Annotated in this window: 49 protein-coding genes, 2 tRNA genes, 1 pseudogene and 1 riboswitch; of the genes and pseudogenes, 21 read left to right on the forward strand and 31 right to left on the reverse strand. The window is 71.4% G+C overall.

Annotation, left to right across the window (positions count from 1 at the left end; genetic code table 11):
* The first annotated feature begins 87 nt into the window (after positions 1-87).
* Both HZZ10_RS11025 and HZZ10_RS11030 read left to right on the forward strand, forming a co-directional pair.
* Positions 88-585, forward strand: coding sequence for a MarR family winged helix-turn-helix transcriptional regulator (locus HZZ10_RS11025; protein ID WP_056128495.1), 498 nt, complete (start codon positions 88-90; stop codon positions 583-585).
* Positions 585-1,982, forward strand: coding sequence for an MFS transporter (locus HZZ10_RS11030; RefSeq protein WP_179913545.1), 1,398 nt, complete (start codon positions 585-587; stop codon positions 1,980-1,982). The genes HZZ10_RS11025 and HZZ10_RS11030 overlap by 1 nt, the downstream gene beginning before the upstream one ends.
* A gap of 160 nt (positions 1,983-2,142) precedes the next feature.
* Here HZZ10_RS11030 and HZZ10_RS11035 read toward each other — a convergent pair whose 3' ends face one another.
* Entirely contained in the window at positions 2,143-3,237 is a 1,095-nt protein-coding gene (locus HZZ10_RS11035) for a fatty acid desaturase family protein (RefSeq protein ID WP_228087448.1), read from the reverse strand.
* A 334-nt stretch (positions 3,238-3,571) separates the two neighbouring features.
* On the opposite strand from HZZ10_RS11035, the gene HZZ10_RS11040 reads away from it, so the two are divergent.
* Positions 3,572-4,642 (forward strand): LacI family DNA-binding transcriptional regulator, encoded by a 1,071-nt coding sequence (locus HZZ10_RS11040; protein ID WP_179913546.1) that lies wholly within the window; start codon positions 3,572-3,574, stop codon positions 4,640-4,642.
* 81 nt (positions 4,643-4,723) lie between these two features.
* Here the strand turns inward: HZZ10_RS11040 and HZZ10_RS11045 are convergent, their stop codons facing one another.
* The gene (locus tag HZZ10_RS11045) at positions 4,724-6,955 is read right to left on the reverse strand and encodes a glucoamylase family protein (protein ID WP_218928681.1); all 2,232 of its coding nucleotides are present in this window, start codon (positions 6,953-6,955) and stop codon (positions 4,724-4,726) included.
* Positions 6,956-7,161: 206 nt separating this feature from the next.
* Here HZZ10_RS11045 and HZZ10_RS11050 point away from each other — a divergent pair, with 206 nt between their 5' ends.
* From HZZ10_RS11050 to HZZ10_RS11065, 4 genes are all read left to right on the forward strand, one after another.
* Positions 7,162-8,010, forward strand: coding sequence for an ABC transporter ATP-binding protein (locus HZZ10_RS11050; protein WP_179913547.1), 849 nt, complete (start codon positions 7,162-7,164; stop codon positions 8,008-8,010).
* Between the two features lie 106 nt (positions 8,011-8,116).
* Positions 8,117-9,118, forward strand: coding sequence for an iron-siderophore ABC transporter substrate-binding protein (locus HZZ10_RS11055; protein WP_179913548.1), 1,002 nt, complete (start codon positions 8,117-8,119; stop codon positions 9,116-9,118).
* A complete protein-coding gene (locus HZZ10_RS11060) occupies positions 9,115-11,241 on the forward strand; it encodes an iron ABC transporter permease (protein ID WP_179913549.1) in 2,127 nt (708 codons plus the stop codon). The genes HZZ10_RS11055 and HZZ10_RS11060 overlap by 4 nt, the downstream gene beginning before the upstream one ends.
* 121 nt (positions 11,242-11,362) lie before the next feature.
* A complete protein-coding gene (locus tag HZZ10_RS11065; protein ID WP_179913550.1) occupies positions 11,363-12,334 on the forward strand; it encodes an ABC transporter substrate-binding protein in 972 nt (323 codons plus the stop codon).
* Between the two features lie 131 nt (positions 12,335-12,465).
* On the opposite strand, the gene HZZ10_RS11070 is transcribed toward HZZ10_RS11065, so the two are convergent.
* The 4 genes from HZZ10_RS11070 to HZZ10_RS11085 all read right to left on the reverse strand — a co-directional run bounded on the left by HZZ10_RS11070 (position 12,466) and on the right by HZZ10_RS11085 (position 15,864).
* Positions 12,466-12,541 (reverse strand) — tRNA-Ala (locus HZZ10_RS11070).
* Between the two features lie 81 nt (positions 12,542-12,622).
* The gene (locus HZZ10_RS11075) at positions 12,623-13,831 is read right to left on the reverse strand and encodes a SepX/GlpR family protein (protein WP_179913551.1); all 1,209 of its coding nucleotides are present in this window, start codon (positions 13,829-13,831) and stop codon (positions 12,623-12,625) included.
* 99 nt (positions 13,832-13,930) lie between these two features.
* Positions 13,931-14,611, reverse strand: a complete 681-nt coding sequence (locus HZZ10_RS11080; protein WP_082543748.1) for a GNAT family N-acetyltransferase — start codon at positions 14,609-14,611, stop codon at positions 13,931-13,933.
* A gap of 2 nt (positions 14,612-14,613) precedes the next feature.
* Positions 14,614-15,864, reverse strand: a complete 1,251-nt coding sequence (locus HZZ10_RS11085) for a molybdopterin molybdotransferase MoeA (RefSeq protein WP_179913552.1) — start codon at positions 15,862-15,864, stop codon at positions 14,614-14,616.
* A gap of 151 nt (positions 15,865-16,015) precedes the next feature.
* Here HZZ10_RS11085 and HZZ10_RS11090 point away from each other — a divergent pair, with 151 nt between their 5' ends.
* Positions 16,016-16,651: a 5-formyltetrahydrofolate cyclo-ligase gene (locus HZZ10_RS11090; protein WP_179913553.1), complete on the forward strand. Its 636-nt coding sequence runs from the start codon at positions 16,016-16,018 to the stop codon at positions 16,649-16,651.
* On the opposite strand, the gene HZZ10_RS11095 is transcribed toward HZZ10_RS11090, so the two are convergent.
* Positions 16,641-19,241 (reverse strand): penicillin acylase family protein, encoded by a 2,601-nt coding sequence (locus tag HZZ10_RS11095; protein ID WP_179913554.1) that lies wholly within the window; start codon positions 19,239-19,241, stop codon positions 16,641-16,643. The genes HZZ10_RS11090 and HZZ10_RS11095 overlap by 11 nt on opposite strands.
* Before the next feature lie 102 nt (positions 19,242-19,343).
* Between HZZ10_RS11095 and HZZ10_RS19825 the strand changes: the two are divergent.
* A pseudogene (locus tag HZZ10_RS19825) lies at positions 19,344-19,640 on the forward strand (FmdB family zinc ribbon protein); the annotation flags it as partial.
* Positions 19,641-19,654: 14 nt separating this feature from the next.
* On the opposite strand, the gene HZZ10_RS19830 reads toward HZZ10_RS19825, so the two are convergent.
* Positions 19,655-19,885, reverse strand: coding sequence for a hypothetical protein (locus HZZ10_RS19830; RefSeq protein ID WP_306525994.1), 231 nt, complete (start codon positions 19,883-19,885; stop codon positions 19,655-19,657).
* 321 nt (positions 19,886-20,206) lie between these two features.
* Here HZZ10_RS19830 and HZZ10_RS11105 point away from each other — a divergent pair, with 321 nt between their 5' ends.
* Positions 20,207-20,863, forward strand: coding sequence for an SAF domain-containing protein (locus HZZ10_RS11105; protein ID WP_179913556.1), 657 nt, complete (start codon positions 20,207-20,209; stop codon positions 20,861-20,863).
* A gap of 37 nt (positions 20,864-20,900) precedes the next feature.
* Positions 20,901-21,377: a large conductance mechanosensitive channel protein MscL gene (gene mscL / locus HZZ10_RS11110; RefSeq protein ID WP_179913557.1), complete on the forward strand. Its 477-nt coding sequence runs from the start codon at positions 20,901-20,903 to the stop codon at positions 21,375-21,377.
* A gap of 204 nt (positions 21,378-21,581) precedes the next feature.
* On the opposite strand, the gene HZZ10_RS11115 is transcribed toward mscL, so the two are convergent.
* Both HZZ10_RS11115 and HZZ10_RS11120 read right to left on the reverse strand, forming a co-directional pair.
* The gene (locus HZZ10_RS11115; protein ID WP_179913558.1) at positions 21,582-21,731 is read right to left on the reverse strand and encodes a hypothetical protein; all 150 of its coding nucleotides are present in this window, start codon (positions 21,729-21,731) and stop codon (positions 21,582-21,584) included.
* Between the two features lie 143 nt (positions 21,732-21,874).
* Positions 21,875-26,116 (reverse strand): PDDEXK-like endonuclease domain-containing protein, encoded by a 4,242-nt coding sequence (locus HZZ10_RS11120; protein ID WP_179913559.1) that lies wholly within the window; start codon positions 26,114-26,116, stop codon positions 21,875-21,877.
* 826 nt (positions 26,117-26,942) lie between these two features.
* On the opposite strand from HZZ10_RS11120, the gene HZZ10_RS11125 reads away from it, so the two are divergent.
* A tRNA-Arg gene (locus HZZ10_RS11125) sits at positions 26,943-27,018 on the forward strand.
* A 53-nt stretch (positions 27,019-27,071) separates the two neighbouring features.
* Here HZZ10_RS11125 and HZZ10_RS11130 read toward each other — a convergent pair.
* Entirely contained in the window at positions 27,072-27,428 is a 357-nt protein-coding gene (locus HZZ10_RS11130) for a zinc ribbon domain-containing protein YjdM (protein WP_179913560.1), read from the reverse strand.
* Between the two features lie 223 nt (positions 27,429-27,651).
* Positions 27,652-29,061 (reverse strand): MFS transporter, encoded by a 1,410-nt coding sequence (locus tag HZZ10_RS11135; protein WP_179913561.1) that lies wholly within the window; start codon positions 29,059-29,061, stop codon positions 27,652-27,654.
* A gap of 296 nt (positions 29,062-29,357) precedes the next feature.
* On the opposite strand from HZZ10_RS11135, the gene HZZ10_RS11140 reads away from it, so the two are divergent.
* From HZZ10_RS11140 to HZZ10_RS11170, 7 genes are all read left to right on the forward strand, one after another.
* On the forward strand, positions 29,358-29,837 hold the full coding sequence (locus HZZ10_RS11140; protein ID WP_056128448.1) for an OsmC family protein: 480 nt from the start codon (positions 29,358-29,360) through the stop codon (positions 29,835-29,837).
* Between the two features lie 94 nt (positions 29,838-29,931).
* Complete coding sequence (locus HZZ10_RS11145) at positions 29,932-30,765, forward strand: hypothetical protein (RefSeq protein ID WP_056128445.1); 834 nt, start codon at positions 29,932-29,934, stop codon at positions 30,763-30,765.
* A complete protein-coding gene (locus HZZ10_RS11150; protein ID WP_179913562.1) occupies positions 30,762-31,295 on the forward strand; it encodes an SRPBCC family protein in 534 nt (177 codons plus the stop codon). The genes HZZ10_RS11145 and HZZ10_RS11150 overlap by 4 nt, the downstream gene beginning before the upstream one ends.
* 330 nt (positions 31,296-31,625) lie before the next feature.
* Positions 31,626-32,456 carry a dimethylargininase gene (gene ddaH, locus HZZ10_RS11155; RefSeq protein ID WP_179913563.1) on the forward strand — a complete coding sequence of 277 codons (831 nt, stop codon included), beginning with the start codon at positions 31,626-31,628 and terminating at the stop codon, positions 32,454-32,456.
* Between the two features lie 12 nt (positions 32,457-32,468).
* Positions 32,469-33,683, forward strand: coding sequence for an ornithine--oxo-acid transaminase (gene rocD, locus HZZ10_RS11160; RefSeq protein ID WP_056128428.1), 1,215 nt, complete (start codon positions 32,469-32,471; stop codon positions 33,681-33,683).
* 68 nt (positions 33,684-33,751) lie between these two features.
* Positions 33,752-34,759 carry an ATP-binding cassette domain-containing protein gene (locus tag HZZ10_RS11165; protein WP_179913564.1) on the forward strand — a complete coding sequence of 336 codons (1,008 nt, stop codon included), beginning with the start codon at positions 33,752-33,754 and terminating at the stop codon, positions 34,757-34,759.
* Positions 34,756-35,589: an ABC transporter permease gene (locus HZZ10_RS11170; RefSeq protein ID WP_056128423.1), complete on the forward strand. Its 834-nt coding sequence runs from the start codon at positions 34,756-34,758 to the stop codon at positions 35,587-35,589. Before HZZ10_RS11165 ends, HZZ10_RS11170 begins: the two co-directional genes overlap by 4 nt.
* Before the next feature lie 75 nt (positions 35,590-35,664).
* On the opposite strand, the gene HZZ10_RS11175 is transcribed toward HZZ10_RS11170, so the two are convergent.
* From HZZ10_RS11175 to HZZ10_RS11185, 3 genes are all read right to left on the reverse strand, one after another.
* Entirely contained in the window at positions 35,665-36,582 is a 918-nt protein-coding gene (locus HZZ10_RS11175; RefSeq protein WP_056128420.1) for a universal stress protein, read from the reverse strand.
* A gap of 182 nt (positions 36,583-36,764) precedes the next feature.
* Positions 36,765-37,595, reverse strand: a complete 831-nt coding sequence (locus tag HZZ10_RS11180) for a C40 family peptidase (protein WP_179913565.1) — start codon at positions 37,593-37,595, stop codon at positions 36,765-36,767.
* A riboswitch (cyclic di-AMP (ydaO/yuaA leader) is annotated at positions 37,596-37,762 on the reverse strand. It lies immediately after the preceding gene.
* Positions 37,763-37,886: 124 nt separating this feature from the next.
* Entirely contained in the window at positions 37,887-38,591 is a 705-nt protein-coding gene (locus HZZ10_RS11185; RefSeq protein ID WP_056128415.1) for an iron-dependent transcriptional repressor DtxR, read from the reverse strand.
* Between the two features lie 200 nt (positions 38,592-38,791).
* Here HZZ10_RS11185 and serC point away from each other — a divergent pair, with 200 nt between their 5' ends.
* Positions 38,792-39,907 (forward strand): phosphoserine transaminase, encoded by a 1,116-nt coding sequence (serC, locus tag HZZ10_RS11190; RefSeq protein WP_056130567.1) that lies wholly within the window; start codon positions 38,792-38,794, stop codon positions 39,905-39,907.
* Positions 39,908-39,932: 25 nt separating this feature from the next.
* Here the strand turns inward: serC and HZZ10_RS11195 are convergent, their stop codons facing one another.
* The 4 genes from HZZ10_RS11195 to HZZ10_RS11210 form a co-directional block, all read right to left on the reverse strand.
* Positions 39,933-41,294, reverse strand: coding sequence for an MFS transporter (locus tag HZZ10_RS11195; protein WP_056128412.1), 1,362 nt, complete (start codon positions 41,292-41,294; stop codon positions 39,933-39,935).
* Positions 41,291-41,728 carry a MarR family winged helix-turn-helix transcriptional regulator gene (locus HZZ10_RS11200; protein ID WP_056128409.1) on the reverse strand — a complete coding sequence of 146 codons (438 nt, stop codon included), beginning with the start codon at positions 41,726-41,728 and terminating at the stop codon, positions 41,291-41,293. Before HZZ10_RS11200 ends, HZZ10_RS11195 begins: the two co-directional genes overlap by 4 nt.
* Positions 41,729-41,852: 124 nt before the next feature.
* Positions 41,853-43,142, reverse strand: coding sequence for a mannose-6-phosphate isomerase, class I (gene manA, locus HZZ10_RS11205; RefSeq protein ID WP_179913566.1), 1,290 nt, complete (start codon positions 43,140-43,142; stop codon positions 41,853-41,855).
* A gap of 43 nt (positions 43,143-43,185) precedes the next feature.
* Positions 43,186-44,670: an NCS2 family permease gene (locus HZZ10_RS11210; RefSeq protein ID WP_179913567.1), complete on the reverse strand. Its 1,485-nt coding sequence runs from the start codon at positions 44,668-44,670 to the stop codon at positions 43,186-43,188.
* 86 nt (positions 44,671-44,756) lie between these two features.
* Here HZZ10_RS11210 and HZZ10_RS11215 point away from each other — a divergent pair, with 86 nt between their 5' ends.
* Positions 44,757-45,068: a DUF2530 domain-containing protein gene (locus HZZ10_RS11215; protein WP_056128398.1), complete on the forward strand. Its 312-nt coding sequence runs from the start codon at positions 44,757-44,759 to the stop codon at positions 45,066-45,068.
* 44 nt (positions 45,069-45,112) lie between these two features.
* Here HZZ10_RS11215 and HZZ10_RS11220 read toward each other — a convergent pair whose 3' ends face one another.
* The 12 genes from HZZ10_RS11220 to HZZ10_RS11275 all read right to left on the reverse strand — a co-directional run bounded on the left by HZZ10_RS11220 (position 45,113) and on the right by HZZ10_RS11275 (position 57,384).
* Positions 45,113-45,802 (reverse strand): hypothetical protein, encoded by a 690-nt coding sequence (locus tag HZZ10_RS11220; protein WP_218928683.1) that lies wholly within the window; start codon positions 45,800-45,802, stop codon positions 45,113-45,115.
* Positions 45,803-45,982: 180 nt separating this feature from the next.
* Positions 45,983-46,468 carry a hypothetical protein gene (locus HZZ10_RS11225; protein WP_056128355.1) on the reverse strand — a complete coding sequence of 162 codons (486 nt, stop codon included), beginning with the start codon at positions 46,466-46,468 and terminating at the stop codon, positions 45,983-45,985.
* Positions 46,465-46,824, reverse strand: a complete 360-nt coding sequence (locus tag HZZ10_RS11230) for a response regulator (RefSeq protein ID WP_056128353.1) — start codon at positions 46,822-46,824, stop codon at positions 46,465-46,467. The genes HZZ10_RS11225 and HZZ10_RS11230 overlap by 4 nt, the downstream gene beginning before the upstream one ends.
* 39 nt (positions 46,825-46,863) lie before the next feature.
* Positions 46,864-47,337, reverse strand: a complete 474-nt coding sequence (locus tag HZZ10_RS11235; protein ID WP_056128350.1) for a chemotaxis protein CheX — start codon at positions 47,335-47,337, stop codon at positions 46,864-46,866.
* Positions 47,334-47,717, reverse strand: coding sequence for a response regulator (locus HZZ10_RS11240; RefSeq protein ID WP_056128347.1), 384 nt, complete (start codon positions 47,715-47,717; stop codon positions 47,334-47,336). The genes HZZ10_RS11235 and HZZ10_RS11240 overlap by 4 nt, the downstream gene beginning before the upstream one ends.
* Positions 47,714-48,532, reverse strand: coding sequence for a CheR family methyltransferase (locus HZZ10_RS11245; protein ID WP_179913569.1), 819 nt, complete (start codon positions 48,530-48,532; stop codon positions 47,714-47,716). Before HZZ10_RS11245 ends, HZZ10_RS11240 begins: the two co-directional genes overlap by 4 nt.
* A complete protein-coding gene (locus tag HZZ10_RS11250; RefSeq protein WP_056128341.1) occupies positions 48,533-49,639 on the reverse strand; it encodes a protein-glutamate methylesterase/protein-glutamine glutaminase in 1,107 nt (368 codons plus the stop codon). It abuts the gene before it with no gap.
* 29 nt (positions 49,640-49,668) lie between these two features.
* Entirely contained in the window at positions 49,669-51,399 is a 1,731-nt protein-coding gene (locus tag HZZ10_RS11255) for a methyl-accepting chemotaxis protein (protein ID WP_179913570.1), read from the reverse strand.
* Positions 51,396-52,526 carry a multiple monosaccharide ABC transporter substrate-binding protein gene (gene chvE, locus HZZ10_RS11260; protein WP_179913571.1) on the reverse strand — a complete coding sequence of 377 codons (1,131 nt, stop codon included), beginning with the start codon at positions 52,524-52,526 and terminating at the stop codon, positions 51,396-51,398. The genes HZZ10_RS11255 and chvE overlap by 4 nt, the downstream gene beginning before the upstream one ends.
* Before the next feature lie 5 nt (positions 52,527-52,531).
* The gene (locus tag HZZ10_RS11265; RefSeq protein WP_179913572.1) at positions 52,532-53,755 is read right to left on the reverse strand and encodes a methyl-accepting chemotaxis protein; all 1,224 of its coding nucleotides are present in this window, start codon (positions 53,753-53,755) and stop codon (positions 52,532-52,534) included.
* 164 nt (positions 53,756-53,919) lie between these two features.
* Positions 53,920-55,542: a methyl-accepting chemotaxis protein gene (locus HZZ10_RS11270; RefSeq protein WP_179913573.1), complete on the reverse strand. Its 1,623-nt coding sequence runs from the start codon at positions 55,540-55,542 to the stop codon at positions 53,920-53,922.
* 219 nt (positions 55,543-55,761) lie between these two features.
* On the reverse strand, positions 55,762-57,384 hold the full coding sequence (locus tag HZZ10_RS11275) for a methyl-accepting chemotaxis protein (protein WP_179913574.1): 1,623 nt from the start codon (positions 57,382-57,384) through the stop codon (positions 55,762-55,764).
* Positions 57,385-57,539 lie beyond the last annotated feature (155 nt).

Below are 57,539 nucleotides of genomic sequence, written 5' to 3' on the forward strand. Positions count from 1 at the left end.
CCCGGCCCCTGCCCCCAGCCCCCGGCCTTGGGAGCACGCTCTCCCTCGCCCGTTGCATTGCATAGCCTGGCTATGTAAACTCGTCGGGTGACCACGTCGACGCCCTCCGCCCCCCAGCCTGACGCTCCCCGCGACGCCAGCACGCTCGGCGGGGACCTCGTCGTCGCCTGCTCCAGGTTCGCCCGGACCGCGGCCCAGGCGATCGACGTCGACGTCTCGGTGACGATGTGGCGCATGCTCTCCAACCTCGCGCACACCGGCGACCTCAGCGTCACCGAGCTCGCGGCGATCGAGCGCACCTCGCAGCCGACTGTCTCCAAGATGGTCAAGCGGCTCGAGGCCCAGGGCCTCGTCTCACGACGGCCCGACCCCACCGACCGACGGTCCAGCGCCGTCTCCGTCACCGACGCCGGGCGAGCCTCCCTCGCCCGCTACCGTGCGTCCCTCACGACGGCCCTCGCCCCCCACCTCGCCCAGCTCGACGAGGACGACCTGCGTACGCTCGACCGCGCGCTCGACCTCCTCGCCCACCTGACCACCGAGGTGGCCGACGCAGGACCCATCACCAGCGAAAGCGTGACCTGATGACGTCCAGCACCACCCAGCACAGCACCTCTCAGCACAGCTCCAGCCCGCAGAAGTCCGCCCGGCCCGGCAAGTCCGCGCACGGCTCGTCCGGGCGCAGCACCGCAGCCCCCGGCTCCCAGCCCGCCGGTCCGCCCGGCACGGCGCCCAGCGCGGCAGGGTCCATGCTCCGCCAGCCCCGCGTCGTGTGGGCCATCGCCTTCGCCTGCGTGATCTCCTTCATGGGGATCGGCCTGGTAGACCCGATCCTCACCTCCATCGCCGCCGAGCTCGACGCCTCGTCGAGCCAGGTGATGCTGCTCTTCACCAGCTATCTGTTCATCACCGGTCTCGCGATGCTCTTCACCAGCTGGGTGTCCTCGCGTATCGGCGCCAAGAAGACGCTGCTCGCAGGACTCGCCCTCATCGTGGTCTTCGCGGCCCTCGCCGGGGCCTCGGGCTCGATAGGGCAGATCATCGGCTTCCGCGCCGGCTGGGGTCTGGGTAACGCCCTCTTCATCTCGACGGCCCTGGCGACCATCGTCGCGTCGGCGAGCGGCAGCACCGCGAGCGCGATCATCCTCTACGAGGCCGCCCTCGGTATCGGCATCGCCGTCGGTCCGCTCGTGGGCGGCGCGCTCGGCGAGGTCAGCTGGCGCGCACCGTTCTTCGGGACAGCAGCTCTCATGGCTGTCGGCTTCCTGGCGATCGTCATGTTCTTCGGGAGGTCCGCGCCGAGCACGGGCCCGAAGATCTCCGCGACGGCGTCGTTCTCGGCGCTCAAGAAGCCCGGCCTGCGGACCCTCGCCCTCGCGGCGCTGTTCTACAACTTCGGGTTCTTCGTGCTGCTCGCCTATTCGCCCTTCCCCATCGAGGCGGCCGCCGAGACCGTCGGCATCCATGTCGGTGCCCACGAGCTCGGGCTGGTGTTCTTCGGCTGGGGCATCTGCCTGGCGATCACCTCCGTGGTGGCCGCACCGCGCCTCACCCGCAGGTTCGGGCTGCACGCCGTGCTCTACGCGATGCTCGGGCTGCTCGCCCTCGACTTCGTGGTCCTGGCGACCTTCACCGACCGCTTCGCCGTGATCGTCACCGCGATCATCGTCGCCGGACTGTTCCTCGGGGTGCTCAACACGGCGCTCACCGAGGCCGTCATGGAGTCGACCGACCTGCCACGCTCGGTCGCCTCGTCGACGTACAGCGGCGTGAGGTTCATGGGCGGCGCCGTCGCACCGGCCGTCGCCGGACCGATCCGCGACCACCTGGGGCTGCCCGCCCCGTACTGGACGGCGGCCGTCGCCGTGCTCGTCGCGATCGGTGTGCTGGTGCTCGGACGCCGGACCTTCGCCCAGGACCACGACATCCCGTCGGAGAGCGCCGAGGACGAGGCCCTCGCCATCTCGGCAGGCGACGCCTGACCTGGACGAGACATGTCCCGGCCCGCCCCTAGGGTCCGGCCGTCCGGACCTGAGAAGACCACCGGGAACGCCTGCGGGCCCCGACCGTCATGGTCGGGGCCCGCAGGCTCGTGCTGGGTGAGGCCGCACCGGGCGGGGCGCTGGGCCTCGGGTCAGGGTGTCAGCGCGCGGAGCGGAACTGCGCGGTGAGCGGGCACTGGAAGGGGTCGCGGGCCGAGAGGCCGACACGGTTGAGGTACTCGATGACGATCTTGTAGGACTCGATCAGCGAGGTCTCGGTGTACTTGATGCCCTTGTCGGCGCAGAACTGCTTGACCATCGGACGGACCTCGCGCAGCGCGGGGCTCGGCATCGACGGGAACAGGTGGTGCTCGACCTGGAAGTTGAGACCGCCCATGAAGACCGCGACCCAGCGTCCGCCGTGGATGTTGCGGCTCATGAGCACCTGGCGGCGCAGGAAGTCGATCTTGACGTCGGGGCCGACAGTCGGCATGCCCTTGTGGTTCGGCGCGAAGGACGCACCCATGAAGAACCCGAAGGAGCCGAGCTGCACGGCGAGGAAGGCGAAGCCGAGACCGACAGGCATGAGCAGGAAGACCGCGGCGACGTAGCCGACGAGGCGGATGCTCACGAGAGTGAGCTCGGTGCCGCGACGCTTGACCGGGCCCTTACCGAGGATCGTGCGCAGACCGGCGACGTGCAGGTTGACACCCTCGAGCAGGAGGAGCGGGAAGAACCAGTTGCCCTGGCGGGCGACGAGCCACGCCTTGATGCCGGTCTTCGGCTTCTCGAGCGTGTTGGTCTCCCAGGTGAGCACACCGTTGAGCATGTCGGGGTCGACACCCTCGACGTTGGGCTTCTGGTGGTGCTTGGAGTGCTTGTGCAGCCACCAGCCGTAGCTGAGGCCACCGAAGAGGTTGGCGACGATCAGGCTCGCCCAGTCGTTCCACTTGCCCGAGTCGAAGATCTGGCGGTGCGCGGCGTCGTGACCGAGGAAGGCGAACTGCGTCAGCAGGAGACCGAGGCCACCGGCGACGGCGAGCTGCCACCACGAGTCACCGAGGGTGATCATGAGCGCCACGGCTCCGGCGAGCAGCCCGCACAGCAGTGCGAAGCGTCCCCAGTAGTGCGCGTAGCGACGGCGCATGAGGCCGGTCTCCTGGACAGCTCGGGTGAGCTCGGAGAAGTCGCTGACCTGACGCTTGCGTGGCGAGACCGCCTCGCTGGGGTTCATCACCGCACTGGTTGCCGTCATCGTCGTCCGTTCGTCGTCCTGCTGCACCGGGGGTCCCCGACGCTCTGACGGCAACGCTACGGAACCGTAGGTTAGGTCGACAGGGGGTTAACCCCCCTCTTCTAGGACTGAGGTCCCTGGTGGCTCTCAGGGACGGGCTCCGCGCGTCTTGGCAGGTCGCGGGCAGACGGCCGCCAGGACCGGGGCCAGGACGGGGGTCAGGCCGCAGGCCGACGGCACGCAGGCCGTCGTCGAGCAGCTCGGGGCGCGCGAGGAACAGCCGGGCTCGGGCGACGATCCCCTAGGCTCGTCTGGACCGCCTGCGACCGGCGGCCGCCCGCCCACGGAGAACCAAATGACTGCGCACGACCACGACAGCCTGGCTGCCGTCCCCGCGGGGCCGGCGCCGCTCGCGACGGTCGCCGCTGCCGCCGGCGTCTCGGTCCCCACGGTGTCGAAGGTGCTCAACTCGCGCCCAGACGTCTCCGCCGCCACCCGGGCGAAGGTCCAGGCCGCGCTCGAGGCGCACGGCCACACCGTGCGCCGACCCGTCAGCAAGCCGACGGGTCTGGTCGACATCCGGGTCGTCAGCCTGGAGAGCACCTGGTCCGAGGCCGTCGTCCGCGGGGCTGCCGAGAGCGCCCGTCGCCACGGCGTCGACCTCGTCATCACCGTCGACCCCGACCCTGACGACTGCGGGGCGTGGGTGCGGCACGCCCTGGCGCGCGGGACCGACGGGGCCGTGAGCGTCGTGACGGTGCCCGACGCCGCCGAGCGGCAGGCCTTCGCCGACGCCCTCGTACCCGTGGTCGTCGTCGACCCGCGGGTGCGCCCGCCCGAGGGCCTGCTGAGCGTCGGGGCGACCAACTGGCAGGGCGGCCTCGACGCGACGGCGCACCTGGTGGCGCTCGGTCACCGCAGGATCGGCACCATCACCGGGGACGACGCGCAGGCGAACGCGCTCGCGCGGCTCGCCGGGTACCGCACGGCGCTCATCCAGGCGGGGATCGCGCCCGACGACTCCCTCGTCCGGCGCGGCGACTTCACGGTCGACGCCGGCTACGAAGAGGCGTGGCACCTGCTGTCCCTCGACGACAGACCGACGGCCATCGTCGCGAGCAGCGACGACACAGCCCTCGGCGCGCTCCGGGCCGTGCGGGAGGCAGGGCTGCGGGTCCCCGACGACGTCTCCCTCGTCGGTTTCGACGACCTGCCGATCGCCGCGTGGCTCGACCCTGCGCTGACGACGGTCCACCAGCCGCTCGTCGAGATGGGGGCTGCAGCCGTCGACCTCCTGCACCGCGCGCGGTCGGGGACCGGTCACACCGTGCGGGCCGAGCTCGCGACGACCCTCGTCGAGCGGGCGTCGACAGCGCCCCCGCCCGCTGTCGTGCGGAGTCCTGCACACCCTCGACAGAAGACCTGAGACAGCTCCGCACAGCGCGAGGCCGCCACCGGACCACCGGCGACGGCCTCGTGCTGTCGTGCTGTCGTGCTGTCGTGCTGATCAGACCAGTCGGCGCCTGCGGACCAGGTACACCGCTGCGGAGCCGAGCAGGACCGACAGGACTGCGACCCCGACGAGAGGCACCGTCCCGTCGGCACCGGTCTGGGCGAGGTCGCGGTCCGGAGCAGCACCGTCGGCCGCCCCTCCGCCGGGGGTCGGCGCCACCGGTGCGGTGGTCTCGGGAGCCGGTGCCGGGTCTGTCGGTGCCGGGTCCGTCGGCGCCGGAGGTGTCGGCTCCTCGGTCGGTGCTGCGGCGACCTCGACCGTCACGTCCACCTCGCCCGGGGTCGTGACCCCGGCCGTGCTGGTCGTCGAGATCGCGAGGGCGTACGTGCCCGGCGCGAGAGTCGTCTGGCCGTCGCAGGACCATGCGCCGTCGGCATCGACGGGTGCCGTGCAGAGGGTCTGGACCGCGAGCGCGGCCACGTCGCCTGTCGGCGTCGCGGTGACCGTGAGCTCGGCCCCCGGCTCCCCCGTGCCGGAGAACGTGGTGCGGGGGTCGGTCAGCACTGTGCCCGTGGCAGGGGTGGTCAGGACCGGGACCACGGCCTCGGCCGAGGCGGAGAAGACCTCGGCCTCCATGAGCGGGCGCAGCGAGGCCTCGAGCTGGTCGTCGACGAAGTAGTCCTGGAGCGAGCCGTCGGTGAGGTAGTTGCCGATCGCCGCCATGATCATCGACTGGTCGAGGGACAGGTACGTCTGGGCGACGGTGCCCGAGCGGACCGCGATCGCGTCGTAGAAGCCGCCGGGTCCGTAGGAGTCGAAGTCGGACTCGAGCCCGTCGAGGTTGGCGAGCACGCCCTCGGGGTCGTAGGACAGACCGAGGAAGGAGGCGTGCGGGGTGACGACACCGTCCTGGTACTCGGGGTCGGGGTTGGTGCCCTCGGCGCAGCCGAAGCTGTCGACGTCGACGTTGGTGACGCCGTCGGAGAGGTAGCCGTCGTCACGCATGCCCAGCTGGTCGACGCCGTACTCGGCGTAGCCGCCGAAGGGGTTGGACGCCGGCGAGAAGCCCCAGTACCCGTAGCCGGCCTCGTCCAGGCCGTGCTGCTTCTGCGCCTCGACGACCAGCGGGTGGTTGACGCCCCACGAGGTCGGGCCCCACTCGGACTCGGGGACGAGCATGTCGGGCATGAGCGCCTCGAACATCGACCCGCCCCAGCCGGGGACGATCGACATGCCGCGGTAGCTGTACGCACCCTCGAAGACGTCGACGCCGAGGTACGTGCGGGTCACGCCGCTCGGGCGCGACTCCTGCCAGGCCCAGTCGCAGGTCGAGGGGAAGGTGCGCCACGTCGCGTAGTACGTCTCGGGCGGGACGTCGCCCTCGGCGATCCCGAGGTAGGTCGCGATGCGGGTCTCGGAGACTGTCGTGTCGTAGTGGTGGCCCGTGTAGTAGACGTCCTGGCCGGTGCCGAGGTAGTCCCCCGGGACCGACCCCTCGGTCTGCTTCTCGTCCCAGAACCCTCCGCGCAGCAGGCCCAGCCCGCGGTCGGGCAGGGCGTCGGCGTTGTAGTAGACGCCGAAGTTCATGTCGTCGTAGATCGCCGTCGCCTCGTCGGCCAGGCGGGGCTCGGCCTCGGCGACGACGCGCAGCGCGGCGGCGAGCCAGCCGTTGTCGACCGAGCTGAGGAACTGCTCGACGACGGCGCCGTCTCCGGGCCAGCTCCGCACCCTGTCGCCGGTGGCCGGGTCGTACCAGTTGTAGAACATGCCGCTCGGCTCGTGGCGGTCGAGGCCGTCGACGGTCGCGAGCGTCGTGCTCATGAGGTCGTAGGCCTCGTCGGCCGTGACGATGCCGAGGTCGCGCGCCATGACCGTCGACCACAGGTAGCCGCCGATGTTCGTCGGCGAGGTGTAGGCGCTACGGGTCGCGGGGTCGAGCGCGCCGCCGATGTTGTCGGCGGGCAGTCCCGTCGCCGGGTCGGTCATCGCGGCGAGCGAGTCGTAGGTGTCGGCGGCGTAGCGCTCGAGCGTGGCCTCCTGCTCGGGGGTGACGGCGCTCGGCACCACAGGGGCTGCGGCAGCCCCGGCGTGCGACGTGGTCGCGGCGGGTGCGGGCGCTGCGGCGACCAGCGAGGTCGCGACGAGCGAGGCGCCGACGGTCACGGCGCAGGCTGTGACAGCCCGCCGCAGGCCGCTCCGGGGTGCTGCGGAGACGGGGACGTCTGCCGCTGCGCCGGTCGGGGTGGGTGACGTGCGGCTGGGTGTGCCGCGGTTCGGGGATCCCATGGGTGCACTTCCTCGTGTGTCAGGGACGACGTGCCCATTTTCGTCATCGAAATTTCAGAGATACATTCCGAAAAGGCACGAAGAGACTAGTGACCGGCGTCTCACCCGTCAAGGCGTCCGAGATCGGCTCGAACCGGACACGAAGTAGCGCCGATCGGACGGACGGAGGCTCGGATTTCTCAGCAACTAAGGTTATCCTCACCTACGTGAAGCAGACTTCCCCCGGTCCCGAGACCTCCTCCGAGCACCCGTCGCTCGCGGGGACGGACCTGTTCCTCGCCTACGACAGGTCGACCGTCGTGCACGGCGCGTCGCTGCGTCTCGTCGCAGGTCAGGTGACAGCTCTCATCGGGCCCAACGGTTCGGGCAAGTCGACCCTGCTGCGCTCGCTCGCCCGGTTGCACAGGCCCACCTCCGGCACCGTGAGCCTGCCCGACGCACCCGACGCCCTCGCGCTCAAGCCCAAGGACTTCGCACGCCAGGTGACGCTCCTGTCGCAGAGCCGGCCCACGCCCAACGGCGTGACGGTCCGCGACATCGTCGGCTACGGCCGTCACCCCTACCAGGCGCGGTACCGCCGCACCGACGCCGACGGGCCCCGCGCCGTCGCCCACGCCATGGAGGTCACCGGGGTGACCGGCATGGCGGACCGCGGAGTCGACGAGCTCTCGGGCGGCGAGCTCCAGCGCGTCTGGCTCGCGACCTGCCTCGCGCAGGACACCGGGGTGCTGCTGCTCGACGAGCCCACGACCTATCTCGACCTGCGCTACCAGGTGGAGATCCTCGACCTGGTGCGCGACCTCGCCGACGACCACGGCGTGGCCGTCGGGGTCGTCCTGCACGACCTCAACCAGGCCGCGGCAGTCGCCGACCACGTCGTCCTGCTCCGCCAGGGTGTCGTCCAGGCCTCCGGGTCGGCCGTCGACGTGCTGAGGGCCGACCTGCTCAGCGAGACCTACGGGCTGCGCATCGACGTGAGCGTCGACCCGCTCACCGGGCTCGTCCGGACCGAGCCTGTCGGACGCCACACCGCCCGACGCGCCCAGCCCGCCTAGCCGGACCCGCTCACCCAGAGCACCCAGACCTCTGCTCCGAGCCCGGCCACCCGCGCCGGGACACCAGCCGCCCCGCACCCGTGGGGCCCAGCACCGAAGGACACCCATGCGCCCTACCCACCTGCTGGCACTCCCCGCAGCCCTGCTGGCCGCGGCCCTCACGCTCAGCGCGTGCGGCACCACCGAGACCCCCGACGCCGACGCCTCCGGCGACGCGACGACCGCCGCGTCGACGGGCCCGGTCACCTACACCGACGAGCGCGGCGAGCACACGCTCGACGCACCGGCCACAGCCGTGGTCTCCCTCGAGTGGGGCCTGACCGAGAACCTGCTCGCGCTCGGCGCACCCATCGTCGGCCAGGCCGACGTCGAGGGCTACAACACCTGGGACACCTCGATCGCGCTCGACCCGTCCACCCCGGACGTCGGCACGCGCGGCGAGGCGAGCCTCGAGGCGATCTCCGCCCTCGAGCCCGACCTCATCGCCGTCACGACGGACACGACCGACGCCGTGGTCGACCAGCTCGAGGACATCGCGCCCGTCGTGGTGCTCCGTGGCTCGGACGGCTCCGACCCGATCGGCTACATGCGCAGCACCGTCGAGACCCTCGCCGCCGCGACGGGCACCGACGCGAAGGGCGAGGAGCTCCTCCAGTCCTTCGACGACAAGGTCGCCGAGGGCAAGGCAGCGCTCGAAGAGGCCGGGGTCGCCGGTGCGGCCTTCACGATGGCCGACGGCTGGATCACCAACGGGACCGTCTCGGTCCGCATGTACACCTCGGGCTCGTTCTTCGGCGCGATCGGCGACGAGCTCGGCCTCGAGAACGCCTGGACCGGCGAGGGCGACCCCGACTACGGCCTCGCACAGACCGACGTCGAGGGTCTGACGGCACTCAGCGACACGAAGGACCTCACCTTCCTCTACACGGCGAGCGCGAGCGAGGCGAACCCCTTCGACGAGGGCCTCGCCGGCAACGCGATCTGGGAGCAGCTGCCCTTCGTCGCCGCAGGTGACGTGCAGCGTCTGCCCGACGGCATCTGGATGTTCGGCGGCCCGGCCTCGGCCGAGGCCTACGTCGACGCCGTCGTCGCCGCGCTGACAGCATGAGCACCGCGCAGGGGCGGGTCGACCAGCGAGCGACCCCGCTCGTCCCCGACGGTCGCGGCGAGCAGCCGCAGCTCACCGGACGTCACCCGCTCCTGCGCACAGGCGGGGTCTTCCTCGCCACCGGCCTGGTGGTCCTCGTCCTCGCGGCCGTCCACCTCACCCAGGGCACAGCGGGCCTCGGGCTCGGCGACGTCGTCAGGTCGTTGCTCGGTCTCGACGAGGGGTCGACGGCCTCGGCCGTGCTCGTGGCGTCCAGGCTGCCCAGGCTCGTCGCCGGGCTGCTGGTGGGCGCTGCCCTGGGCGCAGCCGGCGCGGCGCTGCAGTCTGTCGCCCGCAACCCGCTCGCCTCCCCCGACACCCTCGCGGTCAACGCCGGCGGGTATCTCGCGGTCGTCACTGCCGCCGTCGTCGGGATCTCCCTGCCCTTCTACCTCTCGGGGGTGCTGGCCTTCCTCGGTGGGTTGGCCGCCGCAGGGCTCGTGCTCGCCCTCTCCCAGGGAGGCAGCGCTGGGCCTACCCGCCTGATCCTCGCCGGTGCGGCCACGACCCTCGCCCTCAGCGCGGTCACGAGCGTGCTGCTCGTCCTCTTCCAGCAGCAGACCACGGGCCTCTTCGCCTGGGGCAGCGGGTCTGTCGTGCAGTCAGGCACCCGGGTCGTGACCCTCGCGGCGCCTGTGGTGCTCGTCGGTCTGCTCGGTCTCGCGCTGCTGGCACGCCGTCTCGACCTGCTCGCGCTCGGCGACGACGCAGCCCGCGTGCTCGGCGTCGACGTGCGCGGCACCCGGGTCCTCACCGTCGGGGTCGCCGTGCTGCTCTCGGCCGCCGCCGTGACCGTCGCCGGTCCGATCGGCTTCGTCGGGCTCTGCGCCCCCGTGCTCGCCCGCCTCGTCGCGCGCACAGTGCCTGGTCTCAGCCGGCACACCACGCTGCTGCCGCTCTCCGCGCTCTTCGGCATCGTCGTCGTCCTCGGCGCCGACGTGCTGCTGCGCCTCGTGCTGCCGGGGCAGTACGGCGCGGCCGTGCCCACAGGCATCGTCACCACGGTCTTCGGTGCGCTCACCCTCGTGCTCCTGGCCCGCAGGCTCCGCGACTCCGGGCCGGCCGCCAAGGGCGCTGCCGCGCACGTGCGCCCCCGGACTGCGCGCCGCAGCGTCGTGGTGGTCACGGTCCTCGGGGTGCTGCTGGTCGTCGCCGCCGTGCTCGCAGTCCTGCTCGGCGACAGGATGCTGCTGCTCGGCGACGTCTCGAACTGGTTCGCCGACCAGGCCGGCCGTCAGGTCTCCTTCGTCCTCGACCAGCGGATGCCGCGGGTCCTGGCCGCCCTGCTCGCCGGAGCCGCCCTCGGGCTCGCCGGGACGCTCGTGCAGGCGGTGTGCCGCAACCCGCTCGCCGAGCCCAGCCTGCTGGGTGTCACCGCCGGAGCCGGCCTCGGAGCCGTCACCGTGATCCTCCTCGTGCCCGGAGCGCCCGTCTGGGCCATGTCGCTCGCCGCGACGGCCGGGGCCTTCGTCACCTTCGGGCTCGTCTACCTGCTCGCGTACCGCGGCGGGCTGAGCTCGGACAGGCTCGTCCTCATCGGTGTCGGGATGAGCGCAGGCGCCAGCGCCTTCACCACCCTCGTGATCCTCGTGGTCGAGCCGTGGAACACCAACCTCGCGCTCACCTGGTTGTCGGGCTCGACCTACGGCCGCACCATGGCGCAGATCGTGCCCGTCGCCGTCGTCCTGCTCGTCGCGACGCCTCTCGCGATCTCGCGACGCCGCGAGATGGACGTGCTCTCCCTCGACGAGGACACCCCGCGCACGCTCGGCGTCTCGGTCGACCGGACCCGGCTGCTGCTGCTCTCCGCGACGGTCCTCATCACCGCGGCCGCCGTGTGCGCGGTGGGGGTCGTGGGCTTCGTCGGGCTCGTCGCGCCGCACGCGGCACGGGCGCTCGTGGGTTCGCGCAACGGACGGGTGATCCCCGTCGCGATGCTGCTCGGCGCGCTGCTCGTCTCGGTCGCGGACACCGTGGGACGGACCGTCATCGCCCCCGCGCAGATCCCCGCGGGCCTGACGACGGCGCTCATCGGCGCGCCGTACTTCGTCTGGCTGCTGTGGCGCCAGCGCACCACGCGCTGACGGACCCCCTGATCTTCTCTGGCGCTGACCGGGTCACCCCGGTCTGCCAGATCCGCCTGGCCGGAGCCGTCCACGGACCTCGCCAGCACCGCCCACCTGATCCCTCCTGGAAGGACCTCCGATGAGCACCCCGACCCGCCCGCGCGCTCCCCGCCGCACACACCTCCTGATCGCCGCTCCCCTGCTCGCCGCCACCCTGCTCACCGGGTGCTCGACCGTCACCGACGGCGCCGACGCGACCGGCAGCACAGCCTCCGGCGAGGCGACCTCGGCCGCCCCGACGACGCAGACCATCGAGCACGCCCGTGGCACGACCGAGGTCCCCGCCGAGCCGCTGCGGGTGGTCGTCCTCGAACCCGTGCAGCTCGACACCGCCGTCGCCCTGGGTGTCGTCCCGGTCGGTGCCGCTGTGCTCAGCGACGAGGCCGGCATCCCCGCGTACCTCGGCGAGGAGGCCGCGGGCATCGAGTCCGTCGGTACCGTCACCGAGCCGAGCATCGAGAAGATCGCCGCCCTCGAGCCCGACCTCATCCTCGGGACGGAGTCGCGCCACTCGGCGCTCTACGACCGCCTCGACGAGATCGCGCCCACGGTGTTCATGGCGACCCAGACCGACCCGTGGACCGAGAACGTCGCGCTCGTCGCCCGCGCCCTCGGCGACGAGGCCGGGGCGCAGACCCTGCTCGACGACTTCGACGCGCGCTGCACCGAGGTCGCGGACGAGCACGACACGGCCGGCAAGACCGCCCAGCTCATCCGTCCGCGCGACGGACAGCTGAGCCTCTACGGGCCGACCTCCTTCGCCGGGAGCGCCCTCGAGTGCGCGGGCTTCACCACCCCCGAGCGCGACTGGGAAGACTCGATCTCCGTCGACCTGTCCTACGAGCGGGTCTTCGAGGCTCAGGCCGACCTCGTCCTCGTCACCACCTCGGACACCAGCGACCCGGCGACCATGCCTGAGGTCATCACGACGAACGCCGACGCCTTCCCCGACGCCCACCTGGTCGACCAGTCCTTCTGGATCACCGGCGTCGGCCCGCTCGGCGGGATGACGGTGCTGGACGACCTCGACAGGATCCTCGCGGAGCAGTAGCCCACCGGCACAGGACGAGGGCCTCGCCCTCGTCCTGTGTCCAGGCTGCCGCCCGCGCTCACCGGCCCGACCACCGGCCCCGGACGCAGAAGAACCCGGCTCCTGAGGAGCCGGGTTCTTCTGTCGTGCTGTGGTGGAGCTAAGGAGATTCGAACTCCTGACCTCTTCGATGCGAACGAAGCGCGCTACCAACTGCGCCATAGCCCCAGGTCTGACGACCGGACGAACCGGTGTGCCGAACCGCTGTCTAGCCTAGCACCCAGGTGGAGGTGCTCCGCACAGGAGCGGTCACTCCCCCGCAGCCCGGCGGCGGGCCAGGACGGAGTTGAGGTTCACGCCGAGGCTGTCCTCGGACGGCTCCTCGGCGGTCACCGTGGCCGGAGCGGGCTGCGCGGGGCTGGCCCCGGCGAGCTCGGCACGACGCTCCTCCGTGAGCTTGCGGAGCTCGGCCGTGAGGGGCGCGGGCTCCCAGCGGGGCGCGGTCGACTTGAGGGTGTAGACCGGGCGCGGGACGGCGACGGGCTCCCAGTCGGTGCTCTCGCCCTCCTGGGCTGGAGCGGGCTGGCGGGCGGCAGGGGCGGCCGATGACGCACGGTCAGCGCCGCCGGTCGGACGAGAGGCCGAGGATGCCTCCGGCTCGGCAGTCTCAGCCGTTCGGGCGGCAGCCGTCGGAGCGACGGTCCGCTCTGCCTCGGCGCCGCTCGTCGCGGCGGCGGTCTTGGCGGCAGTGGTCTTGGCTGTCGTCGAGCTCTCCGCACCCTGGCCCGCCACGCCTGCAGCACCCGCAGCCCGCACGCGGGAGATCATCTCGGTCTGAGTCTGCGAGGAGTGCACGGCACGACCGGTCACGGTGGTGCGCACAGCAGGTGCGGGGCGTCCGGCACGGCGCAGCGCTGCGGGGCGGGCGGCCTCGCGGGCCGCCTCACGCTCCCTGGCAGCAGCGTCGGCGCGGGCGTTCGCGAGGACGGCGCGACGTCCGAGGACGAGCACCGAGACGAGGAGGACGGCGGGGACAGCCACGGTCCAGACGGGCAGGGACGTCACGGCGACGATCACGCCGACGAGGGCTGTGAGCACCACGAGGCCGAGCGTGAGGGTCGCGCGGCGGCGCGCAGCAGCGGCGCGGCGCGCGAGCAGCGCGTCGCGCGAGGCCGACCCGTACGAGTCGTTCCGCTCCATGTCCTGCACTCCATCCGTGATCTGACGCCGAGCCCGCACCGTCGTGCCGATCGGCGGTGTCAGCAACGACACGTCCACACTGCTCGACGTCGTGCAGTCACCATGCTTCTGAGAGACGGCCTGCGCGGACCGTCCCGTGGTGCTCTTGCTGGGTGACGAGTCACCGCTCGCGACCGCGAGGACACGCAGACGACCGGAGAACCTGTCGTCCACCCGCGACTCGAGCAGCTGCTGACGGTGACGCAACCTCTGAGGGACCAGGTAGGCCAACCACAGCACGACCACAGCCACGACGACGATACCGGCTGGTGATCCCACACGCTGACGTTAGGCGAGGTGGCAGCACCGACCGTGGACGCACCCCGGCGTGTCGGCCCCGGGCCGCTGTCGCGGTCGATGCAGGGCTCCCCGTCGCCGTCAGGCGCCCTGCGTGGACCGCCACCGGGCGAGCAGCCCGTCCGGCACCTCGGGGGCTGTCAGAGCGAAGGTCCTGTGGTCGCACCACCGGCCCTGGATGTGCAGGTACGCCTCGCGCAGACCTTCGTCGCGCAGCCCGAGCTTCTCGACCACCCGCAGGCTCGGCGCGTTCTCGGGCCTGATGTTGATCTCGACCCTGTGCAGCCCGAGCTCGAAGAAGCAGTGGTCGGCGGCCATCGCGACGGCCGTCGGGATCACACCCCGTCCTGCGACGTGCTGGCCGACCCAGTAGCCGATGCTCGCCGAGCACAGCGAGCCGTAGGTGATCGAGGAGACCGTCAGCTGGCCGACGAGCTCGCCGTCCAGCTCGACCGCGAAGGGCAGCGTCGAGCCGTCGCGGGCAGCCTTGTCCAGGGCCCTGACGTAGCCCGTGAAGGACGGCGGGCGCGTGGGCTGCGTCCGTCCCGGCCACCCGCGGTGACGGCCCTGGCGGTCGAGGCCTGTCGGTGCCGGGGTGGTGGCCTCCCACCGCTCGAGCCAGTCCTGGTTGTCCGCCCGCAGGTCCATCCACGCGTCGCGGTCCGCCCGGCGCAGGCGCCGGAGCAGCAGCGTCCCGCCGGGGGCGCGCAGCGAGTCGTCCCGCAGGATCACCGGCCAGCGCGGCGCCCAGACCACACCCACCGCTAGCCCTCGAGGACCAGGCAGTGCACGCGGTCGCCGAAGCGCACCTCGGACTCGCCCTCGGGCACGACGGCCAGCGCGTTGGCCTCGGCGAGCCCTGCGACCGAGAGGTCTTCGAGACGGGTCGGGTCGCCGACGGGCGTCACGTGGTACCCACCGTCAGGCGACCCGACGAGGACCGCGGGGACGAACTGGCGCACACCCGCGGGGCTGCGCCAGCCGACAGCCGCGTGGGCCGCGACGGACGGCCTGTAGATGTCTGTGTAGCCGGCCATCGCGCGCAGCGCCGGCCGCACGAAGACCTCGTAGGAGATCTGCGCGGCGACGGGGTGCCCGGGCAGGGAGAAGACCGGGATCGTGTCTCCGGGGTTGTCGGTGCTGTCGCCGATGCCGGCGTGGAGCGTCCCGAGGCCCTGGTTGCGCCCGGGGACCATCGCGACGTGGTCGAAGCGGACCGTGCCGAGCGGGGCCAGCACGTCCTTGAGGGTGTCGTGCGACCCCTCCGACAACCCGCCGGTGGTGATGAGCAGGTCGGCGCGGACCAGCTGGTCTTCGATCATCTCGCGCAGGCGGGTCTGGTCGTCGCTCACCGGCGCCACCTGGATCGCGATGGCTCCGGCGTCCTGGACGGCGGTCCGCAGGGAGGGACCGTTCGCGTCGAACACCCCGGGACGGGTCGAGCCCGGCTGGACCAGCTCGTCGCCGACGGGGAGGATCACGACGCGCGGCGCGGGGTGCACCCTGATCCGGGCGTAGCCGAGGCTCGCCGCGAAGGCCAGCTGCCGGGCGTCGAGGCGGGTGCCGTGGCGCAGCGCGACGGTCCCGGCACGCACGTCGGAGCCGACGGCGCGGACGTTGGCGCCGGGGGCGAGCTCGGCCATGACGCGGACCTTGGCGGCCCCGCGGTCGGTCGCCCAGACGGGGACGAGCGCGTCGGCCCCCACGGGCATGGGCACCCCCGAGCTCACCAGGACGCTCTGACGCGGCGCGAGCCTGAAGGGCTCGTCGGCAGCGGACCAGACGTCGTGGGTGACGGGCAGGACGACGGGTGACTCGTGGCTCGCTCCGGCGAGGTCCTGGGAGCGCACCGCGTAGCCGTCGCAGGTCGCCAGCGGTCGCGAGGGGATGTCCTCGGTGACGACGATGTCGGCCGCGAGGATGCAGCCCGCGGCATCGGTCAGGACCACGTCGAGCGCGGGGACGGGCAGGGCGACGGCGAGGACCGCCGCGAGCTGGTCCTGGACGCTCTTCACCGCTGAGCCACCGCCGTCGTCAAGACGCTCGAGCAGCACGGGGCGGTAGGGGTGGTCGCGCTCATCCGGCCAGGGTAGTGCAGATACGACTCTGCGCAGGTCCTGACCGGGTCACACCCCGGATGGGGCGTTTCTTTGAGATACTTTGACCATGAGTGGTCCAGCACAGCCGTACCCTGTCCACGCGGCGCTCGAGGCGGAGGACGCCAAGAGCGCCCTGCGCACAGCGATCCGCTCGGCCCGCGACGCGCGCACGGAGCGCCGACGCGACGAGGCCGCGCACGCCCTGGCCGAGGTCGTGCTGACCATCCCCGAGGTGCGCGACGCCCGACGCGTGGGCCTCTACGCCGCCCGTCCGGCCGAGCCCGGGACGGCTCCGCTGCTCGACGCCCTCGACGAGCTCGGCAAGACCATCTTGCTGCCGGTGCTCGGCGCAGGTCTCCAGCGCGACTGGGCCCCCTACGCCGGGGCCCACGACCTCTTGCAGCGCGCCCCGGGGCGCCCGCCCGAGCCCTCCGGCGACCCTGTCGGTCCGTCGGCCCTCGAAGACGTCGACGTGGTGATCGCCCCCGCTCTCGCGGTGGACACCTCCGGCACGCGGCTGGGCCAGGGCGGCGGCTGGTACGACCGCGCCCTCACCTTCGTGAGGCCCGACGTGAAGATCGTCGCCGTGGTGTTCCCCGAGGAGATCTACGACGCGCAGGAGCGCCCGCTCCCCCGCGAGGAGCACGACCGCCCCGTGCACGGGTACGCCACTCCGCACGGCTGGGAGTGGATCACGGCGTGAGCGTGAGCTCGTCCTCCGACGCCGTCTCGACGGCCTCGCGGCTCGACCGCCACGTGTAGGAGTCGCCGGCCGCCCAGGTCGACAGCTGGTCTTCGTAATGGCTGCTGGCCGGGTGGCCCGACGTTCCGGTCACCACGACCCAGGTCGAGGCGTCGAGGTCGGCCAGGTCGACGACCGCCCGCATCGACGGACCTGCGGTCACCTCGAAGGAGCCTGTCGAGGCGTCCCACGACGTGGCATCGACGATCGCCGCGCCACCGCTCATCTCGAGGGTCGGCGGGTTGACGAAGCCACGGACGATGCCTGGGACCGACTCCCCGCCGAGCACGGGGTGCTCGAGGTCGAGCGTGTGCAGGGAGCCCCAGCGCCAGTCCGACGGGTCGCTGCCGAGACGGACCGTGAGCTCGGACCGGGCGTTGACCAGAGCCTGCTGGAGGATCGAGTCGCGCGTCTCGACGATGTTGGCCGTGCGCCTGTCGTCCCACCACGAGCTCATCGGGTCGTCGAGCCGGGTGCGGACCACCTCGAGCCACCGGTCGCTGCCGTCGGCCGCGGCCTCCTCGGAGAGCTCGTCGTCGAAGGTCAGCGCGAGCATCTCGGCCCAGACCGCCGAGAAGTAGGCGGCCGCCGGTGAGTCGGCGTCCTGGCTGTAGTCCCAGTCACGCAGCAGGTCCTGCCCGCCGCGCTCGAAGCCCGTCGTGAGCCGCTGCTCGAGGAGCACGGGGACGAGCAGCCGCGCGAAGGGGTTGTCGGTGTCGCCCTGGATCCGCTCCATGTCGTCGACGGTGAAGGGCGTGCCAGCCGCGATCTGCTCTTCGAGCAGCGTGCGGATGCGCTGCGACCTGAAGCCGTAGTCCCAGTCCGAGGTGAGGTACGGCCCGGCCCCGGCCGGTGCGACGGCCTGGTTCGCCGCGACGATGAACCCCTCGGCCGGGTCGAGGACCGAGGGCATCGTGGCAGGGTCGACGGTGCCCTGCCAGTCGTAGGCGCTGTCCCAGCCGGGCCGCGGCCACGTGCCGTCGGAGGGCATGGGTCCCTCCACAGCGCCGCGGACCGGGATCGTGCCTGGAGCCTGGTAGCCGATGTGGCCGTCGGTCGTCGCGAAGACGATGTTCTGCGACGGGACCTCGAACAGCCGTGCCGCTGCGGCGATGTCCTCGGCGTCGGCCGCGGTGTTCATGGCGAAGATCGCGTCGGCGGTCCGCCCGGGTGTCAGCGCGGTCCAGCCGAGGGCTACCTCGTAGCCACCTCCCCCGGCACGGAGCACGCCGTCGACGACCTCGGTCGGCGTCCCGGTGACGGGGGCGACGTCGAGCACGTCGGAGATGATCGGACCGTGGCCGGTCGACCGCACCTCGAGGGTGACGTCGTCCGCGCCGGCGACCTTGATGACCTCGGTCCGCGTGGTCATCTCGTTCCAGGTCCCGTCGACCTGGTACGTGTCGTCCTGCGTGCGCTCGACGAAGAAGTCTGTGACGTCGGCCCCGAGGTTCGTGATCCCCCAGGCGAGCCCGGGGTTGTGGCCGATGATCACACCGGGGAAGCCTGCGAAGGAGAAGCCGGTGACGTCGAAGGGGCAGGCGTCGCCCACGGCGTCGCAGTGCAGACCGACCTGCGCCCAGATGCTCGGGGCGGCGAGGCCGAGGTGCGGGTCGTTGGCCAGCATCGGGCTGCCCGTGGCCGTGTGCTCGCCCGAGACCACCCACGAGTTCGAGCCGATACCCGCTCCGCGTCCGACGAGGACCGGGACTGCCGAGACCGCCTGCGCCGCAGAGTCGACAGCTCCGGCAACCGCGGGGGACGTGAGGTCGAGGGGGTCCGAGGACGCCCCGGCTCCGGCCCCGCTGGGAGCGGGCGTGCTGTTCGCGGCGGCCGCCTCGGCGGAGAGGATCGGCGCGTTGACGGTGTCCGGGTAGTCGGGGAAGAGCTCGTCGACACGTCCCACGTCGCGGACCGTGGCGAGGGACTGCGCCCGGGCCAGCTCGTCGTCGTAGTTGCCGCGCAGGTCCCAGGCCATCGCCTTGAGCCAGGCGAGGGAGTCGACGGGGTCCCAGCGCTCCGGGTCCTCGACGGAGACCTGCAGACCGAGCACGGAGTACTCGACGGCGATCTGCGAGGTCGAGCGCTCGGCGAGATACGCGTTGACGCCGTCGGCGTAGGCCTGGAGGTAGTTCTTGGTGTCGGAGTCGAGGATCTCCCACTCCTGCTCGGCGACCTCGCGCCACCCGAAGGTGCGGATCACCTTGTCCGCCTCGAGGGCGTCGGCGTTCTCGCCCACCAGCTCCGAGAGCCGACCCGCGGTGACGTGACGTCGGTAGTCCATCTCAAAGAACCTGTCCTGAGCCTGCACGTAGCCCTGGGCCATGAAGAGGTCCGCTGCCGTCGAGGCGTAGATGTCCGGGACACCCTGCGCGTCGCGGTGCACGGTGACTGGCGCGGAGAGACCGGCGACGCTCAGCTCGCCCGAGGTGGTCGGCAGGGGTCGCCGGACCAGCACAGCGGTGGTGACGACCGTCGCCACGAGGGCGACGACGAGCAGGAGGGCGAGGGCGACGAGGGAACGGCGGAGAGCGACATGACGAGAGGGCACGGTGCGAGGTTACGTGCTCGGCCCGACACCCGCCCCCGGCGGGCGAGATCGTTACCTGGCGGGTGTGCCGGAGCCCACTTCCAGGTGCGGCGGCGGAGACGTATGATTAGCACTCGGTCGACCCGAGTGCTAGAACGGGCAACGCGTCGCAGCCTGCACGTCGGGTCGCGTCCCTCCTGCCCGGCCCGCGCGGGAGACCGATCCCTACCCGGGTGCGCCGGTGCGCCCGACCCCCTACAGGTTCTCGAGGAGATCTCCGTGCCCCTCTACGCGTACACGTGCACCGCGTGCGGCCACAGCTTCGACATCCACCAGTCCTTCGCCGAGGACGCGCTGACAGTCTGCCCCGAGTGCGAGGGCCGTCTGCGCAAGGTGTTCTCCCCCGTCGGCGTGGTCTTCAAGGGCTCCGGCTTCTACCGCACGGACAACAGCTCGAAGAAGTCCTCGGGCTCGTCCTCGGGCTCGTCGAAGCCCGCCTCGGCCTCGAGCAGCACGAGCTCGTCGAGCGACAGTTCGAGCACGTCGGCCTCGTCCTCGAGCACCTCGGGCTCGTCCAGCTCGTCTGGCTCGTCCAGCGCCTCGGGGTCGTCCAGCTCGTCGAAGGCCTCGACGTCGTCAGGCTCCTCCGGCTCCTGACTCAGCACAGTCTCCGCGCACGGCCGTCGTCCCCAGGGGCGGCGGCCGTCGTCGTGTCCACAGGCGGCTCGGATCCGGCACCGGCACGGTCTGAGGATCCCTAGCGTGCAGGCATGCGCACACAGTCCCGCACACCCGACCGGGTCAGTCCTCGGGGCAGGCCGGCACCTGACCTGCCCGACCGTGCCACCGCGCGCTCTCGCCCACTGACCCATCGCACCGACCGCTCCGACAGCTCCGGCCGCTCCGGTCCCGGCGGACGACGAACCGAACGCGCCGGGGCCAGCTCGTCGCTCGTGGCCCGCCCAGGGGCGCTGGTCCCTCCGCGGGTGCGGCGTCGAGCGCGGGCTCTGCTGTGGCGGCACAGGTTCGTCGTCGCCGCACTGCTCGTCGGGCTCGCCGCAGCCGTGGTCGTCCACAGGCTCGCTCCTCCCCCCGAGCCGCGGCAGGCCGTGGTCGTCGCGGCCTCCACGCTGCCCGCCGGCACGACGCTCGGCGCCGCGGACCTGCGGACGGTCGACCTCCCCCTCGACGTGGTCGCCGAGGGATGGCACTCGGACCGCTCCGCCGTCGTGGGTCGCACCCTCGCGCTCGACGTCCCCGAAGGCACGATCCTCGGGGCTCCGCTGCTGGTCGACGAGGCTGCGACGGGACCACCGGGCACCGTCGTGGCAGGGGTGCGCCTGGCCGAGCCGGCACTGGTCGCGGTGCTGTCGCCAGGGATGCACGTCGACCTGCTCGCGGCAGCCCCGACACTGGACGGTGCCGAGGGCGCGTCCGCCGCCCCGGCGACGACCCTCGCCGTGAGGGCGCTCGTCCTGCCTCAGCCAGCCAGCGCTGCAGACGACGGAGACGGGATCCTCGGTTCGGCAGGGAGCGCCGGTGACGCGGCCGAGCTGGTGCTCGTCGCGGTCACACCCGACGAGGCCTCGCTGCTCGCGAACGTCGCCGGACGCCAGGCCGTGTCCGCAGTGGTCGTGCGATGATCTTGTCGTCAATCGTCACCTCTGGAAGTGGGGATCCATGAAGAACGTCGCGAACGGCTTCAAAGAATTCATCATGCGCGGCAACGCCATCGACCTGGCCGTCGGTGTCATCATCGGTGCGGCATTCGGTGCCGTGGTCAACGCGATCGTCGACAACCTGCTCACACCGCTGATCGCCGCGATCTTCAGCGAGCCGAACCTCGACTCGGTCATGACCTTCGAGATCAACGACGCCGTGTTCAGCATCGGTACCGTGCTCACAGCGCTGATCAACCTGTTCTTCATCGCGCTCGCGCTGTACTTCTGCGTGGTCCTGCCGCTCAACCACCTGCAGAAGCTCCGCAAGAAGGGCGTCATCGAGGAGCCGGAGGGCCCGTCGGAAGACGTCCTCATCCTCACGCAGATCCGCGACCTGCTGCTCGCCCAGAACGGTGGCCCGGCGCTCGGCACCTCGTCCGCGCCGTCCACCCCGGACGCCCCGACCACGAAGCCGCCGGTCCCGCCCGTCGCCTGACGCAGGCCCGCCCGAGCGACACCCGGTCCCCACAACGCGAGAGGCCGCAGCACCCCACGGTGCTGCGGCCTCTCGCGTACGGAATCCTCCACGTGCGTCGTGCTTCGCGTGCCGGGCCTGCTCGCGCGCCCGACCTCGTCGCTGCTGCGACCTCGCGCAGTCTCGGCCCCTGGCGTGCTGCAGCACCGCGGGCGCGACCTGAGATCACCAGTGCGGCGGCACGTCCCGACGCAGCCGGTCGTCGTTGGCGTCGTCAGCCGACCCGTTGCCGGTGACCTCGTCGGCCCAGCCAGACGAGGTCTCGTCCGCGCTCAGCCCTGCGACAGCCTCACGCTCGGGCCCCTTCCGGACCACCCGGCGGTGCCCACGTCGACGCGGTGTCTCGGGAGCGCCAGCAGGATCAGCCCCCTCGCGCTGCACCACCGAGGCCGGTCGCTCCGGAGCAGAATGCCCCGGGCCAGGGCGGCCGCCGTCCGGCGCGCCGCCCTCTCCCGGGGTCACAGGCCCAGTGTCCGGCGCACCGCGCTCGACACGGCGATGTCCACGCGGTTGCTCCTGCGGACGATCCCCAGCTCGGAGCGCACCTGCGCTGCGAGCTCGTCGGCGTCGCGCGGGAGGCCGTCGGTCATGATCCACCGGGCCAGCTCGTCGAGGTCGTCGTCGCCGTAGGCGGCGATGGGCAGCCCGGGCTCGACGTCGGGTCGGCTCGCGCGGCGGACCGCCTCGCGCGGCTGCGGCACGTCCCCCTCGGTGAGCAGAGGAGCGGTGACCACGGGGACAGGCGCCGACGGGTCGACAACCTCTCCGGCAAGACCGTCAGCGTCGGCGAGCCCTGCGATGTCTCCGGCGTCGTCGAGACCGACCAGCGGGATCGCCCCGGTCACCGGCATGCGGGCCGCGCGGCGGCGCGCCTCGATGTCCAGGACGGTCTCGCGGATCCGCATGGCCTGACCCTCGGGGTCGAGGAACAGCGAGACGGACCACACCTGGACCACAGACCAGCCCAGACGTTCCAGCCGCTCGGCGCGCTGGCGGTCCCGGACGCGGATGCTCGTCTCTGCCGTGTAGTCGGCGTCGTCGGTGAGGACGGCGACGAGCAGCTCGTCGGGCAGGTCGGGGTGGCCGACCACGAGCGGGATGTGCTCGCCGTCGGCGGCGCCGTGGTGCGTCTCGACCGTGAGCCCTGCGCGGAACAGTCGCTCCGCGAGGTCCAGGACGAGGCGGTCCGGGTCGGGCTGACCCTCGATGAACCGACCGACGTCGTGCACAGGGCTGGCCGACCGCTGCTCCGCGAAGTCGAGGAGCGAGCCGAGCAGCTGGGCTCCCGCGCCGCGCAGGCGCTCGGGGTCGAGGTCCTCGGCCCCGAAGCACGAGACGACCGTGAGGCGGCGTCGTGTCGAGCCGATCGCGTTGAGGAGCAGGGAGTCTCCGGTGGGCCCGGACACGTCGCCGAAGTTGTGCAGCACCCGGCCGTGCGGGGTCCGACCGAAGCCGACCGAGAAGATCACGGCCTCGCGGCTCAGCCCGGCGACAGACTGCAGGTCGGAGACGACCACGGGCTCACGGCGCGAGGGGTCGAAGAACGGGCCGAGGGCCGCGTTCTGGCGCACCTGCCCGAGGATCGCCTCGCGGATGCGGTCGGCGTGCGCGCGCGACCCGGTGATGATCCCGAGGGACTCGTCGGGACGGTCGAGGGCGTGCATGATCGCGAGCTCGACCACCCGGTCGACCTCGGTCTGCGTGGACTCGACAGCACCCGACACGGGGTCGGGCATGCCGACGCCGTCGACGGTCTCGAAGAAGACCAGACGCTCCTGGGAGGGCAGCGGCATCGGGTGCAGGACACCCGCGTAGCCGTGCTGCGACAAGAACTGCGTGAGCTCGGGGTCGCGCCGCGAGGCGTCACCGGCGAGGCCGACCGTCGGCAGCAGCTCCGCGAGGCTGCGGACAGCCTGACCCGGCGCGCAGCGGGCGTCGCCCACCACGACGATCTGGCGGCCGCGGGCGATCGCCGACAGGACGGACTCGACGGGCAGGTGCTGCGCGGCATCGAGGATCACGAGGTCCACGGTGCGGTGCGCGGGGAGCACGTGCGGCACGAGGGTCGGTGTCGCGATCATGCAGGGGCGGAGCTTGCGCAGCACGTCGCCGTACTCGTCGGCCACGGTCCGCAGGCTCGTCAGCGACTCTTCCACGAGGAGCGCGAAGAGACCCTCGGCCTGCTCCCTGTTGTCGCGGAGCGCTCCGTGGATCTGCGCGACGGCAGCCGCGCGGATCGGGGTGGCGAGGGAGTCGACGTGCTCGCGGTCGAGGGTGCGGAAGGTCTCGGCGAGCGCCTCGATGCCCCGGCCGCCGACCTCGGCGACGTAGGGGTCCGCGGCGAGGATCTGCTCGAAGACCGAGCTCCACCAGGCGAGGTCGAGCTCGGCCTCGACCAGCCCGCGCTCGACGCGGCGGGCGGTGAGGTCGGTGAGCAGCGTGCCGAGCCCGTGAGCCGTGAGGCTGCGGACCAGACGGGTGCGCTCGGGCAACGAGGTGAGCGCCCCGCGGTCGTCGAGCAGACGCTGCAGGCGCTCGGTGAGGTCGCCGAGGGTCATCCCGGCGAGACCGGCACCTGCCGAGGTCGTCGCGAGGACGGCGTCGAGGGCTGTGAGGTCCTCGACCACGTCGCGGTAGGTCTGCTCGATGGCTGCGAGGCCCTCCGGCAGTCGCGGCCATCCGCCGGACGGGCAGTGCTCGGCCCAGGTCTGGCGCTGCGCCTGGACCTCGAGCAGCGCAGAGTGCAGGTCGGCGACGCGTGAGCCGGGACGGATCATGTCCTTCGCACGCTTGACGAGGCGGCGGCGGTGCAGCCCGCTCATCTCGACGTCGTGCTCGTTGCGCCACTGACGGCTCGCCGTCGCGGCGACCAGGTCGTCGGCGGTCCGCTCGAAGACCATCGGCTGGAAGACCTCGAGGGTCGTGCGCATGCCGGCGAGCATCTCGATCTGCTCGCCCCAGGCGGAGACCGTGCGGGCGGCCTGCAGCCCGGTGTCCTCGACCACGGCGTCCATCTGCCTGCGGAGGTCGGCGAGCGAGACGTCGAGCAGCCGGGTGATCCGGGCGACGGCGTCCTCGGCCGTGGCGTCGGTGTCGATGTCAGCCCCGTACCAGGGCGAGGTGCCCGGCTGGGCGGAGAACGCGTCGAGGGACGCGGCGCGGACCAGGTCGGCGCCGACCTCCTGGCGCACCGAGGCGATGCGCGCGAGCGTCGCGGCGTCGAGCCTGACCGTCGTGGCGGGGGTCGGTCGTTCGGAGGTGAGCCGGGCCAGTGCCTGGAGCGCGTCGTAGGCGGAGATGTCCCACGGAGCACGCAGCTGGTGCAGGCCGTCGATCATCCGGGTGAGCCTGGACCGGGTCTCCACGAGGGCGAGGCGGGTGTCGGCGATGCGCGCGGCGTCGACAGTCGGCGCCTCGAGGGTCATGGCACCGAGCAGGCGGCGCGACACCGAGGTGCGCCAGCTGGGGCTCGGGGTGACGTCGAGGACCAGGTCCCCGAGACCGAGGTCCTCCAGGCGCGCGGTGAGCGCGTCGGCGGCGCGACGGTGGCCGGGGACGTACAGGACGCTGCGGCCGATGGCTGCTGCCTCCGCGACCACCGCTGCGACGGCGCCTGTGGCGTCGGCGCCCACGGGGGCGTCGACGAAGAGGTGGCTGCCCGTGGCGAGCGCGTCCAGGACGTTGCGGCCCGAGGGGTCGAGGTCGCCGACACCACGCTCCATGTTGGGCTCGGCGTCGCCCGTGCGCAGCGCGGGCATCGAGGCGGCGAGCGAGTCGATGGCTCCCTGGTCCCCGGCGAGAGCGGCGATGACCTCGTGACGGTCCAGCCCGATGTTGAGGTCGTCGAGGTCGTCGACGAGCATCTGCCCGGGGTGGGCGAAGGTCCCGACGAGCAGCTTGTCGGTCATGGTGAAGTCGGCGAGCACCGCCGAGCCGAGGGCGTTGATGCGGTCGAGGGCGACGGCAGGGTCGAAGCCCGAGCCCGTGAAGGCACCGCGGGCGAGGGCGGCGGCGTCGAGCAGGGCTCCGCGGGAGCGCAGCGCCCGGGCCAGCACGGGGTTGATCTCGGCCGTGGGCTCGAGGGCGAGCTCGTAGTCGGTCTCCCCTCCCCCGCGGGCCTCGATCTCGATCGGGCGCAGCAGGACCGGGGCGCGGACCGTGCGGCCTGCAGCGCGGGAGGCCTCGGCCGCGGCGTCGTCGTAGACCCCACGGTCGGACCCGCCGGAGAAGGCGACACGGGCGAGCGCTGCGACGTCGTCGGAGGTCTCGTCGACCTCGTGCTCGGTCCAGGTCGCGAGCCCGATCGCCAGATACGTCGGAGCGATGCCGTAGCGCTCGGCCTGCTCCTGGGAGCGCTGGGCGACGGCGCGCGCGCGGCGGCGGGCGACGGGCAGCGAGCTGCCCTCGCGGAAGATGTTCGCCAGGCGGGTGCTGCGGCCGGCGAAGAGCTGGGCGATGCCCGACGGGTGCGCGGCGGTGAGGTCGAGGACAGCGTCGCCGAGCAGACCGACGTCGGCGAGCGTCGAGCCGCCGGCCAGCGAGACCAGGGTCGAGCGCCAGCGGTCGATCGCGGCGGCGACGGTCTCGGCCGTGGTGGCAGGCTTGACGAGGGTGGGGACCGTGCGCATGGCACGCGTCTCGGCGTTCGCGTCGGCGTCGCCGTGGACCGCGCCGGAGGCGGACTGGTCCGTGCTGGTCATGTCAGGGGTTCTCTCGCTGGACGGGTCGTGAGGCGCAGCCGGGCTCGGGTCGTGGTCGGAGCGGGCCCTGTCGGTCCCCGCCGTCCTGTCGCGATCGGGAGCTGTCACCCCAGCACGGTATCTGGCCGGGACGGCGTTCGTGGCCTGACGCGCCGACGACGAGGGCCACGACGGGCCCGGGCGCTGCTGGAAGGGGTTGTCCGGCACCTCGACGGAGCGGTGACCTGGCCGTCCGTGACCGGGCTGAGCGCGGCGGGAAGGGCGGGGTGCGTCCGGAGAAAAAGGAACAGTGCGTGCCGCGCAGGGGGCAGGCGGCACGCACTGTCAGGGACAACTATGCACTCGCCCAGATCGAGTGTCAACAGGGAAGTTGAATCTTCTTCCAGATCGGTTCGACGGGCTGTTCGCCGCGGTGCGTGGGCGAGGGTCTCACCTGCGGTTCTGCGCTCCGGGGCCCTGCCGGGACCACGTGCGAGAGCGCCTGTCGTGACCCTGGTCACCCACGCGCCCACTCTCGCCAGCCGCTCCTCACCGCAGCCCGCCAGGCCACGACCACCCACCCGCACGCCCACAGGTCCCCACCTCGAGGTCGCACGGTTCACACCCAGGTCGTACGTCAGGCACCGAAGTCGTACGGACACGCCGTCCTGACGCCCCTAGCCCGGAGATCTGGCGTGTCCGTGCGACCTCGCGAGAGCTGCGACGACCTCGTCGGTGTCCTGGCGACCTCGTGGAGAGACGGACGTCTGGGGAGGGGCACCGCGACTCTGGTTGCCGGCCGTGGCAGGGATCACGGGCGACTGTCAGGTAGCCTTGTCTCGCTCTCGCGCCCGTAGCTCAGGGGATAGAGCACCGCTCTCCTAAAGCGGGTGTCGGCAGTTCGAATCTGCCCGGGCGCACCAGTTCTCCCCTGTCTCGGCGTGCACCAGCGCGAGACCAGCGGCGCCCCAGGGCGTCAGACCTTCTTCACCACGCTCGACTTGAGCTGCATCGGACCGAAGCCGTCGACCTTGCAGTCGATGTCGTGGTCGCCCACCCCGTCGACGAGCCTGATGCCGCGCACCTTGGTGCCGACCTTGATGGCGGTCGCGCTGCCCTTGACCTTGAGGTCTTTGACGACGGTGACGGTGTCGCCGTCCTGCAGCACGTTGCCGACGGCGTCGCGGATCTCGCGCGGGCCGTCAGACGCCTCGGCCGGGTCTCCCTCAGCGGGCTCCCACTCGTGGGCGCACTCGGGGCAGACGAGCAGCGCACCCATCTCGTAGGTGTAGACGGAGGAGCACTCGGGGCACGGGGGCAGGGTGTCGGTCACGGCCGCAACCCTACCGATCTCCGGGAGGCGCCCGTACCCCCCGGGCGGCCCCGACCAGGCGGGCTGCTAGATCGCCCGATCCCCAGGCCCAGCACGATGGCGGAAGGCAGTCGACTGCGGGCGATGGCGCACAACGAGCGAGGAGCCTCCCGCCCGGGCCCCGCCCCCACGCACAGAGGGGCCGGGCCCGCCGGACCCGACCCCTCTCGACTGCGGCGTGCCGCTAGCGCTTGCCCACGGTCGCAGGCTCGGCTGCGACGTCCTCGTGCGAGGCGAGGCCGTAGTCGACGTCCTTCGTCTCCTTGGACAGGATCACCGCGACGAGGGTGAGGACCGCAGCCCCTGACAGGTAGAGCCCCACGAGCCAGGTGTCACCGTCTGCCTGGGCCCAGAGCGCGACCGCGACGATCGGCGCGAGCGCAGCGCCCAGGATCGAGCTCACGTTGTAGGCGATGGCGGACCCTGTGTACCGGACGTTGGTCGGGAACAGCTCGGGGAGCAGCGCACCCATCGGCCCGAAGGTCACGCCCATGAGCGTGAAGCCGAGGATGAGGAAGGCCTGGACGAGGCCCCCCGTGAAGGCGGCGTCGGCGCGGGGAACCAGGAACAGGTGGAAGGTCAGCCCGAAGACCACGATGAGGCTCGACACCCCGATGAGCAGCCGGCGACGTCCGATGAGGTCGGCGACGGGCCCGGAGATCAGCGTGAACAGCCCGAAGAAGATCACGCCGATGATCTGCATGATGACGAAGTGCACGTACGGGATGCCCAGACCTGCGGGGTCGGCGTCAGCAGCCTTGGTGCCGTAGGTGAGCGTGAAGCTGGTCATGAGGTAGAAGAGCACGTAGGTCGCGAGCATGATGAACGTGCCGAGGACCAGCTGGCGCCAGTGGAACCTGAACACCGTGGCGAGGGGCGTCTTGGTGATCGCACCCTTCTTCTCGGCCGTGACGAAGGCCTCGGACTCGACGAGCTTGAGCCGCACCCACAGACCGATGATCACCATGACGGCCGAGAACAGGAACGGGATGCGCCAGCCCCACGAGAGGAAGGCCTCCGACTGCAGGAGCGAGTCCTCGGGGTGCGGCAGCACGGCGTTGATGGTGAGGAACAGCCCGTTGGCGATGATGAAGCCGATGGGCGCGCCGAGCTGCGGGAAGGTCCCGTACCAGGCGCGCTTGTTCGCGGGGGCGTTCTCGGTCGCGACGAGCGCGGCGCCGGACCACTCGCCACCGAGCGCGAAGCCCTGCGCGAGGCGCAGGACGAGCAGCAGGACGGGCGCCGCGACACCGATCGAGTCGAAGGTGGGCAGCGTGCCGATGAGGAAGGTCGCGATCCCCATGGTGAGCAGCGAGATGACCAGGGTCGTCTTGCGGCCCTTCTTGTCGCCGAGGTGGCCGAACACGATCGCGCCGACGGGCCGCGCGACCATCGCCGCGCCGAAGACGGCGAAGGAGGCGAGGAGCGCCGTGGTGTCGTTGCCCGTGGGGAAGAACAACGTCGGGAAGACGAGGACTGCCGCGGTCGCGTAGACGTAGAAGTCGTAGAACTCGATCGTCGTGCCGACGAGGCTCGCGGTGATGACCCTCCCGCGGGAGTTCAGCGGTCGGACGGGTGCTGCTGTGGTGGACATGTGGTGCTCCGGTCGGTGGGCGCTCACGTGCGAGGCGTCGTTCGCGGACGGGCGTCCGGGCGGCGGCGCGCTGGCACTGGAGGCTGCAGCGCGGGGCCGGGGGAACAAGAGGCCGTGCTCGACACGTCGGTGACGGTACCGAGGAACCGTAGTCCTGTCTCACCATGAGGCCAGAGCGCCTCCAGCATCTGGACACGCGGGCTGGGTCAGGCCGCTCGGCAGCCGATCGCCGCGTCACGCTCCGCCCTGGGCGGACACCCCGGGCGCGACGGCCGAGCCGGTGGAAGAATCACCAGATGACCCAGGACACCAACCCCGCACCCGGCACAGTCTCCCCCGCACCCCAGCCCGGCACGCAGCCGGCACTCTGGGTCGAGCGGACCGGCGGTCGCCGGTACGTCGGCCGCAGCGCCCGCGGAGGCGAGGTGCAGCTCGGCGGTCTCGACGTCGAGGGCACCTTCACCCCCGGCGAGCTCCTCAAGATCGCCCTCGCCGCCTGCACAGGCTTCGCCTCGGACGTCACCCTCGCGCGTCGCCTCGGCGACGACTACGCGGCCACCGTGCACGTCGCAGGTGTCTCGGATCCCGAGGAAGACCGCTACCCGGTGCTCACCGAACGTCTCGAGCTCGACCTGTCCGGCCTCGACGACGAGGCCCGCGAGCGCCTGCTGACCGTCGTCAACCGCGCGGTCGACGCGTCCTGCACCGTCGGTCGCACGCTCAAGGCCGGCGCGACCGTCGAGCTGACCATCGCCTCGGTGTCGACGACCGAATGATCTCGGGTGGCGCGGCCCTGGGCAGGGTCGCGCCAGCTCCACCCGGCCGCCCCACCCCCGCTGGCCGACCCACGACGAACCGCAAGGAGCCACTGTGACCCAGAAGCTGTCCTTCGCCCGGACCCCGCTGATCGACGCCGCCCTCGACCAGGCGATCACCCTGCCGTCCTCGACCGTTCGGGCGCACGTCGACAGCCTGCGCCGACGCAACCCCGAGGCGTCGCCCCAGCAGATCGTCACGCTGCTCACCAAGGAGTACTCGCTCGTGCTCCAGGGCGCGGGTGGCGCCGTGGGTGCTGCGGCGGCCTTCCCCGGGGTGGGCACGGGGGTGTCGATGATTCTCAGCGGTGGTGACGTCGCGACCTTCTTCAGCGCCTCGGCCGCCTACGCGCTGTGCGTGGCAGAGGTCCACGGGGTAGAGGCTGACGACCTCGACCGTCGCCGCGCGCTGCTGCTCGCCACGGTCCTCGGCGAGTCCGGCGCGAGGTCGGTCGAAGAGGTGTCCGGCAAGTCGGCGGCAGCCTGGGGCACCGCCCTGATGACGACCATGCCGAAGAGCACGATCCGGCAGGTCAACAAGGTGCTCACGCGGCGGTTCGTCAAGCGGCAGATCGCCAAGCAGACCTCGCTCATGATGGGCCGCGTCATCCCCTTCGGCATCGGTGCCGTCGTCGGCGTCGCGGGTGGGCGGGCGCTCGCCCGCACGGTCGCCCACCAGGCGACCAAGGCCTTCGGCGAGCCGCCCGCGCACTTCGCGCGCGAGGTGGGCCCAGCCCGCTCGAAGGCCTCCAGCAAGGTCTACGAGTCCGTCGAGCCCGGCCGTGCCTCGAAGATCCCGCTGGTCGACCGCGCCCGACGGGCACGGATCGGCCGTGGGAGGTCGAGCGAGGTCGGCTCCGGCCGCACCTCCGGTACGGACGAGTCGTGACAGGCCGTCCGGCAGCGCACGACGCTGCAGCCGAGGGCCGAGGTCTGCGACGGGTGAGCGTCTCCCGGGAGCTGCCCGGGCAGCCCGGTGACGTCTTCGACCTGGTGGCCGACGTCCGCCACCACTCGCGGTGGATCCCGCTGACCTGGGGTTCGTTCCCCGTGGAACCATCGGGCCGTCCGCTCCCCGACGGCCCCCTGCCGTTGGGCGCTCGGTTCACCATGTACAGCCACCCGGGGATCGTCGACCGCATGGAGGTCGTCGGTCTCGAACGTCCCGCCGGCGACGCGCTGAGCGGCACCGAGCGCCACAGGCTCGTGCTGCGCAAGGCCGGACCGCTGCTCGAGGGGACGGCGGGCATCGACGTCGAGCCCGTCGACCATGCGACGAGCCTGGTCACCTGGTGGGAAGAGGTCTACCTCGCCGGACCGCTCCCGGCCCGCCTGACGTCCCCGCTCCTCGGGGTACCCCTCGGTCTCATGCTCCGCCTGGCACTGCACAGGGTGTCCCGCGAGCTCGACGCAGCCTGACCCCGGGCCTGCCCCGGGCCCCACAGGCGCCTCCCGTGACCGGCGAGGTCGCCCTCCCTAGGGCGAGGTCGCCCCTCTGACCTCGAGGTCGTACAGACACGCCAGAACAGCCCCGGATCGCCCGGTATTCGGCGTGTCCGTACGACCTCGCGCGCGAGCTCGGTCCTCAGGTGAGGGGTGGACCCGCGGAGCGCGAGGTGTTCCCGCGCGCTCTCGCAGGTCCGGGCGTAGTGTCGGCCATCACACAGACCGTGCGACGGCCGGCCGGGAGACCCTCCGGACGGCTCAGCGTCACCCCTCGCCACGAGCGACAGCCTGAGGAGCCCGCCGATGACCGCAGCCCACGCCCGCCGTTATCTCATGTGCCGTCCGGAGTACTTCACGGTGAGCTACGAGATCAACCCGTGGATGGACGTGAGCCGCCCGACGGACACGGCGCGCGCCGTGGAGCAGTGGGAGCGTCTGCGCGACGTGTACCTCGACCTCGGGCACACCGTCGACCTCGTCGAGCCCGTGCCGGGGCTCCCGGACATGGTCTACGCGGCGAACGGTGCGACTGTCGTCGACGGTGTCGTCTACAGCGCCCTGTTCACCCACCCCGAGCGTGCCCCCGAGGCCGCCGTCTACCTGCGGTGGTTCGCCGAGAACGGCTTCGAGGTGCACGACGCCCTCGAGCGCAACGAGGGCGAGGGCGACATCCTCACGGTCGGCCCCCTCTCCCTCGCCGGGACGGGCTTCCGCACCGACACGGCCGCGCACGCCGAGGCTGCGAGGCTCTGGGGCCGCGAGGTCGTGACCCTCGAGCTCGTCGACCCGCGGTTCTACCACCTCGACACCGCGCTCACAGTCCTCGAGGGCTCCGAGGGCGGCACCACCCCCGGCAAGGTCGCATACTACCCGGACGCCTTCTCGGCCGAGAGCCGCGCGGTCTTGGCGGACCTCTTCCCCGACGCCGTCCACGCCGCCGAGTCCGACGCGACGGTCCTCGGGCTCAACGCCGTCTCCGACGGCCACCACGTGATCCTCAACCCCGCCGCCACGCGCCTCCAGGCGCAGCTGAGCGAGCGCGGCTACGAACCGATCGGCGTCGACACGACCGAGCTGCTGCTCGGTGGAGGCGGCGCGAAGTGCTGCACGCTCGAGATCCGGGCGGCGGGCTGAGAGGAGCCGACCATGGACGGGACGCACGTCGAGACCAGAGACCACCTGGTGCACAACTACGCGCCGCTCCCGGTCACGGTCGCGCACGGCGAGGGCTCGTGGGTCACGGACACCGACGGTCGCCGGTACCTGGACCTGCTCTCCGGCTACTCGGCGCTCAACTTCGGGCACAGGCACCCGACCCTCGTGGCGGCTGCGGTCGAACAGCTCGGACGCGTGACGCTGACGTCGCGCGCCTTCGACAACGACCAGCTCGGCCCCTTCGCGGACGAGCTCTGCGCCCTGGTCGGCGACTCGCTCGCCCTCGAGGGCACCCACGCCGCGATGCTGCCGATGAACACCGGCGCAGAGGCCGTCGAGACCGCGGTCAAGGCGGTCCGCAAGTGGGGCCACAGGCGCGGGATCGCCGAGCCGACGATCATCGTCGCGCGCGACAACTTCCACGGGCGCACCACGACGGTCGTGTCCTTCTCGACCGACGACGAGGCCCGCGAGGGCTATGGCCCCTTCACCCCGGGCTTCCGCGTCGTCCCCTACGGAGACGCCGAGGCCGTCGCGGCGGCCGTCGACGAGACCACAGTCGCGGTGCTCATGGAGCCGATCCAGGGCGAGGCCGGTGTGGTCGTGCCCCCGCCAGGCTTCTGGGCCTCGCTGCGGACGGTCTGCGACGACGCCGGGATCTTGCTCGTCGCCGACGAGATCCAGTCCGGGCTCGGTCGCACAGGGACGACTCTCGCGTGCGAGCTCTGGAACGTCCGCCCCGACCTCGTGACCCTCGGCAAGGCGCTCGGTGGCGGGATCTTGCCTGTGAGCGCTGTCGTCGGACGCTCCGACGTCCTCGACGTCTTCACCCCGGGCACCCACGGCTCGACCTTCGGGGGCAACCCGCTCGCCTGCGCCGTGGGTCGCGCCGTCGTGAGGCTCCTCGACACCGGTGAGGTCCAGGAGCGTGCCGCGGAGCTCGGTGACCATCTCCAGCTGCGTCTGGACGAGATGGTCGAGTCCGAGCTGCTCACCGAGGTCCGGGGCGCGGGCCTGTGGGCCGGGGTCGACCTGCCGCCGACGTGGGAGTCGGGCCGAGAGCTCTGCCTCGCCCTGCGCGACGCGGGCGTGCTCGCCAAGGACACGCACGGCACCACGATCCGGCTCGCTCCCCCGCTGACCATCACCCTGGACGACCTCGATCTCGGTCTCGACAGGCTGCGGGACGTCCTCGCGACCCGCTGACCTGGACCCGCACAACTGCGCAAGAAAGAAGTAGCCGCCCCTCACAGCCGAGGCACAGGATGGTCGCCATGACCTCCTACGCGATCGAGGCTCACGGGCTCGTCAAGCACTTCGGCACGACGCGTGCGGTCGACGGCATCGACCTCGCCGTCCCCGCCGGCACCGTCTACGGTGTGCTCGGACCCAACGGAGCCGGCAAGACGACAGCCGTCCGCATGCTCGCCACCCTGCTGCGCCCCGACGCGGGCAGCGCGAGCATCTTGGGGCACGACATCCTCCGCGAGGCCGACACCGTCCGCAGCCTCGTCGGGCTCACGGGGCAGTACGCCTCGGTCGACGAAGACCTCACGGGCGCCGAGAACCTCATGGTGCTCGCGCGCCTCTACGGCTTCACGCGGGCTGCCGCTCGACGACGTGGGGCCGACCTGCTCGAGGCCTTCGACCTCACGGAGGCGGCCGGCAAGCAGGTCAAGACGTACTCGGGCGGCATGCGACGCCGGATCGACCTCGCGGCGAGCCTGGTCATGAGCCCGTCCGTGCTGTTCCTCGACGAACCCACCACCGGGCTCGACCCGCGCAGCCGCAACGACGTTTGGGACATCGTCCGGGTGCTCGTCGCCGACGGTGCCACCGTCCTGCTGACCACCCAGTACCTCGAAGAGGCCGACCAGCTCGCGAACCGCATCGCCGTGGTCGACCACGGGAAGGTGATCGCCGAGGGCACCGCCCCCGAGCTCAAGAGCTCTGTCGGCTCAGGCTCGGTCCAGCTGCGTCTCGCCGACCAGAGCCGCCGGGACGAGGCGGCGCGGATCGTCGCCGCGCTGCTCGGTGACCCGGAAGCCGTCTCGTTGTCCCCCGACCCGTCAGCGCTCTCGGCCCGCATCGACAGCAGCGCCGACGGCTCCGCGCAGGCGTACCAGATCCTCCCCCGCCTCCACGAGGCGGGGATCCACGTGCCCGAGTTCTCGCTCGGCCAGCCGAGCCTCGACGAGGTGTTCCTCGCCCTCACAGGTCAGCCGACCGACCCCACGAGCCCGGCAGACGCCGAGCAGCCCTCCGAGGAGGCCACCTCATGAGCACCACCGACAGCCCGACGACGTCGGCCACCACGCTGCGGTCCGCGGTATCCCTCGACAGCCGTCCCACTCGCCCCTCGGCGATCGAGAACACCCTGACCTTCGCCTGGCGGGCCCTGCTGAAGATCAAGCACGTGCCCGAGCAGCTGTTCGACGTCACGCTCACGCCGATCATCTTCACGCTGATGTTCACGTATCTCTTCGGCGGGGCGATCGCCGGCGACACCGCGACCTACCTGCGGTTCTTGCTGCCCGGCATCCTCGTCCAGACCGTCCTCATCATCACCGTGTACACGGGGTTCACACTTAACACGGACATCACCAAGGGCGTCTTCGACAGGTTCAGGTCGCTGCCCATCTGGCGTCCGGCCCCGATCGTCGGAGCACTGCTCGGCGACACCGTGCGCTACACGATCGCCTCGGTCATCACCATCGGCCTCGGGCTCGTCCTGGGCTACAGGCCGGACGGAGGGCTGCCCGGGACGCTGGCGGCCGTGGCGCTGCTGCTCGTCTTCGCCTTCTCGCTCAGCTGGATCTTCACCATCTTCGGCCTGCTGATGCGCACGCCCAACGCTGTCATGGGGGTCTCGATGCTCATCCTCATGCCGCTGACCTTCGCGTCGAACATCTTCGTCGACCCGGCGACCATGCCGTCGGCGCTGCGAGCTGTCGTGGACGTCAACCCGGTGACCCACCTCGTCACGGCCATCCGCGGGCTGATGGGTGGCACCGCCCAGTTCGGCGACGTCGTCTGGGTGCTCGTCGCCGCTGCGGCCCTCACCCTCGTGTTCGCGCCGATCACCATGCGGCTCTACCGCACCAAGAACTGAGCACCAGCCCAGCGCGAGGTCCGGTCGAGACGCCGTGCGGGGGCGGCCGGGCCGGACCTCTCGTCCGGCCGCGGGTCAGTCCGCGGGGATCTCGCAGTGCTTGTTGACGACCATCACGGGGCAGGTGGAGTGGTGCAGCACGGCCTGGCTCGTCGAGCCGAGGAGGAGACCTGCGAAGCCTCCCCGCCCTCGGGAGCCGACGACCAGGAGATCGCTCGCCTCGGAGAACTCGGTGAGCAGCTCGGCGCCGCTGCCGTCGAGCACGATGCGGCGCACGACGGTGCCGGGGTGCGCCGCCTCGGCCTTGTCGACGATCGAGTTCAGCGCGTCGGTGACGTCGGCGAGCACCTGCTCGTGGTCGATCGCTGCCGGCAGCCAGGCGAGCATGCCCGCGCCCGATCCAACAGGGACTCCCGCGACGGCGACGATCTCGGCACCCCAGAGGTTCGCCTGGTGGATCGCGGCGTGCAGAGCCCCGTAGGCCGACGGTGAGCCGTCGACCCCCACCACGACGCGCTTCATCGGGTGGGTCGGGACGCTCGCGTCGGGGTCGCCGCTGCCGCGGTAGGGCACCACGACGGTCGGGCAGTGCCCGTGCGCCGGGAGCGCCGAGGAGACCGTGCCGAGCAGGCGCTCTGCGAAGCCACCGCGCCCACGGGTGCCCACGACGGCGAGGGAGAAGTCCTTGGAGCGCTCGACGAGCACCCCGGCCGCGTCGCCGGCGGCGAGCTCGGTCGTCAGCGTGACGCCGGAGCGGGCTGCACGCTCACGGGCGTCGTCGAGCACCGAACGAGCGCCGTCCTGGATCGCGTTGTCGTCGAGCGCTGCGTACCCGCCGTCGAGGGAGGCCGCCGCGAAGGACGGGAGGGAGTACGAGCAGACCGCGGTGATCGGCTGACCTGATCTCGACGCGTGGGCGATGGCCCAGTCGAGCGCGTGGAGGCTCGAGACCGAGCCGTCGACACCGACGAGGATGGCATCTGAGTGCGACATGGCGTTCTCCTCCTGCATCACGGACAAGCGGCGGTGCTTGTCCCGTACATTACCCGCTCATGACGCTGAGAACACGTTCGGCGGCCCCGCGAGATTCACGAGCGTCGCGGACGCACGAGAGCCCGGACCGCAGTGCGGTCCGGGCTCTCGTGGCGAGGCGTCTGCCGAGGCAGGACGACGTGTCAGCCGATGCGGATGAACGTCGGGTTGGACTGCCAGATCTCACGGAACTGGATCGTCTTGCCGGGGCGCGGTGCGTCGATCTGCGAGTTGCCACCCGCGTAGATCGCGATGTGCCCGGGCGAGTAGATCAGGTCGCCAGGCTGGGCGTCGGCGCGGGACACGACGGTGCCGGCCGAGGCCTGGGCACCAGAGGTGCGCGGCAGGTTGATGCCGAGCTGGGCGAAGACGTACGAGGTGAAGCCCGAGCAGTCGAAGCCGTCGGGGGTGGTGCCACCCGAGACGTACGGCACGCCGACGTAGCGACCAGCGACGTCGAGGATGGCCGAGCCGCTCGCGGAGGCGGGGACCGGCGCTGCAGCCTCGACAGGAGCCTCGGCGGCGACCTCAGAGGTCGAATCCGTGGACTCGGTCTGCGTGTCAGCAGAGATCGAGGTGCGCTCGGCGGTGCGCGAGGCGGCTGCAGGAGCGCGGACGGGCTCCGGCTCCGGCTCGGGCTCGGGCGCCGGGGTGACGACCATGTCGGTCTGCTCGACGGTCCAGGAGGCGTCGGCGGCGACAGTCACGGCCGGAGCCGTGCTGAGCGCGGCACGAGCCTCGGCCTTGAGCGACGCGACGTCGACGGTCGCGACCGAGGCGTCAGAGGGGAGGGGGGCTGCCGAGGCAGAGGTGGCACCCATCAGGGAGACGATGAGGCCAGAGGACGCAGCCACGAGGGCCGTCCGGCGTCCGACGGTTGCTGCGTTCTCGCTGGCCACGGAGGCGATCGAGGTCAGCGGCGCCAAGGGACGCCGTGCCGCGCGGTGGCGGGCACGAGCAGTGCTAGTAGTCACAAGTTCTCTCCAGTACGCCTGCGAGGTCAGCTGTCGGGTTCGAGTAGGAGAACACTCGGCCTCACGACCGTCAGACGGTCGTGGGGCTTCACCCCAAGGACGCTGCGAGCAGCGCCCAGATTTGGGTCCCCCGTCCCTGCCATGCGGGTTGTCGGCGGCTCATGCAGTGGCAGGGTTAGGCGATCTGCACGAGCGCGTCTTCGGCATGACTGCCTATGACGCTCCACGAAGGTACAACAGGTTTTCAGCAAATGTCACGCTCAGGTCACGAGAAATATTGTGACCCAGGTCTCACTCTGAGACGAAGATGTGGCGCGAGACCTCTTCGGGGAGGTCGAGCACCAGGTCAGCGCCTTCTGAGGTCACCGAGATACCGATGCCGGACTCCGTCCGGCCGACTGTGATCTGCCCCCCAGGGACGACCCCGCTGCCTGCGAGACGCTCCAGGAGCTCGATGTCGGTCTGCAGGGGCTCGCCCAGGCGGGCCACGGTGGCCTCGAAGGACTCGTCGGGGTGAGCCGTGACGGCCGCCTTGAGCGAGACCACGCCGTCGAGGAACCCGACCGCTGCGGCACCCTCGCCGAGCTCGACCAGACCCGGGATCGGGTTCCCGTACGGCGAGAAGTGCGGGTGGTCGAGGAGGTCGACGAGGCGCTTCTCTACGCGGTCGCTCATCACGTGCTCCCAGCGGCAGGCCTCTTCGTGGACGAAGGCCCAGTCGAGACCGATGACGTCGGTGAGCAGCCGTTCGGCCAGCCTGTGCTTGCGCATGACGCGCATGGCCTTGGTCTGGCCGACCTCGGTGAGCTCGAGGTGACGGTCGCCGCTGACGACGACGAGACCGTCGCGCTCCATGCGGGCGACGGTCTGCGAGACCGTCGGCCCCGAGTGCCCCAGACGCTCCGCGATGCGCGCCCGCAGCGGGACGATGCCCTCTTCGGCCAGCTCGTAGATGGTCCGCAGGTACATCTCGGTGGTGTCGATCAGGTCGCTCACGCGTTCCTCCAGTGCGTCAGGTGGCGCCGGACGACCCCGACGGGCTCCGAGGAGCCCGTCGAGAGGCACAGGGGTGCCGGCCGGAGCCGCTCAGGGCCCCGTCGCATCGTCCACACGTCTTCTCCGGACAGCCTATCTCGCCCTGCGCAGGCGCGGGGCGGGGGCCCTGACCGGGGGCTAAGGTGGGCCTCGTGACCGCCATGCCCAGCATCCCCGCCGCCCTCCTGCCCGCCGACGGCCGCTTCGGGAGCGGCCCGGGGAAGGTCCGCGACGCGCAGCTCGACGCGCTCGCCTCGACCGGCCGGACGTTGCTCGGCACGTCCCACAGGCAGCCCCCTGTCAAAGACCTCGTGGGCCGGGTGCGGTCCGGCCTCGCCGAGCTCTTCGACGTGCCCGAGGGCTACGAGGTCGTCCTCGGCAACGGCGGGTCGACAGCCTTCTGGGACGCCGCGACCTTCTCGCTCGTGCGCGACCGCGCGGCGCACGGTGTGTTCGGCGAGTTCGGCGGCAAGTTCGCCGCCGCCACGACAGCAGCACCGTTCCTCGAGAGGTCGGCCGTGACCACCGGGGCACCGGGGACCGTGGCGCTGCCCGTCGCGGTCGACGACGCCGACGTCTACGCCTGGGCTCACAACGAGACGTCCACCGGTGCGATGGCACCTGTCCGGCGCATCGCCGGGGCGGCGGCCGACGCGCTCACGGTCATCGACGCGACCTCCGGAGCGGGAGGCCTGCCCGTCGACATCGCCGAGACCGACGTCTACTACTTCGCCCCGCAGAAGTCCTTCGCCTCCGACGGCGGGCTCTGGCTCGCGGTGGTCTCCCCCGCAGCCGTGGAGCGCATCGGCCAGATCGCGACGCGCGGTCGGTGGATCCCGGAGTTCTTGTCCCTGCAGACGGCACTGACGAACTCACGGGCCAACCAGACTCTCAACACCCCGGCGATCGCGACGCTGTTCCTGCTCGGTGAGCAGGTGCGGTGGATGCTCGACCAGGGGGGTCTCGACTGGGCTGCGGCGCGGACGGCCGAGTCAGCAGCACACCTCTACTCGTGGGCGGAGAGCCGCGAGTGGGCGACCCCCTTCGTGGCCGACCCTGCCGACCGCTCGACCGTCGTGGGCACGATCGACCTCGACGAGAGCATCGACGCCGCAGCGATCGCGCGGACGCTCCGCGAGCACGGGGTCGTCGACGTCGACCCGTACCGCAAGCTCGGCCGCAACCAGCTGCGCGTCGCGATGTTCCCCTCCGTCGACCCCTCCGACGTCCAGGCCCTCACAGCCTGCGTCGACCACCTGGTCGAGCACAGCGCCTGAGCCCCACCTGCCGGGACGTCGACCGTCAGGTCGCGGTCGTGCGGTCTTTCGCCTCTTGGACGCCGAGGTCGTCGGCGACGTCGCGGCGGGCATGGGCCTCGTCTGCGGGTCTGTGGACGGCGTCGGCCGAGGGTGCGTAGGTGACCTCGACGTGGGGGCGGTGGAACACCTGGTAGGTGACGGTGTAGTCCCAGTTCTTCTTGGTCCACAGCGCGGCACCTGCGGCCACGAGCAGCGCGGTGATCGAGCCGATGCCGATCGCCCAGCGGGCACCGTAGGTCTCCGCGATCCACCCGACCACGGGCGAGCCGATCGGCGTGGCCCCGAGGAAGACCATCATGTAGAGCGCCATGACCCGGCCGCGCATCTGCGGCTCGGTCGACATCTGGATGGTCGAGTTCGCGGCCGTGAGCATGGTCAGGCTCGAGAACCCGACGGGGATGCTCATCAGCGCGTAGGTCCAGTAGGTCGGCATGATCGCCATCAGACCTGTCGAGACACCGAAGGCGAAGGCCGACCCGATGACGAGCCTCACCCGGGGACGCTCGCGGCGGGCAGCGAGGAGCGCACCGGCCAGGGACCCGATCGCGAGGATGGACCCGAGGATCCCGTACTCCCCCGCACCCTTGCCGAACTCTGCCGTCGCCATGACGGCCGAGGTCAGCTGGAAGTTCAGGCCGAAGGTCGACACGACGCAGACCACGCACATGATGACGACGATGTCGCTGCGGTTGCGCACGTACCTGACGCCCTCGCGGATCTGCCCCTTGGCCCGTGGGGCCACAGGCAGCCTGTTGAGCTCGCTCACGCGCATGCGGGTCATCGCGACGATCACCGCGGCGAAGGTCAGCCCGTTGATGATGAACATCCACCCCGGGCCGAAGGCGGCGATCAGCAGACCGGCCGCACCAGGACCGACGAGGCGCGCGGCGTTGAAGCCTGCGGAGTTGAGGCCCACGGCATTGGAGAGCTTCTCCTTGGGCACCATCTCGGCGACGAAGGTCTGACGCACAGGGTTGTCGATCGCCGTGACACAGCCGAGGAGCGCCGCGAAGACGTACACGTGCCAGAGCTCGGCGTGACCTGAGAGCACGAGCGCGCCGAGGGCGAGGGCGAGCACGCCGAGGGCAGTCTGCGTGATGATCAGCAGCTTGCGGCGGTCGACGCGGTCGGCGAGCACACCGGCCCACGCCGAGAGCGCGAGGACGGGCAGGAACTGCAGCGCGGTGACGATGCCGACGGCGGTCCCCGAGTTGTCGGTGAGGACCGTGAGCACGAGCCAGTCCTGGGCCACGCGCTGCATCCAGGTCCCGACGTTCGCCACGAGGGCGGCGCTGAACCAGAGTCTGTAGTTGTAGTACCTCAGGGAGGCGAAGGTAGGGCTCATCGACTGGCGATCCTCACGAGCAGCTCGCTCGCCGCTGCGAGCGTCTGCCGTTCTTCGGGGGTCAGCTGACCCAGGTTCTTGGTCAACCAGGCCTCGCGGCGTCGCCTGGTCTCTCTCACTTCGTCGCGGCCCGTCGTCGTCAGCTCGACGAGGACGAGCCTCTTGTCGGTCTCGTGCCCGACCTTGGTCACGAGTCCTAGCTCGGCGAGCGCGTTGACGGTGCGCGTCATCGACGGCGGGCGGATGTGCTCGTGGTCGGCGAGCGCGCCGGGCGTCATCGGGCCGTGCTTGTAGATCGTGGTGAGGACTGCGAACTGTCCCTCGGGGAGGTCGGCCTCACCGCGCTGGCTCCGGAGTCGTCGGGAGATCCTGGTCAGCGCCACGCGGAGCTGGCCTCCGAGGGTCCCGGGGGCACAGGCGTCAGGTGTTGTCACTGTCCTTACCCTAACTCATTACCCTAGGTAATGAAAGGGTCTGAGGGTGCGACGACGCCCCCGGACGGCTGGCCTGATCGGCCGCCTGGCAGACCTGGTCGGGTGCGCCGCTCGGCGCAGCGCGTCAGGGCACGTAGGCGACGACGACCTGCCCGTCGCCCTCGAGCGTCATGTGACCCGCGTCGTGCGGGACGAAGACCGACTCGCCGCGGTCGAGCGTCGCGACAGGGCCGAGCGGCCCCGAGAGCGTGAGCCGCCCGTCGAGGCACAGGACGATGCGCGGGCCGTCGTGCGTGACGAGCGCACTCCCGCTCACCGCCCCGAACAGCAGGGAGAACTCCGGGACGGGCGCCCTGTACGCGGTCAGCCCGCCAGGCTCGGCGCGCAGGACCGGCCGCTGAGGCGGTCGCGGCGCGTAGCTCGCGCAGGACATCAGCTCCTCGACGTCCACGCGCTTGGTGGTCAGCCCGGCGCGCAGCACGTTGTCCGAGCTCGCCATCACCTCGACACCGACACCGGTCAGGTAGGCGTGGACCTCCCCCGCGGCGAGGAAGACGGCCTCACCCGGAGCCAGGGAGACCCTGTTGAGCATGATCGAGACGAGCGCGCCGGGGTCGGCGGGGAACCAGCCGTCGAGGTCGAGCACGGTCTGGTCGGCCCGGGACGTCGAGAGCCCGGCGTCGATCCGGGCGCGCACGGAGGCCACGGTGCGGGCGAGGTCGTCGGTGCAGTCCACGTCGCGGGCCGAGAGCGCGACCTCGAATGCTGCGCGGACGCCGTCGGCGTCCGGAGACGCCCGCAGGGCCTCGCGCATCCTGGCGACGAAGTCTCCGTCGAGGCCCTCGAGCAGGGCCAGGGTGCGCGCCGGCCGACGGAAGCCGCACAGCCCCTCGAAGGGGGTGAGCGCGAGGAGCATCTCGGGCTTGTGCTGGTCGTCCTTGTAGTTGCGCGACGGCGCGTCGAGCGCGATCCCCGCAGCGGTCTCCCGGCGGAAGCCTGCCCGGGCGACGTGCGGGTGCGGGTGCACCTGGAGGGACAACGAGGACTCGGCGGCCAAGATCTTCAGCAAGAAGGGCAGCCGAGGACCGTAGGCCTCGACGACCGAGCGGCCGAGCATCGCGTCGGGCGACGACCTGACGAGGGCCGCGAGGTCGACGGTCTCAGCCTCGTCGCGCGCCGCCGCTCCGGCGACAGCCGTCGCGAGCGAGGGGGCGAGCGGGTGCGCACCGAGCCACATCTCGGCGACAGGCTGGCCGTCTGGCTCCGCACCCAGGAGCTCCGGGATCGCAGTCGGAGACCCCCACGCGTACCGCTGGAGCGTGTTGGTGAGGCGGAAGACGCGGCGGGGCGCTGGTCGAGCGAGTGCGAGAGCCCTGAAGGCACGTGCACGAGGTGCAGGCTGTGCGTGGTGCACGGCTCGGATCCGTGGGGCCGGCGGAGCCCGCCCGACCCTCCGGTCAGAAGACGCCGAGGGCGTCGCCGAGCGGGCCGCGGACGAAGTACAGGACGAAGAGCACCGCGGCGATCCACATGAGCGGGTGCACCTGGCGGACCTTGCCGACCGCGATGCGGATGACGACGAAGGTGATGAAGCCCGCGCCGATACCCGCCGTGATCGAGAAGGTGAAGGGCATGACGACGATCGTGAGGAACGCCGGGATGGCGAGCTCCATGTTCTTCCAGTCGATGCCGGTCACCTGCATGACCATGAGGAAGCCGACGACCACGAGGGCCGGTGTGGCAGCCTCGGACGGCACCATCTCGACGAGCGGGGCGAAGAGGGTGGCGAGCAGGAACGCGACACCTGTGACGACGGAGGCGAGACCCGTGCGGGCACCGTCACCGACACCCGCGGCGGACTCGACGTACCCGGTGTTGGACGAGACACCACCGGCACCACCGGCGATCGCGGCGACCGAGTCGACGACGAGGATCTGGCGCGTCTTGGGGATGTTGCCGTCCTTGTCGACGAGGCCGGCCTCGGAGCCGACGGCGACCATCGTGCCCATGGTGTCGAAGAAGTCGGCGAGCAGGAGGGAGAAGACGAGCAGGATGACGGCGACAGCGCCGATCTTCTCGAAGGAGCCGAAGAGCGAGAACTGGCCGAGGAGCGAGAAGTCGGGCCAGTCGATCACGCTGTCCGGGAGCTGCGGGACGTTGAGCTTCCAGCCGTGGGAGTTCAGGACGCCGTCGGCGCCGACCATCCCGCCGACCTTGGCGACGGCCTCGATGACCACGGCGACGACCGTGGACGCGATGATCGAGATGAGGATGGCGCCCTTGACCTTGCGGACCATGAGCACGATCGCGGTGAGCACACCGAAGACGAAGACGAGCAGCGGCCACCCGGCGACAGAACCGGCGACACCGAGCTCGACGGGCGTGCCGGAGCCCGGGCGCACGAAGCCGGCGTCGACCATGCCGACGAAGGCGATGAACAGGCCGATGCCGACGCTGATCGCGACCTTGAGCTCGGGCGGGACCGCGCGGAACACGGCCTCACGGAAGCCCGTGAGGACGAGCAGCAGGATGATGATGCCCTCGAGCACCACGATGCCCATCGCGTCGGCCCAGGTCATCTCGGGCAGCGAGGCGATCGAGTACGCGACGACGGCGTTGAGGCCCATGCCGGCCGCGAGCGCGAGCGGGAAGTTCGCGACGAGGCCCATGATGATCGACAGGACGCCGGCGATGAGTGCTGTCGCCGCGGCGATCATCGTGATGTTCGGCTCGTCGGTGCCGCCACCGAGCAGCTGGCCCGTGCCGTCCTGGACGTTGCCGAGGATGATCGGGTTGAGGACGATGATGTAGCTCATCGCGAAGAAGGTGACGAGGCCACCTCGGATCTCGGAGGTGAGCGAGGAGCCCCGCTCGGAGATCTTGAAGAATCGGTCGAGCGCGCCTGCGGGCGCGGCTGTGTCACGGGTTGTGCTGTTCGCCATGGGGACTAGTGTGCCCGACCGTCCGCCGCAGCCTCACCACGATCTCATCACACCCGCGACACACCCGGACCACCTAGGCTGAGGGCGTGCGCACCTTCTTCGACCTCTTCCTCCACCCGGAACGGCGCCGACCAGGCCCGCAGCCTCGTCAGGTCGACCTGCGCCGCGCAATCCTGGCGGGCATCGCTCTCTGGGCGGTGGCAGCTGCTGTGCTCGCCGTGGTGGGGCTCACGACAGACCTCTCGGTGCGGTCGAACCTCGTGGTCTGCGCGACGGGCGGGGGTCTCGGTCTGCTCGCCCTCGCGTGGGAGCAGAACAACCGCCGCCGCTACAGGGCCGTGGCCGAGACTGTCGACGTGGTCGACGGCACCGCAGCCCAGGACCGCACCCAAGACTGACCCGGTCCGGACGCGACCGGTGCGGTCACCTGGCCCCCCTGCCGTCAGACGCGCCGGGGGCCGGCCTCGAGCAGCACACGCAGCTCGTCCGCGAGCGCCTCGTCGGTCGGCCCGCTCCGCGCGACCGAGGCCACCACCCCGAGGAGGTCACCCGGGGTGTCGAGCCAGGCCCGCGGTGCCCGCTCGGAGACGAGCAGCCGCAGGAGCGCCTCGACCGCCCGGGCGTGCGGCGCCCAGTAGCCGCGCCCGGCAAAGCCGTCGCAGGCGACGATCCCGACGCCTGAGGCCGTGGTGATCTCGACGTCGAAGGCCGCTCCCTCGGGGTACCACTCGATGCCGATATTCCCGACGACGGCCGCGACGACGGTCGACAGCACCCCGGGATAGCGCCACCGGGTGGTCGGGGCGTCGATCTCAAGGGCCGCGAGGTCGCCCCACCGCACGAGGCCGCGCGGGACGCCGTCGTGGGCGCGGCCGTCGCCCGGGCTGTCAGCGGCGTCGAGGTCGTAGCCGTCGTCCGAACGCTCGTCGTAGTCGTAGCCGTCGTCGCGGTCGGCCCCGTAGGCGTCAGCGTCCTCGTGAGCGTCGTCGTCACGGTCTGCGGAGCGCTCGGCGTCGTCGTCCCCCTGACCGCTGATCGCCTGGATCCCGTCGGCGAGCAGGCGGACGTGCCGTCCGCCGGGGTCGCCGAGGCAGAGCACCCCGCCTCGGACGTTCGCGTACGCCACCCGCACAGACCGGCTCCTCGTCTCGTCGGACGTCCCTCGACCACGACCCTCAGGCATCCTGCCCCCGGCCCGCCGGACCATCGTGCCCCAGCCGGACGGGCTCCACAGCCCCAGGGACGCCGACGGCGGGCGTGCCGCAGGGTGTACCTGGGTCACGACCGCCGTCGTAGAGGGGCTCTGCCAAGCTCAGACCACCAGCACCGAGAGGTTCCCCGGTCCGTAGCCGGAGACGTCGCACTCGAGGTCGAGGCGCGGCACGTAGGCCAGCACCCAGCCTGCGACGTCGTTCGGCAGCGCAGCCTTGGGCGGGTGCACAGCGCTGAGCCGCAGGTGCGGGGCACCCTCGGCGTTGAACAGCGACGCCATGACGTTGAGGATCTCGCCGGCGTTCTCGAGCAGCACGTCGGTCAGCTCTCCGGCGCCCACAGCGTTCTCCGAGGCGAGGGAGGGCATGAGGGCGATCGACGCGCCGGAGCGTGCCGCGAGCGGCACGTCCATGACGACGATGGCAGCGAGCTGCATCTGGTCCGAGACGAACTCGGCGACGAGCGCACCGTCGGTGCTGCCGGGGTCGACCATCGGGCCGCCCGTGGCCACCGCGACCTCACGGCCGAGGAGACCTTCGAGCAGCTCGCGGACGTCGAGGGCGCTCGGCAGCGGCGTCGCGCTCACGCGAGCACCGGGTCGATGACCTCGCGGAAGGACTCCGCGGTGAACGGCTTCGCGATGAGGAACAGCGCGCCGGCGGCGGCTGCCTGGTCGCGCATCTCCTGCGACCCCTCGGAGGTGACGAACCCGAACGGGATCATGCAGCCGGCCTGGCGGAGCGCCTGGAGCGCCTCGATCCCGGTGGCGTTGGGCATGTTCCAGTCCGAGAGGATGAGGTCAGGCTTCTCGGCGAGGGCCATGTCGTAGGCCTCCTGACCGTCGGTGGCCTCGATGATCTGCCAGTCGTACCCTGCCTGGCGCAGGGTACGGATCACGATCTGCCGCATCACGCGGCTGTCGTCGGCGACAAGGACGTACATAAGGGGGGTTCCTCTCCTGCTTCTACTGGTGGTGCGGGCTCAGACCAGCGACCACAGCGACACGACGAGGACGTGGCCCCGCCAGTCGAGGGCGATGTCCTGCAAGAACTGCTGCTCGGGGAGCTCGGGGGCTGACTGTGCCACAGTCGGGAGCGAGAGCACCGCGGGGGCCGACAGCAGCGACTTGACGTTACCGCCCACGACGTTGGCGAGCTCACCGAAGGCGTCGGCGAGGTCTTCCTGGCCGACGGGCTCGGACGCGTCCATCATCAGCAGGGCGCGGGTGAGCTCGTCGGCTGCCGGACGCTCGGTGCGCACGATCGTCCGGACACCGAGACCGAGCTCGGCGACGGTCATGTCGACCCACGCGCTGAGCGGCTCGACGGGGGCCGGCACGGGCTCGAAGCGCTCGGAGACGAGCACCTCGCCGCCACCGTCGATCATGGCGGCGAAGACGTCTTCGGTGATGGTCAGGATCTGCTCCCTGGCCACAGCCACAAGGTGGGCGATCATGCGTTCTCCTCTACGGGGAGCAGCCCGAGCAGCTCCAGCTTGTCCCGGAGAGCGTCCGGGGTGAACGGTTTGATGAGGTACTCGTGGGCCCCGGCCGCGAGAGCCCTGACGATCTGCCCGTGCTCGCTCTCGGTCGTGACCATCATGAGCGTGATGCCGCGCCAGGCGCGGTTCTCCCGGACCTTCGTGACGAAGGTGAGCCCGTCCATGACGGGCATGTTCCAGTCGATGCACGCGAGCTGGAACTCGTCGCCCACCTCGAGGGCGTCGAGAGCCTGCTGGCCGTCCCCGGCCTCGACGGTCTCGTAGCCGAGATCCTTGAGGGTCGAGGACACGATGCGCCGCATGGTCCGAGAGTCGTCGATCACGAGTGCTTTCATGCGGGTCTCCCTGAGTTCTGGTAGATCGAGCTGCGGCCGACCTGGACACGGGTCCAGGCGTCGTCGATGCCGACTGTGGTCTCTGCTGCCCCGAGGACGAGGAACCCTCCGGGGCGCATCTGCGGTCGCAGGCGCCGCAGGATGTCCCGCTTCACCTCGACGTCGAAGTAGATGAGCACGTTGCGCAGGAACACGACGTCGAAGGGTCCCCCTGCCGGCGGCGCGCTCAGCAGGTTGTGCTTGCTGAACCGCACCATCGACCTCACGTCGTCGGCGATCTGCCACTGCGCGCCCGACTTGGTGAAGTGCTTGACGAGATAGGTCACGGGCAGGCCGCGGTTCACCTCGAGCTGGGAGTACAGGCCGGACTTGGCCTTGTCGAGGACCTCGTTGGACAGGTCCGTCGCGGTGATCTCGGCCCGGCGGGTGCCGAGCCTCTCGCGCAGGACCATCGCGATCGAGTACGGCTCCTGGCCCGTCGAGCAGGCCGCCGACCAGATCCGCAGGGGCGCGGCCGGCAGCAGCCTGGACGTCACTTCCGGGAGGATGTGGTCGGTCAACGACTGGAACGGCAGCGCGTCGCGGAACCAGCTCGTCTCGTTGGTCGTCAGCGCCTCGACGATCATCTCCGACTCGAGCTGGTCGGGGCGGGTGCGCTGGCTGCGCACGTACTCGTCGACCGACACGCCGCGCCTGCGTGCGAGCGGCAGCAGCCGGCTCTCGACGAGGTACTCCTTGCCGGGGGCGAGGTGGATCGCGCTGCGTGCGCGGACGAGGTCAGCGACGAAGGAGAAGCTCTCCGTGGTCAGGCTCACTCAGTTCACCTCCTGTGGTGCGGCGCTCGCCTGGACGAGGGCCGAGATGGTCTGCCCGATCTCGAGGATCGGGACGATGCGGTGTGCGTAGCCGGCCTGGGCGGTGACGCCCGGCATGCCCCACACGACAGAGGTCTTCTCGTCCTGCACGACGATGGTGCCGCCGGCCTCGGCGATGGCACCCGAGCCGGCCTTGCCGTCAGCGCCCATCCCCGTGAGGATCACGCCGAGCAGGTCCGGGCCGATGCGCTCGAGGACCGAGCGGAACAGCACGTCGACCGACGGCCTGCAGAAGTTCACGGGCGGACCGTGCGTGATGCGGGCGCGCAGGTTGCCGGCCTTGCCGTCGACCTCGAGGTGGGTGTCCCCAGGTGCGATGTAGATGCCGCCGGGGACGAGCGCCTGGCCGTCCTCGGCCTCGACGACCGTCGACGGGCCGAGCCTGTCGAGGCGGTTGGCCAGCTGACGGGTGAAGACCGCGGGCATGTGCTGCACCACGAGCATGGGGACCGGCAGCGGGACCGTGAGGCGCTCGACCACGCGGGAGAGCGCCTCGGGGCCACCCGTCGAGCAGCCGAGCACGACGGCACGCACGGGGTGGCGGCGCGCGCCCTGGCGGGGCGCTGCGGTCCGGGGTGCCGGCGGAGCACCGACGGCGGCCCGCACCGGGACCCCGGCCGCACGCTGCGGTGCCTGCCGGGCTCCGGGCACCAGGGCACGGATCTTCGGGATCAGCTGGTCGGCGACGGCCTTGAGCGACTCGTTGATCGACCCGACGTTCGACGGCTTGGCCACGTAGTCCGACGCCCCGGCCGACAGCGCGTCGAGGGTCGCTGTCGCGCCCCGCTCGGTCAGGGTCGAGAACATGATGATGGGCATCTGGTGGCCCCGCTTGCGGAGCTCGCGGACAGCCTCGACACCGTTGAGCTCGGGCATCTCGATGTCCATCGTCACGGCGTCGGGTCGCAGCTGCTCGACCTTGGCGAGCGCGAGCTTGCCGTTCGCGGCCGTCGAGATCACCTCGATACCGGGGTCGCTCTCGAGGGCCTGGACGACGAGGCGGCGGATCACCACCGAGTCGTCGACCACGAGCACACGGATCGTCATGAGAGCACCTTGTCTGTCGGGAGGGAGAGTCAGACCGCGAACTGCGCGGTCTTGGAACGGAGGTCTGCGGAGGCGCTCGTGAGCTCCTCGACGGTCGTGCCCATGCGGGCGACTACGTCGGAGGACTCCGAGGCGACGGCGGCGACCGAGCCGATGTGCACGGCGATCTCACCGGCGCCCGTGGCCGCCTCGGTGATGCCGCGGCTCATCTCGTTGGTCGTCGCGGTCTGCTCCTCGACCGCCGAGGCGATGGTCATCTGGTAGTCGCTGATGGTCCGGATGATCGTCGAGATCTCGGAGATCGCCGAGACCGTCGTGCCGGTCTGCGCCTGGATCTCGGCGATGCGGCGCGCGACGTCCTCGGCCGCACGGCCGGACTCCCCCGCGAGCTCTTTGACCTCGTGGGCGACGACCGCGAAGCCCTTGCCGGCCTCACCGGCACGGGCAGCCTCGATGGTCGCGTTGAGGGCGAGCAGGTTGGTCTGCTCGGCGATCGACGTGATGGCCTTGACCACGGCGCCGATCGCCTGCGAGGACTCGCCGAGCAGCCGGACGTTCTCGGCCGTCGTCTCGGAGACCTGGACAGCCTGTGCGGCGACCTTGGACGCCTCGTCGGCCGAGCCCGCGATCTCACGGATCGAGGCGCCCATCTGCTCGGCGCCGGCGGCGACCGACTGGATGGTGCGCGAGACCAGCTCGGCGGCCTCGGTCGCGACAGCGGCCTGCGCGCTCGTGGCCGCGGTCCCGCCGGCCACCTGGCTGTTGGCGGCGCCGAGGTCTTCGGCGCTCTGGGCGACGGCGTTCGCCGTGCCCACCACACCGGTCATCGCGGTGCGCAGCGTGGAGACCGCGAGGTCGTAGGACTCCGACATCTGACCGAGCTCGTCGCGGCTGAGGACCTCGACCTCGTGGGTGAGGTCACCCGTGGCGAGGGACTCGAGCGCGGCCTGGACAGATCGGATCCCGGAGGTGATGCGGCGCACCACGAGCACCGCGAGGGTCACCGAGAGCCCTGCGCCGACGAGGAACGCGACACCCAGGACGAGGATCGTCCTGGACACGTCGGCCTGGGCGTCGTGGAGCACCTCGGCCACCTGGAAGTCGATCTGACCCTGCGCGAGGAGCAGCGCACGCCCGGCACGGTCAGGGTCGGCGGCGACGTCGGCCGCGAGGGCCTGCTCGACGCCGTCGACGTCGCCGGCCTGCACGAGGGGCAGCACGACCGAGTCACGGTAGGTGGTCCACTCGTCCCAGCGGGTCACGAAGTCCTGCCACTGCTGGGTGCCGGACTGCTCGAAGGTCTCGACCTCGGCGATCAGCCTGTCGACGGCCGAGTCGTTCCAGTCCGAGGAGGTGAGGATCTGGGTGCGCAGCGCCTCGTCGGGCGCGGCCGCGGCCCGGCGCACGAGCAGCTGGCTGGTGGCCTGCGCGGCGCGGAGGTCGCCGAGGTCGCCCTGGAGCTCGCCGGTGAGGGTGTTCACCTGGTCCAGGTGGCCCGCGGCGCGGTCGAGGGCCAGCGCGGCCACCCCGCCGACCGAGGCGAAGACGACACCCATGACCACGAGGGACGTGCCGATCTTGGCGGCGACGGGACGGTCCCAGAACCACCGAGCCCGCGAGGAGCGCGGTGCCTTGGTGGGAGGCGTGGCACCGGTACCGACAGGGGCGACCGGGCTGTACTGGCTGCGTGCGGCAGGGCGGGCTGAGGGCGCAGCACTGGGACCTGTCGGGCGTACGGGCCGCACTGACGTCGTCGTCATCGCAGCTCCTCCTCGGTGTAGTAGCCGCCGCCGACGAGCAGCGACTCGTAGTTCGTGGCGGTCACCACGACGGGGGCGAGCAGGTAGGTGGGGACCACGGTCACGCCGTTGTCGTAGGAGGTGACGTCGTTGACCTCGGGCGACTCGCCCTTGAGGAGCGCGTCACCCATGGCGACGGTCACCTCGGCGAGCTGGCGGGTGTCCTTGTAGATGCTGGAGAACTGCTCCCCGGCGATCACGGACTTGATCGAGGGGGCCTCGGCGTCCTGGCCGACGACCACGGGGAGCGGACGGTCCGGGGTGCCGTAGCCGGCACCCTTGAGCACGTCGATGATCGCGATCGAGATGCCGTCGTAGGGCGAGAGCACCCCGTCGATCTGCAGGTCGGTCCCGGCGTACACGGAGTCGAGCAGGCGGGTCATGCGCTCGCCGCCCACCTTGGCGTCCCAGGCCTCGATCGCGATGCTCGCGAAGTCGGTCTCACCCGAGGGCACCTGGAGCACCCCGGAGTCGAGGTACGGCTGGAGGACGCTGAAGGCACCCTCGTAGAACACCGTCGCGTTGTTGTCGTCCGACGACCCCGCGAAGACCTCGATGGTGAAGGGCCCGGCGGCCCCTGTCGGCTCCCCGGCCTCGTCGAGGACGCCCAGGCCCTGGAGCAGCGACGTCGCCTGCTGGGTGCCGACCCGGAAGTTGTCGAAGGTCGCGTAGTAGTCGACGTCCGGCGACTCACGGATGAGCCTGTCGTAGGCGATCACCGGGATGCCCGCGTCGGCGGCCCGGGCGAGCTGGGCCTTGAGGGCGGTCCCGTCGATCGATCCGACCACGAGCAGGTCGGCGCCGGCGTCGATCATCGAGTCGAGCTGGTCGACCTGCGTCGCCACGTCGTTCTCGGCGTAGCGCAGGTCGACCTGGTACCCGAGCGCCTCGAGCTGGGCCTGGAGGTTGTCGCCGTCCTCGATCCACCGCAACGACGTGGTCGTCGGCATCGCCACGCCCACGAGGGACGCGTCGGCACCGGCGGCCTCGGACGCGCAGCCTGTCAGGGCGAGCGGGGCCGCGACGAGCAGCGCGAGGGCCGGCGCGACGCGGCGCGGCGACCAGGGTGGGCGGGAGAAGGACATCATCGGCCTCAGATCGTGAAGTGGGACACCTGGGACCGGAGGTCCCCGGAGAGATCGGCGAGCTCGGAGACCGTGCTGCCGACAGCTGTGAGCACACCCGTAGAGGTGTGCGCGGACTCGGCGACGTCGGTGATCGTCGCGGAGATCTCGGAGGCCCCGGCTGCGGCGTCGGTGACGGAGCGGGACATCTCGTTGGTGGTCGCGGTCTGCTCCTCGACAGCCGACGCGATGGTCAGCTGGTAGTCGTTGATGCTCGCGATGATCGCCGAGATCTCACCGATCGCCGCGACAGCAGACGTCGTCTGCGCCTGGACCTGGGTGATCCGGCGCGCGATGTCCTCAGCAGCCCGACCCGACTCCGCAGCGAGGTCCTTGACCTCGCTCGCCACGACGGCGAAGCCCTTGCCTGCCTCACCAGCACGCGCAGCCTCGATCGTCGCGTTGAGGGCCAGCAGGTTCGTCTGCTCCGCGATGCTCGTGATCACCTTGACCACAGAACCGATCTCCTTCGAGCTCTCACCGAGCGCACCGACGGTGGCCGCGGTCGAGTTGGAGAAGGTCACGGCCTGGCTCGCGACCTTCGCGGCCTCGTTGGCGTTGGTCGCGATCTCGCGGATCGAGGCACCCATCTGCTCGGCGCCCGCGGCGACGGTCTGCACGTTGAGGGAGACCTGCTCGGCGGCCGTCGCGGCCACCCCTGCCTGGGTGCTGGTCTGGCTGACGCCGCCGGCGACCTGGGTGTTGGCTGCGGCGAGGTCGTCGGCCTTGCTCGACACCGACCCGGCGGCCGCGGCGACCTGGGTGAGGGTGCCGCGGAGCTCGCCCCGGGCGACCTCGAAGGCGTCGACGATCGAGCCGACCTCGTCGGAGTCGACGTGGACGGCCGGGTGGGTGAGGTCGCCCGCGGCGAGCTCGTCGATCGAGCCGCGCAGCATCTCGATGCTGCGGCGGACGCGGCTGTTGACCGCGACGGTGAGGACCGTGCAGAGGATCGCACCGATGACGAAGGCGACGGCGAGGACGGCGAGCGTCCGCGTGGCCTCCTGCTCGGCGGCTGTCGCGAGCTCGGCCGCCGCGACGGGGTCGGCCTCGGCCGACACCGCGCGCAGGCTCGACGCCGCGCTGCGCAGCGCGAGTGCCCCGAGACCGCCCACCACCGCGAAGACCGCGCCCATCAGCACCAGGGGTGCTGCGAACTTCACGCCGACGGGACGGTTCCAGAACCACTGCATCTTCGGTCATCTCCTGCTGTAGTGCGGGGCGACGCAGGACTGCGCCGCCCGGAAGGCAACCTCCCTATCGGCACGCTGGTGCCATGTGTGAGACGTCCCGGGCCGCGGCTCCGCGCCGCTGGCGACGGATCGACGTGGTGGTGCGGACGGCGGCCGGGTGGTGCTCAGACCGTGAAGGAGCCGACCTGGGTCCGCAGCTCTGCCGAGGTCCGGGCGAGCTCGTCGACGGTCTCGGACATCTGCCCGACGGTGATGGTCGACTCGGCCGCGGCCGAGGCCACGCCGGTGATGTTCGCGGCGATCTCCCCGGCGCCCGTGGCCGCCTCGGTGACCGAGCGGGACATCTCGTTGGTGGTCGCGGTCTGCTCTTCGACAGCCGAGGCGATGGTCAGCTGGTAGTCGTTGATGCTCGCGATGATCGCCGAGATCTCACCGATCGCCGCGACAGCAGACGTCGTCTGCGCCTGCACCTGGGTGATCCGGCGCGCGATGTCCTCAGCAGCACGACCCGACTCGGCCGCGAGGTCCTTGACCTCGCTCGCCACGACTGCGAAGCCCTTGCCGGCCTCCCCAGCACGAGCAGCCTCGATCGTCGCGTTGAGCGCCAGCAGGTTCGTCTGCTCCGCGATGCTCGTGATCACCTTGACCACAGAACCGATCTCCTTCGAGCTCTCACCGAGCTCGCCGATCGCCGCGGCGGTCGCCGTCGAGAAGTCGACGGCCTGCCCGGCCACCCGGGCGGCCTCGTTGGCGTTCGTGGCGATCTCGCGGATCGAGGCGCCCATCTCCTCGGCGCCTGCGGCGACGGTCTGCACGTTGCGCGAGACCTGCTCGGCCGCTGCGGCGACGACGCCGGCCTGCGCGCTCGTCTCCTCGGAGCCTGCGGCGACCTGCGAGCTCGACGACGCGAGGTGCTGGGCTGCCGTCGCGAGGACGTCGCTCGAGCCGACGACCCCGGCGAGCAGCCGCGCGATCGAGCGCTGAGCCTCGGCGAGGGAGGTCGCCATGTCACCGATCTCGTCGGTGCTCGCGACCTGCGGAGTACGGGTGAGGTCACCGGCGGCGAGGGCCTCGAGGGCACCGTTCACCTCGGCGGCCGAGCGCTTGACGCGGCGGCCGAGCACGAGGCTCAGGGTGACCACGGCGGTCAGGCCGAGGAGCACGGCGACCACGACGACAGCCCCGTTGCGGGTGCGGGCGGAGGTCATCTCGTCGTGGAGGGTGTCGGCGCGGTCCGTGAGCGACTGGCCGAGCTCGGCGGTCTGGCTCGTGATCGCGTAGTACTGCTCGTAGCCGGCTCCGACCACGAGGCCGTCGGCCTCGACCTTGGAGGCCTCGGAGCCGTCCTGGTAGAGCGCGACGACCTGGTCGTCGACGGCCTCGAAGGCGTCCCAGCTGGACGTGATGTCCGCGAAGAGGCTCCGCTCGGCGTCGGTCATGGTCTCGACGTCGACCTCGCCGAGCAGCGTGCGGAGCTCGCCGATCGAGGTGACGAACCCGGCCCGGTTGGCGGAGTCGGCGGCGACCGCGGCCTGCGGTCCGACGGTGCTGGCGTCCCAGGCGTAGGCGACCTGCCACCCGGACACGTCCGAGTTGTACCGCGAGACCTGGGCGACCTGGAGGCGCAGCGCGTCGAGCGCGACGATCTGGTCGCTGCTGGACTGCGAGGAGCCGAGCCCGCTCCACCCTGCGGCGGCCACGAGCGCGGCGACGACCATGCCCACCGCCCCGACGCTGAGGATCTTGGCACGGAGGTCGTAGCGGGGGCGGTTCTTCACGGTGGGCATGAGCACTCCTGAGGCAGGCGGGTGGTACCAGACGTGCTCCCCCTGCGACCCTCGCAGGTGCGTGAGGGCCAGCTGGACGTCCTATCGTCCGGAGCACCCGGGAGTTGAGGCGTCACAGATCGCCGGACCGGCGAAGTCTCCTGCGCGTGGGCCCTGACGTCCGGCACAGACACCGACGGCGCGGCGGCCCCCACCGGGCCGCCGCGCCGTCGTGGTGCGTCAGTAGACGAAGCTGGCGACGCGTTCGCGCAGGTCAGCAGACATCATGGCGAGCTCCTGGACGGCCGTGCCCATCTGGGCGACGACGTCGGAGGACGCCACGGCGGCCGAGGCCACGCCGACGATGTTCTGCGCGATCTCACCCGACCCTGTGGCGGCCTCGGTGACCGACCTGGACATCTCGGTGGTCGTCGCGGTCTGCTCCTCGACGGCAGAGGCGATGGTCAGCTGGTAGTCGTTGATCGTCGCGATGATCTCGCCGATCCCCGAGATCGCCGCGACAGCCGACTCGGTCTGGCTGCGGTTCACGTCGATGCGGCGCGCGATGTCCTCGGCGGCCCGGGCCGACTCGGCTGCGAGGTCCTTGACCTCCGAGGCGACCACGGCGAAGCCCTTGCCGGCCTCGCCGGCACGCGCGGCCTCGATGGTCGCGTTGAGCGCGAGCAGGTTCGTCTGCTCCGCGATGCTCGTGATGACCTTGACCACGGCGCCGATCTCCTGGCTCGACGTCCCGAGGTCGACGACGGTGATGCGGGTGCGCTCCGACTGCTCGACGGCCTCGTTCGACGCACGGGCGGCCTCGTTGGCGTTCTGCGAGATCTCGCGGATGGACGCGCCCATCTGCTCGGCGCCCGCGGCGACGGTCTGCACGTTGCGCGAGACCTGCTCGGCGGCCGCGGCCACCACACCGGCCTGGACGCTGGTCTCCTCGGAGCCTGCGGCGACCTGCGTGGTCGAGGCCGACATCTCCTCGGCGGCTGCGGCGACGGTCCCGGCCGTGGCGACGACACCCGAGACGAGCTCGCGCAGGTTCGCCTGCGCCGAGGAGAGGGAGGCGGCCATCTGACCGAGCTCGTCGCCAGAGTCGACACCGGTGTCCTTGGTGAGGTCCCCGTCTCCGAGGGCGACGATGGTCTCCTGCACCTTGCGCAGGTTGCCGACGATCGAGCGCACGAGGGTCACGGCGACGACCACGGCGAGGAGCGCGGCGACGACACCCGCGACGATCATCGAGACGATCGCCGTGCGGGCTGTGGCCGTGGACTCCTCGACAGACTGCGCAGCGCTCTCGCCCACGGCGTCGATGATCTCCTGCAGGGCGCCCGTGACCTCGGCGGTGATCGGACGCACCTGCTCGACGTAGGCGTCGTGGTAGGCGATCGCCCCGTCCTCGGTGATCGGTGCGATGGCCTCGACGGCCGCCTGGTACCGACTGTACGCGTCGGTCAGGGTCCCGAAGGCGGCGCTGTCGAGGACGTAGGGCTCGTAGGCGTCCATGCTCGCGAGGGCGTCGGTGTCGAACTTCTCCATCTCCTCCAGGACCGTCTTCTGACCCTCGGGGGTGCTCATGCCGTACTCGAGCACGCGGGCGCGGCTCGCCTGGAACCAGCGCTGGATGTTGTTGAGGTCCGACTGCGGTGCGATGGCCTCGCGGTCGAGCTGCTGCGTCTGGGCGTCGAGGGTCACGAGCCGCTGCGCGCCCACCGCGGTGATCATCGCCGTGAGCAGGATGACGATGCCGAAGCCGATCCCGATCCGCACGGCCACGGGGAGGTCGCCGAGGCGACGTCGGCGCGGCGCGCCGACCTGGCTGGACGTGGTGCCGGGCGTGCTCGAAGACATGGTGCTCCTAGGTCAGGGGGGGTGACGGGAGCGCGCGGCGCGCTCGACGTCGGGCAGCACTCCCATCGGCGGGCGCCCGACCGCCATGAGCAGACAGGGCGGCTCCTCACCCGGGTGCGCTCCGCCACACCGGAGGACTGTGCCGTCACGGGGGG

The sequence above is a fragment of the Sanguibacter inulinus genome, from assembly GCF_013415325.1.
Taxonomy (GTDB): Bacteria; Actinomycetota; Actinomycetes; order Actinomycetales; family Cellulomonadaceae; genus Sanguibacter; species Sanguibacter inulinus.

Coding starts and splice junctions, on each gene's coding strand:
- HZZ10_RS11045 (WP_218928681.1), bottom strand. CDS start 6,955: ATGGGATCCCCGAACCGCGGCACACCCAGCCGCACGTCACCCACCCCG.
- ddaH (WP_179913563.1), top strand. CDS start 31,626: ATGACCGCAGCCCACGCCCGCCGTTATCTCATGTGCCGTCCGGAGTAC.
- HZZ10_RS11165 (WP_179913564.1), top strand. CDS start 33,752: ATGACCTCCTACGCGATCGAGGCTCACGGGCTCGTCAAGCACTTCGGC.
- HZZ10_RS11170 (WP_056128423.1), top strand. CDS start 34,756: ATGAGCACCACCGACAGCCCGACGACGTCGGCCACCACGCTGCGGTCC.
- HZZ10_RS11035 (WP_228087448.1), bottom strand. CDS start 3,237: ATGACGGCAACCAGTGCGGTGATGAACCCCAGCGAGGCGGTCTCGCCA.
- serC (WP_056130567.1), top strand. CDS start 38,792: ATGCCCAGCATCCCCGCCGCCCTCCTGCCCGCCGACGGCCGCTTCGGG.
- HZZ10_RS11065 (WP_179913550.1), top strand. CDS start 11,363: ATGAGCACCCCGACCCGCCCGCGCGCTCCCCGCCGCACACACCTCCTG.
- HZZ10_RS11270 (WP_179913573.1), bottom strand. CDS start 55,542: ATGCCCACCGTGAAGAACCGCCCCCGCTACGACCTCCGTGCCAAGATC.
- HZZ10_RS11175 (WP_056128420.1), bottom strand. CDS start 36,582: ATGTCGCACTCAGATGCCATCCTCGTCGGTGTCGACGGCTCGGTCTCG.
- rocD (WP_056128428.1), top strand. CDS start 32,469: ATGGACGGGACGCACGTCGAGACCAGAGACCACCTGGTGCACAACTAC.
- HZZ10_RS11230 (WP_056128353.1), bottom strand. CDS start 46,824: ATGTACGTCCTTGTCGCCGACGACAGCCGCGTGATGCGGCAGATCGTG.
- HZZ10_RS11040 (WP_179913546.1), top strand. CDS start 3,572: ATGACTGCGCACGACCACGACAGCCTGGCTGCCGTCCCCGCGGGGCCG.
- HZZ10_RS11210 (WP_179913567.1), bottom strand. CDS start 44,670: ATGGCGAACAGCACAACCCGTGACACAGCCGCGCCCGCAGGCGCGCTC.
- HZZ10_RS11275 (WP_179913574.1), bottom strand. CDS start 57,384: ATGTCTTCGAGCACGCCCGGCACCACGTCCAGCCAGGTCGGCGCGCCG.
- HZZ10_RS11265 (WP_179913572.1), bottom strand. CDS start 53,755: ATGCAGTGGTTCTGGAACCGTCCCGTCGGCGTGAAGTTCGCAGCACCC.
- HZZ10_RS11120 (WP_179913559.1), bottom strand. CDS start 26,116: ATGACCAGCACGGACCAGTCCGCCTCCGGCGCGGTCCACGGCGACGCC.
- chvE (WP_179913571.1), bottom strand. CDS start 52,526: ATGATGTCCTTCTCCCGCCCACCCTGGTCGCCGCGCCGCGTCGCGCCG.
- HZZ10_RS11030 (WP_179913545.1), top strand. CDS start 585: ATGACGTCCAGCACCACCCAGCACAGCACCTCTCAGCACAGCTCCAGC.
- HZZ10_RS11235 (WP_056128350.1), bottom strand. CDS start 47,337: ATGATCGCCCACCTTGTGGCTGTGGCCAGGGAGCAGATCCTGACCATC.
- HZZ10_RS11090 (WP_179913553.1), top strand. CDS start 16,016: ATGAGTGGTCCAGCACAGCCGTACCCTGTCCACGCGGCGCTCGAGGCG.
- HZZ10_RS11255 (WP_179913570.1), bottom strand. CDS start 51,399: ATGACGACGACGTCAGTGCGGCCCGTACGCCCGACAGGTCCCAGTGCT.
- HZZ10_RS11055 (WP_179913548.1), top strand. CDS start 8,117: ATGCGCCCTACCCACCTGCTGGCACTCCCCGCAGCCCTGCTGGCCGCG.
- HZZ10_RS11140 (WP_056128448.1), top strand. CDS start 29,358: ATGACCCAGGACACCAACCCCGCACCCGGCACAGTCTCCCCCGCACCC.
- HZZ10_RS11060 (WP_179913549.1), top strand. CDS start 9,115: ATGAGCACCGCGCAGGGGCGGGTCGACCAGCGAGCGACCCCGCTCGTC.
- mscL (WP_179913557.1), top strand. CDS start 20,901: ATGAAGAACGTCGCGAACGGCTTCAAAGAATTCATCATGCGCGGCAAC.
- HZZ10_RS11240 (WP_056128347.1), bottom strand. CDS start 47,717: ATGAAAGCACTCGTGATCGACGACTCTCGGACCATGCGGCGCATCGTG.
- HZZ10_RS11195 (WP_056128412.1), bottom strand. CDS start 41,294: ATGAGCCCTACCTTCGCCTCCCTGAGGTACTACAACTACAGACTCTGG.
- HZZ10_RS11135 (WP_179913561.1), bottom strand. CDS start 29,061: ATGTCCACCACAGCAGCACCCGTCCGACCGCTGAACTCCCGCGGGAGG.
- HZZ10_RS11250 (WP_056128341.1), bottom strand. CDS start 49,639: ATGACGATCCGTGTGCTCGTGGTCGACGACTCGGTGGTGATCCGCCGC.